The 57,671-nt window shown below is 65.7% G+C and carries 40 protein-coding genes and 5 pseudogenes (1 of these 45 cut by a window edge); 12 read left to right on the top strand and 33 right to left on the bottom strand.

Features of this window, described 5'->3' with window-relative positions; genetic code table 11:
* The first annotated feature begins 160 nt into the window (after positions 1 to 160).
* Positions 161 to 448 carry a hypothetical protein gene (locus CXG43_RS17035; protein WP_157824969.1) on the top strand — a complete coding sequence of 96 codons (288 nt, stop codon included), beginning with the start codon at positions 161 to 163 and terminating at the stop codon, positions 446 to 448.
* 676 nt (positions 449 to 1,124) lie between these two features.
* On the opposite strand, the gene CXG43_RS17030 is transcribed toward CXG43_RS17035, so the two are convergent.
* Positions 1,125 to 1,907: a hypothetical protein gene (locus CXG43_RS17030; RefSeq protein WP_232767850.1), complete on the bottom strand. Its 783-nt coding sequence runs from the start codon at positions 1,905 to 1,907 to the stop codon at positions 1,125 to 1,127.
* A gap of 148 nt (positions 1,908 to 2,055) precedes the next feature.
* Here CXG43_RS17030 and CXG43_RS17025 point away from each other — a divergent pair.
* Positions 2,056 to 2,337, top strand: a pseudogene (locus CXG43_RS17025) (hypothetical protein); the annotation flags it as partial.
* A 113-nt stretch (positions 2,338 to 2,450) separates the two neighbouring features.
* Here CXG43_RS17025 and CXG43_RS17020 read toward each other — a convergent pair.
* Positions 2,451 to 6,320 (bottom strand): autotransporter outer membrane beta-barrel domain-containing protein, encoded by a 3,870-nt coding sequence (locus tag CXG43_RS17020; RefSeq protein WP_198552987.1) that lies wholly within the window; start codon positions 6,318 to 6,320, stop codon positions 2,451 to 2,453.
* 148 nt (positions 6,321 to 6,468) lie between these two features.
* Here CXG43_RS17020 and CXG43_RS17015 point away from each other — a divergent pair.
* A pseudogene (locus CXG43_RS17015) lies at positions 6,469 to 6,615 on the top strand (IS3 family transposase); the annotation flags it as partial.
* Positions 6,616 to 7,006: 391 nt separating this feature from the next.
* Positions 7,007 to 9,655 (top strand): excinuclease ABC subunit UvrA, encoded by a 2,649-nt coding sequence (locus tag CXG43_RS17005; RefSeq protein ID WP_101101111.1) that lies wholly within the window; start codon positions 7,007 to 7,009, stop codon positions 9,653 to 9,655.
* Between the two features lie 562 nt (positions 9,656 to 10,217).
* Here CXG43_RS17005 and CXG43_RS16995 read toward each other — a convergent pair.
* The 8 genes and pseudogenes from CXG43_RS16995 to CXG43_RS16965 all read right to left on the bottom strand — a co-directional run bounded on the left by CXG43_RS16995 (position 10,218) and on the right by CXG43_RS16965 (position 23,059).
* Positions 10,218 to 11,159 (bottom strand): NAD(P)/FAD-dependent oxidoreductase, encoded by a 942-nt coding sequence (locus CXG43_RS16995; RefSeq protein WP_198551477.1) that lies wholly within the window; start codon positions 11,157 to 11,159, stop codon positions 10,218 to 10,220.
* A gap of 114 nt (positions 11,160 to 11,273) precedes the next feature.
* A complete protein-coding gene (locus CXG43_RS16990) occupies positions 11,274 to 12,122 on the bottom strand; it encodes an aldose epimerase (RefSeq protein ID WP_101101106.1) in 849 nt (282 codons plus the stop codon).
* Complete coding sequence (locus CXG43_RS19505; RefSeq protein ID WP_332871265.1) at positions 12,112 to 13,077, bottom strand: glycoside hydrolase family 43 protein; 966 nt, start codon at positions 13,075 to 13,077, stop codon at positions 12,112 to 12,114. Before CXG43_RS19505 ends, CXG43_RS16990 begins: the two co-directional genes overlap by 11 nt.
* A gap of 24 nt (positions 13,078 to 13,101) precedes the next feature.
* A pseudogene (locus CXG43_RS19500) lies at positions 13,102 to 14,574 on the bottom strand (MFS transporter); the annotation flags it as partial.
* A 10-nt stretch (positions 14,575 to 14,584) separates the two neighbouring features.
* Positions 14,585 to 17,239, bottom strand: coding sequence for a glycoside hydrolase family 3 protein (locus CXG43_RS16980; protein ID WP_232767855.1), 2,655 nt, complete (start codon positions 17,237 to 17,239; stop codon positions 14,585 to 14,587).
* Between the two features lie 29 nt (positions 17,240 to 17,268).
* Positions 17,269 to 18,966 carry a glycoside hydrolase family 43 protein gene (locus CXG43_RS16975; RefSeq protein WP_101101102.1) on the bottom strand — a complete coding sequence of 566 codons (1,698 nt, stop codon included), beginning with the start codon at positions 18,964 to 18,966 and terminating at the stop codon, positions 17,269 to 17,271.
* Entirely contained in the window at positions 18,966 to 20,948 is a 1,983-nt protein-coding gene (locus tag CXG43_RS16970) for a sialate O-acetylesterase (protein ID WP_101101100.1), read from the bottom strand. The genes CXG43_RS16975 and CXG43_RS16970 overlap by 1 nt, the downstream gene beginning before the upstream one ends.
* The gene (locus CXG43_RS16965; RefSeq protein ID WP_101101098.1) at positions 20,945 to 23,059 is read right to left on the bottom strand and encodes an alpha-glucuronidase family glycosyl hydrolase; all 2,115 of its coding nucleotides are present in this window, start codon (positions 23,057 to 23,059) and stop codon (positions 20,945 to 20,947) included. The genes CXG43_RS16970 and CXG43_RS16965 overlap by 4 nt, the downstream gene beginning before the upstream one ends.
* 111 nt (positions 23,060 to 23,170) lie before the next feature.
* Between CXG43_RS16965 and CXG43_RS16960 the strand changes: the two genes are divergently transcribed.
* Positions 23,171 to 24,229, top strand: coding sequence for a LacI family DNA-binding transcriptional regulator (locus tag CXG43_RS16960; protein WP_101101096.1), 1,059 nt, complete (start codon positions 23,171 to 23,173; stop codon positions 24,227 to 24,229).
* A gap of 14 nt (positions 24,230 to 24,243) precedes the next feature.
* Here the strand turns inward: CXG43_RS16960 and CXG43_RS16955 are convergent, their stop codons facing one another.
* The 8 genes from CXG43_RS16955 to CXG43_RS16920 all read right to left on the bottom strand — a co-directional run bounded on the left by CXG43_RS16955 (position 24,244) and on the right by CXG43_RS16920 (position 37,721).
* Positions 24,244 to 26,808 carry an exo 1,3/1,4-beta-D-glucan glucohydrolase gene (locus CXG43_RS16955; protein ID WP_101101094.1) on the bottom strand — a complete coding sequence of 855 codons (2,565 nt, stop codon included), beginning with the start codon at positions 26,806 to 26,808 and terminating at the stop codon, positions 24,244 to 24,246.
* A complete protein-coding gene (locus tag CXG43_RS16950) occupies positions 26,805 to 28,214 on the bottom strand; it encodes a sugar porter family MFS transporter (RefSeq protein WP_101101092.1) in 1,410 nt (469 codons plus the stop codon). The genes CXG43_RS16955 and CXG43_RS16950 overlap by 4 nt, the downstream gene beginning before the upstream one ends.
* A 47-nt stretch (positions 28,215 to 28,261) precedes the next feature.
* Positions 28,262 to 29,596: a xylose isomerase gene (gene xylA / locus CXG43_RS16945; protein WP_101101090.1), complete on the bottom strand. Its 1,335-nt coding sequence runs from the start codon at positions 29,594 to 29,596 to the stop codon at positions 28,262 to 28,264.
* Positions 29,593 to 31,134 (bottom strand): xylulokinase, encoded by a 1,542-nt coding sequence (gene xylB, locus CXG43_RS16940; protein WP_101101184.1) that lies wholly within the window; start codon positions 31,132 to 31,134, stop codon positions 29,593 to 29,595. Before xylB ends, xylA begins: the two co-directional genes overlap by 4 nt.
* 63 nt (positions 31,135 to 31,197) lie before the next feature.
* Entirely contained in the window at positions 31,198 to 32,727 is a 1,530-nt protein-coding gene (locus CXG43_RS16935) for a tryptophan halogenase family protein (protein ID WP_101101088.1), read from the bottom strand.
* A gap of 13 nt (positions 32,728 to 32,740) precedes the next feature.
* Positions 32,741 to 33,760 carry a cupin-like domain-containing protein gene (locus CXG43_RS16930; protein ID WP_101101086.1) on the bottom strand — a complete coding sequence of 340 codons (1,020 nt, stop codon included), beginning with the start codon at positions 33,758 to 33,760 and terminating at the stop codon, positions 32,741 to 32,743.
* Between the two features lie 3 nt (positions 33,761 to 33,763).
* The gene (locus tag CXG43_RS16925) at positions 33,764 to 34,522 is read right to left on the bottom strand and encodes a SapC family protein (protein ID WP_198551479.1); all 759 of its coding nucleotides are present in this window, start codon (positions 34,520 to 34,522) and stop codon (positions 33,764 to 33,766) included.
* Positions 34,523 to 34,589: 67 nt separating this feature from the next.
* On the bottom strand, positions 34,590 to 37,721 hold the full coding sequence (locus CXG43_RS16920) for a TonB-dependent receptor (protein ID WP_101101084.1): 3,132 nt from the start codon (positions 37,719 to 37,721) through the stop codon (positions 34,590 to 34,592).
* 407 nt (positions 37,722 to 38,128) lie between these two features.
* On the opposite strand from CXG43_RS16920, the gene CXG43_RS16915 reads away from it, so the two are divergent.
* The 3 genes from CXG43_RS16915 to CXG43_RS16905 all read left to right on the top strand — a co-directional run bounded on the left by CXG43_RS16915 (position 38,129) and on the right by CXG43_RS16905 (position 40,778).
* Positions 38,129 to 39,136 carry a LacI family DNA-binding transcriptional regulator gene (locus CXG43_RS16915; protein WP_232767849.1) on the top strand — a complete coding sequence of 336 codons (1,008 nt, stop codon included), beginning with the start codon at positions 38,129 to 38,131 and terminating at the stop codon, positions 39,134 to 39,136.
* Between the two features lie 187 nt (positions 39,137 to 39,323).
* Positions 39,324 to 40,121 carry an MBL fold metallo-hydrolase gene (locus tag CXG43_RS16910; protein WP_232767848.1) on the top strand — a complete coding sequence of 266 codons (798 nt, stop codon included), beginning with the start codon at positions 39,324 to 39,326 and terminating at the stop codon, positions 40,119 to 40,121.
* A 132-nt stretch (positions 40,122 to 40,253) separates the two neighbouring features.
* Positions 40,254 to 40,778: a hypothetical protein gene (locus tag CXG43_RS16905; RefSeq protein ID WP_101101080.1), complete on the top strand. Its 525-nt coding sequence runs from the start codon at positions 40,254 to 40,256 to the stop codon at positions 40,776 to 40,778.
* 18 nt (positions 40,779 to 40,796) lie between these two features.
* Here the strand turns inward: CXG43_RS16905 and CXG43_RS16900 are convergent, their stop codons facing one another.
* From CXG43_RS16900 to CXG43_RS16875, 6 genes are all read right to left on the bottom strand, one after another.
* Positions 40,797 to 41,492, bottom strand: a complete 696-nt coding sequence (locus tag CXG43_RS16900; protein ID WP_101101078.1) for a L,D-transpeptidase — start codon at positions 41,490 to 41,492, stop codon at positions 40,797 to 40,799.
* A gap of 115 nt (positions 41,493 to 41,607) precedes the next feature.
* Positions 41,608 to 41,877: a hypothetical protein gene (locus CXG43_RS16895; RefSeq protein ID WP_042612885.1), complete on the bottom strand. Its 270-nt coding sequence runs from the start codon at positions 41,875 to 41,877 to the stop codon at positions 41,608 to 41,610.
* A gap of 118 nt (positions 41,878 to 41,995) precedes the next feature.
* Positions 41,996 to 43,378, bottom strand: a complete 1,383-nt coding sequence (locus tag CXG43_RS16890) for an aldehyde dehydrogenase family protein (protein ID WP_101101076.1) — start codon at positions 43,376 to 43,378, stop codon at positions 41,996 to 41,998.
* A 31-nt stretch (positions 43,379 to 43,409) separates the two neighbouring features.
* Positions 43,410 to 45,065 carry an acetolactate synthase large subunit gene (locus CXG43_RS16885; protein ID WP_101101074.1) on the bottom strand — a complete coding sequence of 552 codons (1,656 nt, stop codon included), beginning with the start codon at positions 45,063 to 45,065 and terminating at the stop codon, positions 43,410 to 43,412.
* A gap of 97 nt (positions 45,066 to 45,162) precedes the next feature.
* On the bottom strand, positions 45,163 to 45,900 hold the full coding sequence (locus tag CXG43_RS19495; RefSeq protein ID WP_232767847.1) for a hypothetical protein: 738 nt from the start codon (positions 45,898 to 45,900) through the stop codon (positions 45,163 to 45,165).
* Between the two features lie 114 nt (positions 45,901 to 46,014).
* Positions 46,015 to 46,926: a type II CAAX endopeptidase family protein gene (locus CXG43_RS16875; RefSeq protein ID WP_101101071.1), complete on the bottom strand. Its 912-nt coding sequence runs from the start codon at positions 46,924 to 46,926 to the stop codon at positions 46,015 to 46,017.
* Between the two features lie 213 nt (positions 46,927 to 47,139).
* On the opposite strand from CXG43_RS16875, the pseudogene CXG43_RS16870 reads away from it, so the two are divergent.
* Positions 47,140 to 47,640 (top strand): annotated as a pseudogene (locus tag CXG43_RS16870) (IS30 family transposase); the annotation flags it as partial.
* A gap of 24 nt (positions 47,641 to 47,664) precedes the next feature.
* Here CXG43_RS16870 and CXG43_RS16865 read toward each other — a convergent pair.
* Genes CXG43_RS16865 through CXG43_RS16845 form a run of 5 tightly spaced genes read right to left on the bottom strand, consistent with a single transcriptional unit; the run spans position 47,665 to position 50,686 of the window.
* Positions 47,665 to 48,135, bottom strand: coding sequence for a nuclear transport factor 2 family protein (locus CXG43_RS16865; protein WP_101101176.1), 471 nt, complete (start codon positions 48,133 to 48,135; stop codon positions 47,665 to 47,667).
* A 12-nt stretch (positions 48,136 to 48,147) separates the two neighbouring features.
* Positions 48,148 to 49,155, bottom strand: coding sequence for a saccharopine dehydrogenase NADP-binding domain-containing protein (locus CXG43_RS16860; RefSeq protein WP_101101069.1), 1,008 nt, complete (start codon positions 49,153 to 49,155; stop codon positions 48,148 to 48,150).
* An 18-nt stretch (positions 49,156 to 49,173) separates the two neighbouring features.
* On the bottom strand, positions 49,174 to 49,485 hold the full coding sequence (locus CXG43_RS16855; RefSeq protein ID WP_232767846.1) for a nuclear transport factor 2 family protein: 312 nt from the start codon (positions 49,483 to 49,485) through the stop codon (positions 49,174 to 49,176).
* Between the two features lie 33 nt (positions 49,486 to 49,518).
* A complete protein-coding gene (locus CXG43_RS16850) occupies positions 49,519 to 49,923 on the bottom strand; it encodes a VOC family protein (RefSeq protein WP_101101065.1) in 405 nt (134 codons plus the stop codon).
* Between the two features lie 19 nt (positions 49,924 to 49,942).
* Positions 49,943 to 50,686: an SDR family oxidoreductase gene (locus tag CXG43_RS16845; RefSeq protein WP_101101063.1), complete on the bottom strand. Its 744-nt coding sequence runs from the start codon at positions 50,684 to 50,686 to the stop codon at positions 49,943 to 49,945.
* A gap of 138 nt (positions 50,687 to 50,824) precedes the next feature.
* On the opposite strand from CXG43_RS16845, the gene CXG43_RS16840 reads away from it, so the two are divergent.
* Entirely contained in the window at positions 50,825 to 51,733 is a 909-nt protein-coding gene (locus tag CXG43_RS16840) for an AraC family transcriptional regulator (RefSeq protein WP_101101174.1), read from the top strand.
* 266 nt (positions 51,734 to 51,999) lie between these two features.
* Here CXG43_RS16840 and CXG43_RS16835 read toward each other — a convergent pair.
* From CXG43_RS16835 to CXG43_RS19225, 3 genes and pseudogenes are all read right to left on the bottom strand, one after another.
* Positions 52,000 to 53,292, bottom strand: a pseudogene (locus CXG43_RS16835) (chloride channel protein); the annotation flags it as partial.
* Positions 53,293 to 53,434: 142 nt separating this feature from the next.
* Positions 53,435 to 55,390: a prolyl oligopeptidase family serine peptidase gene (locus tag CXG43_RS16830; protein ID WP_101101061.1), complete on the bottom strand. Its 1,956-nt coding sequence runs from the start codon at positions 55,388 to 55,390 to the stop codon at positions 53,435 to 53,437.
* 70 nt (positions 55,391 to 55,460) lie between these two features.
* On the bottom strand, positions 55,461 to 55,673 hold the full coding sequence (locus CXG43_RS19225) for a hypothetical protein (RefSeq protein WP_157825125.1): 213 nt from the start codon (positions 55,671 to 55,673) through the stop codon (positions 55,461 to 55,463).
* Positions 55,674 to 55,784: 111 nt separating this feature from the next.
* On the opposite strand from CXG43_RS19225, the gene CXG43_RS19220 reads away from it, so the two are divergent.
* Positions 55,785 to 55,970: a DUF2269 family protein gene (locus CXG43_RS19220; protein ID WP_101101057.1), complete on the top strand. Its 186-nt coding sequence runs from the start codon at positions 55,785 to 55,787 to the stop codon at positions 55,968 to 55,970.
* Positions 55,971 to 55,994: 24 nt separating this feature from the next.
* On the opposite strand, the gene CXG43_RS16815 is transcribed toward CXG43_RS19220, so the two are convergent.
* On the bottom strand, positions 55,995 to 56,522 hold the full coding sequence (locus CXG43_RS16815) for a DUF6622 family protein (RefSeq protein WP_101101055.1): 528 nt from the start codon (positions 56,520 to 56,522) through the stop codon (positions 55,995 to 55,997).
* Positions 56,523 to 56,912: 390 nt separating this feature from the next.
* Here CXG43_RS16815 and CXG43_RS19335 point away from each other — a divergent pair, with 390 nt between their 5' ends.
* Positions 56,913 to 57,671: the 5' portion of an aminotransferase class V-fold PLP-dependent enzyme gene (locus CXG43_RS19335; RefSeq protein ID WP_198551480.1), read on the top strand. Its footprint extends 78 nt past the window's final position; only the first 759 of its 837 coding nucleotides appear in the window; it begins with the start codon at positions 56,913 to 56,915; its stop codon lies beyond the right edge, outside the window.

Raw genomic sequence — 57,671 nt, 5'->3', positions numbered from 1 at the left:
CCCCTTGGGGCGTCTGAGGGTTTAGGCTTAGAGCGCCGGTTTGCAATGGTTGGTGGCCTCAGCACTTTTATTGGCCTCTTCGAGGGATGAGGCCTCTCAAGTCCAAAGTCGGTACGCCGCTGACGCGGCTACATTTACTCATAAATCCGGAGCAGTGAACATGAGTCTGACCATCTCAGCCAAGACTGTAGGTTACCGCCAAGGTCACGTTGAAGTTCGGAACATCCATCCAGGTTGCGTGAACATAGAAGTCTGGGCAATAGATCCGGATTCAGATTTACGCCCCGCCGAGAACGGCCATTTTGTATACGAAGATCACGAGGTGATTGGCGACGTGGAGCTTGAGCTTTCACCTGATGAGGCGCTGATGCTAGCGCAGCAACTTATCGCTTCGGCCGAGGCCGCCTTGGATGCGGCTTCGACGAACAAGGCAGCAATCCTCACTTAGATCGACGGAAGAAAAGCTCCGAGCGGTGGGCTTGGAAGGGCTCATTTAAGGACAAGCCTTATTGTTGTCAGTACGCGGGTAAAAACGTCTTACAAATCAAACGTCGGCAGGGTTAAAGGCTAAACTGACAACATCTAAGATTGACGACACTCACCAGACGAGTCAGCCGTGCAAAATAATAACATAATATACATTATGCGCAATAGGATATCTGCCATCGCCTGGTTCGTCGGCTATGTTTGGCAATGGCTGCGACCCCATGTTCACGCCCGAAGGCCACCAGCGGGAAACCTTGGCCGACCCGCGCATCTAGGTGGCCACTGATCGGCGCCACCCCGGAATGCCTTTGCCACAATGAAATCCAATGCCATCTGCCTTGCCGACGCCCTCAGAATTTGCCGGGAACAGCGGTTAGGCGTTGGTGTATCCGATCACGACGCCGATCCGTCCAATGACGGCGCCAAAGATCCAGTTCGTCCTGCAGGTCACTTAGGGCGTGGTGCTCTTCGACATTGAGTGGAAAGCAGCCTTGGGGGCCGGGGGCAACGGCTTCGCTCCAGGGCCTTTTGCGGGCTGCAATTGAGCCTGCACAGAGCAAGCAAGCGAAATAAGCTGCACGCCCTGCGCCAGCAATCGATCGGAAAGCGCGTGACGTTACGTCCACTGAAACCGAGCCCTATTTGGCAGCAGCAACAGGCATCACGCTCTTTCGCACAATCTCCAACCTCCCAACATCGCCAACAGGCACGAGCATGGCCGTCCTCCGCGCCGGGTCCCACAGCGCATAGCTGTCACCAAGCCGCCCAATCAGGCTCAGGCCACGCTGCACCTTTTCATCAACAGTCACCGTTGTCACATAGTTGCCGCCGCCAGATGAAATCGTGCTGGCGCGCTCGAAACCAAGCCAGCTTGAAGCAAACGAGACATAGACCAGCATCACTAAGGCATAGATCAGCCAAGGGGAATCTTTCACGGCGGTCGGTATCACTGGCGAGAGATGGACGGCCAGCGCACAGATGATCGTGAGAAAAAGCCCTATCAGCACAGGCCACGCGTTTGACCACCAAAGCAACGCCCCTAGCCCAGTGAAGAAGATCGTTGGACCCAGCCAAGCGAATCGCTTGGTTTTGGGGGCTCCGCTCGCCAGCTTCACATCGACCCAGCTGCTAAACAGCAAGGCCACCAGCATGAGAAACAACACCATGCCGATGCCTGCCAGGCCGGCCAGCGCCCGTTCGCTCACTGCAACAAACTGAAAAGGATCAAGGCCAAAGTGGCCCCAATACGCCTTAAGATTGAGCGCGCCCTGAATCAAGCCAAACGTGACGACAGCCGAACCCCAGCCAGCCACATCGGCCGTCGTTGGGCCTCTTCGTGTACTTCCCATGTACTCCCCACCTATCAAGCGTCCCTGACGCATCCAGGATAGTGCCATGGGGTGGCGCGCGGCGTCAGCCACGCAGTGCACTCTGATTGCAGCAGATAGACGCAGACCTGAAGGGAGCATCGAGGGTTCGCCCCGTCCATCCACTTGGCGCGTCTGCCCCACTCCCGGTCAGAGCGTGTCGGTACAGGCAAAAAGTATGCGGGGCCAAAGGAGGCCTGCCATGACCACCCCCTACTCCCCTGCCCCACAGCCCATCCACGAGGCACCCTCGGCCGGGCCTGCCGTGGAGCCCAACACCCTCATCGCGCTGCTGTACAGCATCGGCTCGGGCGTGGCCGCCAACGGCCAGCCATGGCCAGAGCGGCATCAGCTGCGTGGCCGGCAGATGGCGCTGGCCAATGCCGACTGCTCGCTGACGGGCCTGCGCGTGGTGCTGGAAGTGCTGCTGGCCGCAGAACGCACCCGCCAGAATGGTGAGCCGGAGCAGTACGTCGGCGACAGGACCGGCTGCTACTGACGCTTGCTGGCGATGTACCTGAGGATGAGCGGTGTGGCGTGCGGCAGTAGAAGACAACCCCAGCTCAGCCCCATCCCGGGCGGCAGGATGCGCTGGCTTTACCAGCGCACCTGCAATCCGACGTTGCCGAACGCCCCGTCCCGGCTGACACCACTCCCATTGCCAATGGAGCGCTCGCGGCCACCGGACATCTGCAGCTGGGTGCGGCCATTCAACCGGATAGTAACGCCAGCGCTCAACGAAGCTCGGTTTCCGCCTGCTTCCAGTGGAATCTGATCCTTGTCGGCGTATGTCACCGCCGAGCGCGCATTCGATTCGTGCCACACGTCCGCTGCGAGGTACGGCGCCCACTGCACGCCCCCTGCGCTCTGGAACTGCCAGCTGCCGTTGATGCCCAGCCGCTCGCTAAGGCCCTGCGTACTGCCAAGCGATACGCGGCCCGCAGCGTCCTGCGCTGCATCGAAACGCACCTTCTGCCAAACCAGCTGGATTTCAGGCTGAAGCGTGAACTGCCCTTTACCGGCCTGCATGACAAACGGATGGCCCGCCTCGAGCGACGCCAGGTAGCCTTCGCCATGGGTGTTGAGGCTGACCGGGCCCGCGCTGGCGGAACCGCCGTAGCGCGTCAGCTGGACGACGGCATCCAGATAGCCGCCGCTGCTGCCCACGCCCGTCAGCGTGAGACCGGCACTGGTGGCGTGCAGGTCAACGCTGCCGGTTGCCCCACGCACATAGCGGGTTCGCTCATCGTTGGTGTAGATGCCCTCGACCTGCACATTGCTGCTTGCGCGCGACAGGTAGCCGCCCGCTCGCCAGTTCGTGCCTGCCGACGCGGCAGCCTGCCAGAAATCACTTCCGACCTGCAGTGCATCCAGCCTGCCCTTCGCTTCGGGCGCAACGATGGAGTCGTACCCGCTGTGCAGGCTGCGGCCTGCCACCCTTGCCCAGGCAGCACGACGCGTGTCGCCAGTGGAGGCGGCCTCTGCCCTGTCACGCCGGTTGCCCATTGCCAGTGTTCCCAGCTCGCGCGCAAGCGGCTGGATGGTGCCGTAGGTCGCCAGCTCGCGGCCGAAGATGGGCATGGCCACCGGAGGAACCGGGTCGACCGGATGGATCGGATCGACAGGGTCGACCGGATGGATCGGATCGACAGGGTCGACCGGATGGGTCGGATCGACAGGGTCGACCGGATGGATCGGATCGACAGGGTCGACCGGATGGATCGGATCGACAGGGTCGACCGGATGGATCGGATCGACAGGGTCGACCGGATGGATCGGATCGACAGGGTCGACCGGCGGCTGCACGATGAAGGCGTTGCGCAGATACCAGTTCTCGGCCGACTTGCCCTCCAGATCGCCGCGGAAGAGCCCGTACCCGAACGCACCATTTCGTGCGTAGTTTCCGAGCTTGAATGCCTCGGCCGACGTGGTGCCCCCATTGATGGCGGCAACCACCAGGATGCCATCCCCGACGGTGTGGCCTTCCGAGTCGCTGGTGTTGTGAACGCGCACGGTGGTGCTGCCGCTGGCGGCGCCGCCATCGATCACCAGCTGGCTGCTGGGCGATGCGTCGTCGCCCAGCCAGGTGTTCAGTTCCAACTGCCCCTGCTGGCCAACGTAGTTGCCGTGAATGGTCAGGTGGCCATAGTCATTTCCACTGCCCGGACGAATGACGCCGGCATTGACTACGTCACCATGAATCGTGCCGCTGCCGCTCAAGGTGGCATTGCTGGCCACTTCTGTTGCCGACCGGATGCTGCCGTCGACCTGTAGTGCGCCGCCAAGCACACGGGTGGCACCGGTGTATTCCTGGTCATCGGCGATGCGCAGGGTGCCGGTACCCATCTGCAGCAGGCCGCCAGCGCCGCTCACGGCATTGCCCAGCACGAAGTCGTCGCTGCGATTGAATTCCAGCCAGCCTTGGTTGTTGATGGCACCCGTCACGCTACCGGTGGCGCCGCCGTTGCCCAAGCGCAATGCACCGGCGGCGATGAACGTGCCGCCGGTGTAGGTGTGGTCGCCGTCCAGCACGGTAGTGCCCGAGCCGACCTGCCGCAGCGCACCGTCGCCGCCGACGCGCGGGGAAAGCACGAACGTATCGTTGCGGTCGACGTCCAGGTGCGTGCCACTGGCCAAGCTGACATCGCCAGCCAGCGTGCCGCGTGAGCCGCCATCACCGACCTGCAGCGTGCCAGCCTCCACCCGGGTCCCGCCGCTATGGGCGACGTTGCCGGACAGCACAACGGTGCCGCTGCCTGCCTGTAGCAGCTCGCCGCCGCCGGAGATGTTGGCGGACAGGGACATGCGGTCCCCACGGATGAGGGTCAGCCGGGCGTTGTTGACGATGTCGCCGGCCACGTTGCCGGTTGTGCCGCCATCGCCAAGCACCAGTTCGCCCTGTTCGATCCGGGTCGTACCGGTATGGGTGCTGTCCGCGGTAAGGGTCAGGGTGCCATCGCCCCGCTTGATCAGCTGGCCACCTTCCCCATGCAGGGCGGTGGCCAGGGTGACAGCGTTGCCGTTGGTGTCCAGAACGGCGCCCGCGGTACCCAGTGCCCCCAGTCGCGCAGAGATGTCTTCCCTGCTGCCAGCAGCCCACTGCAGGCCGCCGCCATCAAGGACGATGCTGCCAGTGCCCAGGTTGTTGCCGGACTGGAATCGGATCAGGCCTTGATCGACGTGCGTCGACCCGCTGTAGGTGTTGGCGCCGCTCAAGGCCAGCACGCCCTCGCCTGTCTTGGTCAGGGTGCCTGCATTGCCTCTGACCTGACCGCTGACGGTCATCAGGGCATCACCGCCATCGACGCGGAACACGTGCTGGCCGCTTGCGGACAGCACGACCGGAACGTTGACCGACATGTCCTGCCCTGCGGCACGGTTGCCCAGCACGCCATCATTGAAGGTGATCACACGGGTACCGGCGCCAGCGCCGGCCAGGATGCTGCCGGCACGCAGCGCACCACCCTCGAGGGTGACGTTCGCGGACACGGTGCCTGTAGTGCCAGTGCGGTTGCCCATGGTGATGCTGTTGGCAAGCACGCTGCCGCCCTCGCCAATACTCAGGCGCCCGTTCGAGCCGCCAGTGCCTGAGGTGCCGCTTCGTGCGCCAAGCATGATGGTATTGGCCTCGAGCACACCCCGGCCCAGGCTCAGGGTGCCGTTTGCAGTGGCATTGCCATACAACGCGCCCGCAATGTTCAGGGTGTCCACCTTTGCATCAATCATGCCTCGACGCAGGTCGACATTTCCGGTGGCGCCGCTGTAATTGCTGCTGGTTCCCACGCCAATGTTCCAGATGCCCACGGCGCTGCTGCCGTCCGAGCCCCTCAGGGTGAGGGTTCCCTCCGTGACCGGGCCCTGGAACGTCAGGGTGCCGGAACTCTGGTTGCCCCCAACGATGATTCTGTCCGCATTGATCGTATTGTTCTGACCCAGGCGTACAGTGCCCTGATTGGTGGCATTCGCGCTGATGCTACGACCTACATCGCCGATGCCGAAGTATGAAGCACGGATGAGGTTGCTACCCGACGCCAGAGTGACGGCTCCCGTAGTAGCACCGGTCTGATTCCAAGCGCCGCCAACAGCGCGCCCACCAACACTGTAGGCGCCCTGGGCATTGTCGAAGACGTAGTTTGAAAGGCCACTGAGGTCCAGATTCTGGGTGCCGCGGTTCACAGTGCCGCCGATACGGAACGAGTTTGCCTGCTGGATCAGCGTGCCGCCCTCGCCCCTGACAACGCCTGTCGCGCCGTTGGCAACAAGAATGTTGTCTACAATTCGCGTTCCATCGCTGATGTCAACCGGAGCCGCGGGAAACTGCAGCGTCTCCGCGGTGGCTGCGCCGCTCCACGCTAGCGCGATTGCAGTAGCCAGCTTCAGCGGGCGCAGTGAAGCGTGTCGACCCACCTTGACGCGCGGGCGACGGGTGGCAACTTCGGAGGCGACGACCCATCGACCGGCGGCCATATCCCAGGCAATTGCATGAATATTGTTCATGAGGCTCTCCTCGAAGTGAGATGAATGCTGGAGGGCTTCCTGAAGCGTTCGAAGGAACGGAAAGGGCGCACCCAGCTGACACTTGAGAGGTTAGAGAGGGCTGCTTGTGAGCCGAATCGGACTCGTCCCAAAAAAGGTGACCGCGAGGTACGCTTTCATGCTTGAGCAGCCGGGCGAGTTCAGGTTGACGGCCATGTGTCGAGTGCGTGGGGTCAACCGCAGTGGCTACTATGCATGGGCGGGTAACTCGGGCAGGCCGCATCGGGGTCAATGCGCTGGGCATGGCTGCCGACAAGCCTTCTGCGTGTTTTAGATCCGCGCTGATGCTGGGGCTTGTTAAATCGGTGGCGACGAGTTGCTTGGCATGATCCGGGCTGTGCAGAAGCCGGCCGCAAGTCGTGTCGAACCGCAACTTGAGCCTGCACCTTGCCCCACCCCCCAAGCAGCTGCCTGCAGAAGGTGCGGTAGCGCGCTGGTCGCAAGAACCAACCGCCGAACAGGTCAGCACTTCCAGGGATGCAGCCGGTTTCCGCATTGCCGCGGGACGGCAAAGCCATCGCCCGCAACGCCCTCACCAACCTTCACCCCGCAGCAGCGAGAATGAGCCATCGGGCGCGCGGTCACGCGTGCCGCTCACTGCCCGCAGGACCGCCGCCATGCCCCACCCGTCCGTTGATCATTCATCCTCCGCTGCCGCAGCCAGCGGTTGCATCGAGGTCCGCGGAGCACGCGAGCATAACCTCAAGAATGTCGATGTCTCCATTCCGCGCAATGCGTTGGTCGTGTTCTCGGGGGTATCGGGTTCGGGAAAGTCATCGCTGGCATTTGGCACTGTCTTCGCTGAGGCGCAGCGGCGCTATTTCGAGTCTGTCGCGCCCTACGCACGGCGCCTGATCGACCAAGCCGGCGTGCCCGATGTGGATGCCATCGACGGGCTGCCGCCGGCGGTTGCGCTGCAGCAGCAGCGCGGGGCCAGTAATGCACGTTCATCAGTGGGCAGTGTGACCACGCTGTCCAGCCTGGTGCGGATGATGTATTCGCGTGCCGGGGCCTACCCGCCCGGCCAGGCCATGCTCTACGCCGAGGACTTCTCACCCAACACGCCGCAGGGCGCCTGCAGCACCTGCCATGGCCTTGGGCACGTCTACGAGGTGACCGAAGCACTGATGGTTCCGGACCCGTCGCTTACCATCCGCGAACGCGCCATCGCCTCCTGGCCGCCGGCATGGCACGGGCAGAACCTGCGCGACATTCTGGTCACGCTGGGCTACGACATCGACGTGCCGTGGAAGAAGCTGCCGAAGAAGGACAGGGAGTGGATCCTGTTCACCGAGGAAGCGCCAAGCGTGCCGGTCTATGCAGGCTTCACCCCGGCCGAAACCCGCGCCGCCCTGAAGCGGAAGCTTGAACCGAGCTACATGGGGACCTTCACCGGTGCTCGCCGTTATGTCCTGCACACCTTTGCCACTACCCAGAGCGCGCTGATGCGGAAGCGGGTTTCCCGCTACATGGAGGGCAAGCTGTGTCCCGCCTGCCACGGCAAGCGCCTGAAGCCTGAAGCGCTGTCGGTCACCTTCGCCGGCGTGGACATCGGCGAGTTCATGCGGCTGCCATTGGATCAACTGGCGGATCTGCTGGAGCCTGTGGCACAGGGTGATTTCAGCGCACATAGCCGTGGCTCACGCAGCAGGAACGCGACGCGCCGCGATCGGGCCCAACGGGTGGCAAGCGGGCGCACCGCCCACGCGGCGGCCCCTGACGTACGCCTGACCTCGGCCCTGTCAGAGGAAAAGCGCATGGCGGCCCAGCGGCTGGCTGGCGGCATCATGGCGCGTGTCTCGCAGCTGCGTTCGCTCAGTGTGGGGTATCTCTCCCTGGATCGCGCGACACCCACGCTTTCTGCCGGCGAACTGCAGCGCCTGCGACTGGGTACGCAGCTGAGTTCGTTGCTCTTCGGCGTGCTGTACGTACTGGATGAGCCATCGGCTGGCCTGCACCCTGCCGACAGCGAGGCGCTCTACGATGCGCTTGGCCAGCTTCGCGATGGCGGAAATTCGGTCTTTGTCGTCGAACACGATCTGGAGCTGATGCGCCGCGCGCAATGGCTGGTGGATGTTGGCCCGCAGGCGGGCGAGCACGGCGGACGCGTTCTCTACAGTGGCGAGCCCGGTGGCCTCCGCCAAGTACAGGATTCCCGCACCGCCCAGTATCTTTTCGACCAGGTGCCTGCGCCTGCGAGTCGCAAGCGCAACGCCGGAAGCTGGCTGGAACTGAAGGGTATCCACCGCCACAACCTGCAGGGAGTGGATGCGCAGCTGCCGCTGGGACTGCTGACTGCAGTGACCGGGATTTCGGGGTCGGGCAAGTCCAGCCTGATGGCGCAGGCGCTGCCGGAGCTGGTACTGCTGCACCTGGGCCATGAACCGCCGGACGATAGCGCCGACGTTGCGCCCACGGATGGGCCATCCGTCATCGAAGCAACGCGCGGCCGGTTGGCAGGCGATGTGGATGCCATCCAGCGGGTCGTCCAGGTGGACCAGAAGCCCATCGGCCGCACGCCGCGATCGAATCTGGCTACCTATACCGGGCTGTTCGACCATGTGCGGAAGCTGTTTGCCAGCACCCCGGACGCACGCCGACGCCGTTTCGATGCGGGCCGCTTCTCGTTCAACGTGGCCAAAGGCAGATGTCCGACCTGCGAGGGCGAAGGCTTCGTCAGCGTCGAGCTGCTGTTCATGCCCAGCGTCTATGCGCCCTGCCCTGCGTGCCACGGCGCGCGCTACAACGAGGCCACGCTGAAGGTGCTGTGGAATGGCCGCAACATCGCCGAGGTCCTGCAGTTGACGGTTGATCAGGCGCACGCCTTCTTCGGCGAGGAGGATGCGATTGCCCGCTCGCTGCAGGTGCTACGGGAAATCGGGTTGGGCTATCTACGGCTGGGCCAGCCGGCGACGGAACTTTCAGGTGGTGAGGCACAACGCATCAAACTGGCAACCGAGCTGCAGCGCGGCCAGCGAGGTCGCACGCTCTATGTACTCGACGAACCCACTACCGGCCTGCATGCGTCGGATGCGGATAGGTTGATGCTTCAGCTGCAGCGGTTGGTTGATGCAGGGAACACGGTGGTGATGATTGAGCATGACATGCGGGCGGTCGCGCAGGCCGATTGGGTGATTGACGTGGGGCCTGGCGCAGGTGCTGCGGGCGGCACCATCGTGGCGAAGGGAACGCCTCACCAGGTGGCTCGTGCCAAGGCAAGCAGGACGGCCCCTTTCCTCGCGCGCGAGCTCTCGCGCGGGGGCTGAGCCGGGAGCAGGTAAGAATGATCCAGTATGCGGGCCAGGTGTTGTAGCCGGCCGTACCTAGACCCCGCTCATTGCTCGCGGCAACGCTGCCAACCGCCCGAAGGAGACGAAACCTGCTCCCACCCGTTGGGCAGCTTTCGCATGGCTTGGCCTCCCACACAGGACAGACCCGAGCGGCGAGCGGCTTCCGATCCAAGAGATGGCAGCTGGACCACGTCGTCGGATGGCCCCGGCCTTCCTGCGCGCCGTGCTTCATCTGTCAGCGTCTGCGATTCCAAGCGTTCGCAGTACGCCTTCATGCGCGGATGGGGATGGTTGGGCCAGCGATACTGCTCGCAGTTGAATGGCGTTGTGCCGTTCGCCATGGAGTTATGTGCTGGCTTGGGAGACGCTGGGAGTGGTCTAGCAGCCGGACCAGTCGCCGAGCGGATTTGTTGCGCAACGCATGGCGTCGCAGCCACCAGCAGAAGAATCAGTACCCCAGTCCGAATATCCATATCCGCCCCTGTTATGTTGGGGGGAATGATAATGGATCATGGCAGGACGTGACGCGTCACAGAGGTCAATCGTCAGCGAGCAGGCCCAGCAACGATCGGTGGGCAGCGACGCCCGCCAACGCTCCCTCTCCCACGGCCAGCGCAATGTTCCCGGCGAACCGGGCGGCGTCTCCGCAGGCGAACACGCCCGGTACGGTGGTCTGCTTGGCCGAATCGGTGGTGATGCATCCTGCGTCCTCGACGGCGCAACCCAGGTGTGTGGAAAGGTCCGATGCCAGTGTGGTATGCGGATGTACGAACAGCGCCGCCACGTCCCGCCCTCGCCCGTCGGCGAAGTTCAAGGTCGCTTTCCCGGTAATGCCGATCAAGGCGCTTTCTTCCAGGGTCACGCCGATAGTGCGCAGTTCGGCGGACAGTTCTTCCAGCTCGGCCCCGCTCAGCTCCCCAGCGTGGACCGCGGTGATGTTTCCCCACTGCGAAAGCGCCTTGACCTGGCCCACTGCCTCCTTTCTGGACGCCACGAGCACCCCAATATCTGTGCCGCGGATTTCATAGCCGTGGCAGTAAGGGCAATGCAGGACCGTCTCGCCCCACCGCTCCGCAAGCCCTGGCAGGTCCGGCAGCTGATCCACCACGCCATGGGCGAGGATCAAACTTTTTGCGTGGTATGGCTTGCCGGATGCGCAGTGGAGCAGAAAACCAGTCTCCAGGGAGCCGGAAGCCTCAAGCACTTCGTCCGTCGACCATTGCACCCGCTCATAGCTGAGCAATTGCTGGCGGCTCACCTCGAGAATCCGGGCAGGGGCAACGCCATCCCAGCCCAGCCAACCGTGCGCCTTCGTGGCGCGCTGGTTGCGCGGCCGACCGTGATCAATGACCAGCACCGTTCGGCATGCCCTGGCAAGCTGCAAGGCAGCCGACATGCCAGCATGGCTTCCGCCTACAACGACCGCGTCGAAGGTGGGCGGCTCCTGCGAAAGTGGCTTGTTCGGGTCGATCATCGTCATTCGTCAGCTTCGTTGCTCGGGCATTGATCCGCTGCCGAAGGTCATTGAATACCGACGCGCATCAAGGCTGCGTAATCACGGCATGGAAAGTGCTCAAAGTGGCCTCTGCAAGGATCATCCGTGTACCTCGCTCTCCCAGATCAATCCAAACCGCAACTCCAACCGCTCCCCTGCCCCCAACCGCTTGGGCAGCAACGTAAACCCATCAGGCGGCCCCGTCTGCGGTTCCACACAGGTAGCGTACGCAGTCCCGTCATACACCACCCAATGGTCCGCATCCGCCTGCAACCGCAGCCGCTGTCCTTCCGACACCAGCGTCACCTCAGCCCGGTTGAGGAAACAGTCGTCCCATGGGCCGGGCGTGGGGGTGATGCAAGGCAGCGTGGCAATGCCCTCCCCATCCCGTGGATACATCGCACTCGGTGAGAACAGCAGCTGATCCGGCTTGCGGAACCAGGGATGCCAGCCGATCACGGCGGGCATCGCCTTGTCGCCGGCCTGCACGGCAATCCGCAGTTCCACGCCATTCGGCACGACACGGATACACTGCGTTGCAACGCCACCGAAAGGCCAGTAGCGGTCTTCCGGAAGGGCCAACGACAACATCGCAGTGTCGACTTCGAGGCGCTCGATCTGCCAGCGCCGTGTGAATCCCACCCCATGGATCGCATGCGCCCCAAGGTTCGCAGGCAGCACGAAATCCTGGCCATCAAAGCTGAAGCGACCGCGTCGGATGCGGCCAGCCCAGGGCACCATCGGGTAGCACCCCCAGCCGATGGCAGCCGCCCTGCCCTCGCGCTCGCCTACCAGCCAGTCCACGCCGTCGTACCGCATCTGCGCGATCCGTCCGCCTGCTTCGGGAGCGAGCGCGACCTCCACCCTGCCCGCCCGCAGCCAATGCAGCTGGCCAGCTGCCAGCGGCGCCTGCGCATCATCCAGCGGCGACCCAGCTTCAAGCGCCATAAGGATCGATGGTGCGGATGCTGCCATCGGCTTCCATGTGCAGCGGCGTACACTTGACCGAGCGCAGGTGGGTGACCCCGCCGGACGCCAAGGCATCGTGATAGAACAGATACCACTGCCCCTCGAATGCGCAGATGGAATGGTGCGTGGTCCAGCCCACCACCGGCTTGAGGATCACCCCGCCATAGGTGAACGGTCCATATGGACTATCGCCGGTCGCGTAGCACAGCAGGTGCGTATCACCGGTGGAGTACGACAGGTAATACCGCCCTTGGTACTTGTGCAGCCAGGGGCCTTCGAAGAAACGGCGCGCATGGTCATCGGCGCGCAGCGGCACTCCGTCCTCGTCCAGGATCACGATCTCGCGGGTGGGCTCGGCAAGCCGGGTCATGCCTGCTTCCAGCCGTCCAACGCGTGGCCCCAATGCAGGCGCATCGCCGGTGGGCTCTTCGTGCGCCGCATCGAAGCGGTTGTCACGGTACTTCTGCAGCTGGCCACCCCAGATGCCACCGAAGTACAGGTAATGCGTGCCGTCGTCGTCCTCGAACACCGCCGGGTCGATCGAGTAGGTGCCCTCCAACGCCTCTGCTTCGGCAGTGAACGGGCCCTCCGGACGATCCCCTGCCGCCACGCCGATGCGGAACAGGCCCTGCGCATCCTTGGCGGGGAAATAGAGGTAATAGCGCCCATCACGGCTTGCCGCGTCCGGCGCCCACATCTGCCGGCTGGCCCAAGGCACGTCGCGCACATGCAGCGCGATGCCGCAGTCGATGGCCTCGCCAGCGGGCGTATCCATCCGCAGCACATGGTAGTCCTCCATGCCGAAGTGACCGCCCTCGTCATCGAACGGAGCACCGCTGTCGATGTCGTGCGAGGGATAGATATACAGCCGCCCTTCGAACACATGGGCCGACGGATCTGCCGTGTAAAGGTGGCTCACCACGGGCTGGGAGATCGCGCGCGCCGCCAGCTGGTCAAGGTTGCCAGTCTGCCGGCGCTGCAGCAGCTCCTGCTCGATCCGGTTCTCCATGCGCTTGTCGATCTCATACAGGAACAGCAGCGCCACCGCGAGCAGGAACGGGATCGAGCAGTAGACGCTGACCGTAAGACGGATGCCGTCCACCACCGCCTGCGGTTGCTGTTCCGCGCCAGCCTGGTAGCCATGGTGCGCGAGAATCCACGCGACCAGCGCACCGCCAATGCTCAGGCCGATCTTCAGCCCGCACAGCATCGCGGAGAACACGATCGCAGTGGCACGGCGATGGTTCTTCCACTCCGAATAGTCGGCGACATCAGCGATCATCGCCCACAGCAGCGGGATGGTGATGCCGTAGCAGAACCCATGCAGCATGAAGGCGACGAAAGCCACGCCGACCGCGGTGGGCGGGAAGAAGTAGAACGCCAGCAGGAACAGCGTGCACACCAGCAGCGCGCCACCGAAGACATCCCGCTTGCCGAAGCGGTCGGCAAGCCGGCGTGAGACGCCGATGCCGAGGATCATGCAGAGGATGCCGCACGCATTGAACAGGCTGAAGGCCGAGGTCGCCGGGTCTTCCGGCCAGGTGAATCCGGCCAGGCCCCACCTGCTCAGCGTTGCGTTCAATCCACCGATGAAAGCGTTGAAGCCGGAGCTGTCGAGGAAGCCCGCCAACGCGGCATCACGCATGTAGTACTGGAAATAGTAGATGTAGGTGCCGCCCTTCAGGGCCAGGTTGACGAACACCAGGATGGTCAGCAGCAGCATCACCTTCCACGGCCGGTTGCGCAGCAGGTCGGACAGGTCCTGCAGTACGCCGCCGGTCTGTTCCCGGGCCGGGACGATGCGTTCGCGCGTGGTGGCGAAGGTGGTCAGGAAGAACAGCGTGCCAACCACCGCGAACACCGTCATGACCCGCTCGAAGCCGAGCATGCGATCGCCGTCGCCGAGGATCAGCACCAGCGGCAACAGCAGCACCTGGATGATGAACTGCGCGATCATCACCGCCACGAAGCGGTAGGCCGACAGGCTGTTGCGCTGGGCCATGCTGCCGGTAAGCACCCCGCTGAGCGCGGAGTACGGCAGGTTGTTGGCCGCGTACACCAGCATCAGCAGGCCGTAGGTGGCCACGGCGTAGACGATCTTCGCGCGGGGCCCCAGGTCCGGCGTGCTGAAGGCGAGCAAGGACAACACCCCGAACGGGATCGCCGTCCACAGGATCCACGGCCGGAACTTGCCCCAGCGGCTGACCGTGCGATCGGCGGCAATGCCGATCAGCGGCGTGAACACGAACGCGCCGAGCACGCCGATCACGAAGATGATCGTTGCGGCGGTGGCGGGCGGAAGCCGGTATACGTCGGTGTAGAAGAACGCCAGGTAGGTGATCAGCGTCTGGAAGATCAGGTTCGCTGCGAGATCGCCCAGGCTGTAGCCGAGCTTTTCCCGGATCGACAGCGTGTGTTCGGTGCTTGCCACGCTGCCTGCATCAGTCACGGCCGGCCTCCACGGTGAAGCTGCCGGTCGCGCGGATGTCGGTGCTGGAGCTGCCTACCCTGGCCTCGTAGGACCCGGCCGGCACGGCATACGCCGCGCGGACCTCGTCGTACTGGCGCAGGGCATCCTTCGCCTGCAGATCAAAGGCGACCGTTCGCCGTTCGCCCGGGGCCAGGCGGACACGCTGGAAGCCGCGCAGCTCCTGCTGGGCATCGCCGGGCTGCGCCTGCATGCGCCGCACATACAACTGCACGACTTCATCGCCCGGGCGCTTGCCTGCGTTGGTTATCTCGACCTGCACCTTGAGCGTCCCGTCGTCGCCGATGCGGGCGGAATCGAGCTGCAGCGTGCCGTAGTCGAACCGGGTGTAGGACAGCCCGTGTCCAAACGGGTATAGCGGGGTGCCGCGGAAATAGCGGTAGGTGCGGCCTTCCATGGTGTAATCGTCGAACGCCGGCATCGCCTGGTCCGCCTTGTAGAAGGTGACCGGAAGGCGTCCGCCGGGGTTGATGTCGCCAAACAGGGCCTGGCCTACGGCGGTGCCACCACGTTGCCCGGGGTACCAGCTCATCAGGATTGCCGGCACCTTCGTATCGGCCCAGTCCACGGCCAGCGCGGAGCCGCCAGTCAGCACCATCACCACCGGCTTGCCGGTAGCATGCAGCGCTTCCAGCAGTGCGCGCTGCGGTGCGGGCAGGCGCAGATCGGTACGGTCACCGCCGGCGAAACCGGGGTAGTTGACCTTCATTTCTTCACCTTCCACATCGCCGGTCAGCCCGCCGACAAACACCACCACGTCCGCTTCGCGGGCTGCGTCCACCGCTTCCTCGAACGGCGGCTTCGCACCGGGCATGCGCCAGCCCAGTCGCACGCCGGCATCGCGCTCGGCATCGAAATACTCGAGCCTCAGCGCATAGGCGCGTCCGGCCTGCAGGTCCACTTCAACGCCGTCGCCCTGCAGGCGATCACTGCCACCCCACCGGTCCAGTACCCGCTTGCCATCGATGTAGAGGCGGTAGCCGTCGTCGGCTGCTGCCTCTATGCGGTAGCGGCCAGACACCGGCGGCACCAGTTCGCCACTCCAGCGGATGCTGAAACCATCGCTGGGAATGCCCTGCCCCGGCGCGGCTTCACCGCGGGCCAGCAGGTTGTCGGTCGGTGAACCGCGATCCCAGCGGAAGCCGATCTGGGCATCGGTGCGCACCAGGGCCGGCGTGCCGGACAGATCGGCCGTACGGAAGTACTCGCCGCGCAGGCCCCGTTCCGGCGAGTCGGCCGACGGCCGCAGGTAGGCCGCTTCGATCAGCGGGGTGGCGTTGGGATCGTCGCGCCCTTCGACCAGGTCCACGCCGCGCGCGTAGCGCACCTCGATGCCCTTTGCGGCATCGCGAATTCCCTGCAGGACGGTCACCGGTGCGGCCGGGGTGCCGAAGTAGTTGCCAAGCAGCGCCATGGTGTCATCGGCGGTGGGACCGACCACGGCGATGCGCTTGAGGTCGCGTGACAGCGGCAGCACGCCTTCGTTCTTCAGCAGTACCAGCGATTCCTGCGCGGCCTTCAACGCCAGCGCATCGTGCGCCGGGGCTTGGTTCACCGATGCGGGAATCCGCGCCCAGCGCACCCTGTCGGCCGGGTCGAACATGCCCAGTCGCATCCGCGCGGTGAACAGCCGGGTCACCGCATCGTCGATTTCTGCTTCAGTGATCAGGCCTTTCCGCACCGCGGCAGGCAGCGTGGCGTACTCCTGGCCACACTCCAGTTCGGTACCGTTCCTGACCGCCAATGCCGCGGCGGCTTCACGGCTGGGAACGATTTTGTGATGCTTCCAGATATCCACGATGGCCCAGCAGTCGGACACCACGTAACCCTTGAATCCCCAGTCACGGCGCAGTACATCGCGCAGCAGGAAGCGGCTGGCGCTGGCGGACTCGCCGTACACGCGGTTGTAAGCACCCATCACCGCATCCACCTGGCCCTCCTTCACCAGCGCTTCGAAGGCCGGCAGGTAGGTGTCATACAGATCGCGCTTGCTGGGGCGGGCATCGAAGTGGTGGCGGTCGGCCTCCGGCCCGCTGTGCACGGCCAGGTGCTTGGCCGTGGCATCCAGCTTGCGGTACACCGGGTCGTCGCCCTGCAGTCCGTGCACGAAGGCCACGCCCATGCGCGCGGTGAGGTACGGGTCTTCGCCGTAGGTTTCCTGGCCGCGGCCCCAGCGTGGGTCGCGGAAGATGTTGATGTTGGGCGACCAGTAGGTCAGCCCCTGGTAGCGGCCATGTGACCCCTCGCGGACGAGCTGGTGATGCTTGGCCCGCGCTTCGTCACTGATGGTGGTGGCTACCTGGCGCACCAGCGGCACGTCGAAGGTGGCGGCCAGTCCGATGGCCTGCGGGAACACCGTCGCCTGCCCTGCGCGTGCCACCCCGTGCAGGCCTTCGTTCCACCAGTCGTAGGCGGGAACGCCGAGGCGCTCGATGGCGGGCGCGGCGTTCTGCATCTGCGCCGCTTTTTCCTCCAGGGTCATCTGGGCCACCAGCGCGGCGGCGCGGCTTTCAAAGCTCGCCGAGGTGTCGCGCCAGGGCTGGGTTTGGGCCGCCTGACCGACGCTGCTCAAGGCGATGGCGGCGCACAGCGCCAGCGTGCGGAACATCGGGGGATGGAGCCGGGGCGTGCGCGTCATCATTTACTCCTCAAGGCACGCTCATCGCGTGCGAATGGTCCCAGCAGCGCGCCCACGAAGCCGCCTGCGCGATCAGTACTCAACACCGTTCCATCCACCTCGCCGGCGAGGGTCTGCCAGCCATGCCCGTCGCCGCTGTCGAATGCAAAGGCATAGCGGGCTTCATCACCGGTGATCTTCAGCCGCAGCGAAGCGCTCGCGTCCACGTCGCGGGTGGCCAGCAGCCGGGTCACCCCGCCGCCGTCGCGTCCTTCAAGGAAGACCGTCACGCGATCAGCGCCGAGGCGCCGGACGCCAAGGAAATACCAGTACGCTTCACTCTGGAATGCAGCCAACCCAGCCGCCACGCCTGCTGCCGGGCGGCTCATCGCGGTGCTGGCCTCGAAGCGCAGGTGCTGCTGGCGTCGGCCCAGGAAGGCGGGGTTGCGCCGCGTGTCGAGGTCTTCCGCCAGCGGGTGCACGGTCAGCGCGCCGGGGTGCTCGCGCAGGTCTGCCCATGGTTGCTTGGGCACACGCACGCGCAGCCAGCCGCCGCCGAGCGTCGGCGCATCGAACTCATCGCGATCGACGAAGTTGCCGGTGAACGGTGCCTGTGACGCATCGCCCTGCATCCATGACGGTGCCCTGAGCGCATACGGAATGGCCTGATTGGCTGGCAGGATCACCGGCCAGCCATCGCGCCATCGCACCGGTAGCAGGTAGGTCTCCCGCCCCGTGTTGTAGTGGCGCTTGGCATAGTTGCGGCTGGCAAGGAACACCGCCCACCACGACCCATCCGGTCCCTCCACCAGGTCCGCATGGCCGGCATTGGTGATCGGCAGGGGCCGGTCCTCCGGCAGGTCGCGCTGGGTCAGGATCGGATTGCCCGCATACGGCACATACGGTCCCCAGACATCACGGCTGCGCAGCACCACCTGCGAATGCTGCGGCCCGGTGCCGCCCTCTGCATCGGACAGGTAATACCAGCCCTCGTGTTTGTACAGGTGCGGTCCTTCGATCCAGATCGGGTTCTTCGCCGGCTCCACGCCGCCGTCGATCAGCACCTTGCGCGGGCCCATCGGCGCGTAGTTGTTCATGTCGATCTGCTGCATCCAGATCGCCCGGTGGCCCTCGTAGCGCGGCAGGCCGGGCGGCACGTCATTGTTCAGCAGGTAGACGCGGCCGTCGTCGTCGAAGAACAGCGATGGATCGATGCCCTCCACGCCCGGCAGCCAGTGCGGGTCTGACCACGGCCCGGCAGGATCGCTTGCGGTAGCAATGAAGTTGCCGCCACTGTCCACCGCGGTGGTGACCACATGGAACAGGCCGTCGTGGTACGAGATTGCCGGAGCGAAGATGCCGCGCGACACGCTCAGGCCATCGAAGTCCAGCTGCGTCGGGCGGTCGATGACGTTGCCGATCTGCTTCCAGTGCACCAGGTCCACACTTTCGAAAACGGGGATGCCGGGGAAGTAGGTGAAGCTGGAATTGACCAGGTAGAAGCGGCCGTTCGCACTGGTGATGCTGGGGTCGGCGTGGAAGCCGGCGAGGATCGGGTTGCGGTAGTGCCCGGGTGGCAGAGGCGTTTCGAAGGCAACGTCACGACCGGCGTACTCGAACCAGTCGAAATGAACCGGTGGCGCAGGCGCGGCCCGCAGCGGCGTCGTCGCAGCGGCCGACAACAGGATCACCGTGGCAAGCAGCAGGCGCGTCAGCATCATGGAATCTCCGCAGCGTCGAGGGACAGTTCGAAGGGGCCGGCCGGTGCGCCGCTGCGATCGCGCAGTGTGCAGATCGGGCCATCGGCCCAGCAGTAGCGCACGCGCGCGCCGGGCGCTGGCTGCGGGCTTTGCAGCACCACGTCAGGGCCGTCCAGCAGCGCCTCCGCGTAGGTGCATTGCCGCGCCTGCGCATCGCACAGTTCGAAGCCGATGGGTCCGTTGGCACCGGTGGTGGCCAGGGCGCCGGTGACATCATCGAAGGTGATCCGTATCCCCGCAGGAGTACGCGATGCCGTGCGTGCGGTGGGGCCGGACGCGGCGATCGCGTGCTCGCCGTAGACGACGTGGCGTGCCACGCGCGCCAGGCGCCGGCCCAGTTCCTGCTTGTTGGGCGGATGGATGTCGTAGGCGTCGCCGATGTCGATCGCCAGTGCGAGGCCGGCGTGCGGGTCTTCTGCCACGACCCGCCGCTGCGCCTCGCGGACCTGTGCCCAGCCGCTTTCCACCGGTGCTTCCGGCGGTTGGCCATAGCCGGCCAGCTGCACCACCAGCAACGGCATCTGCGCACCGAACCGCCCGCGCCAGTCATCGCGCAGGCCGCGCAGGCGTGCCGCATAGGCCGCGCCGTCGCCGGTGTTGGATTCGCCCTGGTACCACAGCATTCCGCGCAGCCCAGGCTGGCCAAGCGGGGCGATCATGCCGTTATAGAGCGTCGACACGCCCGTGGCGGCGTGCCACGGCGCCAGCGGCGGGGCCTGCGCCGTGGGTGCTGGCTGGTACTGCCACGGTGCGTCCAGCACAAGGCGCGTGCCATCGTCCAGCACCACCGCGTGGGCGCTTGCAGGGCCTGCCAGGCCGCCGTCGCCATAGGTATCCAGCACATTGATCACCACCGTGTTGGCACCGGCATCCAGCAGGCCCGCCGGCACCGCATAGGACCGCGCCGTGCCGGGCGCGTTCTCGCTGCCCACGGCCACGCCGTTTATCCAGGTCATGTCCGTCTCATCCACCGCACCCAGTTCAAGGCGTGCGCCCTGCCCTGCCTGTGCCACGGTCAGGGTCACCTGGCTGCGGTACCAGACCATGCCGTTGTAGTGGGAAAGCGCAGGCACGCCCCAGTGCTCCCACGCCCCCAGCAGGGACGGCGCTTGCTGCCAGCCGGTGCGATCTGCGGCGGGCTGCCATGGGCTTTCATCGGCGCCCGCGCCCCTGTGCGTGGACCACCACTGCTGCCAGTGTTGGCCCCATCGGGCGTTGGCGGTCACCGGATCGGTTGCGTACAGCGCCAGTACGTCCAGCGCCGGGTCCATGCCGTCCTGTCGGCGCAGGGCAGAGGCGCTGGTCCATGCCTCGATGCGGGAACCGCCCCACGCCGCCTGGATCAGCCCCATCGGTACCGCGACGGTCTTCTGCAGCTCACGCGCGAAGTAGAAGCAGGCAGCGGAAAAGTCGCGCACGGTAGCCGGCGACGCGGGCTGCCAGGCAACGGGTCCTGCAAACTCCTGTCGTGGCGAAACGGCCGCCGCCTTCGGCACGCTGAACAGGCGGATCATCGGCTGCGTGGCGGCAGCGATTTCGCTGGCGGCGTCGAGCGCGCGCCAGACCGGAAGCTCCATGTTCGATTGCCCGGAGCACAGCCAGACATCGCCCATCAGCACATCGCGCACGACCTGGGTGGAATCCCCGGCCCGGATCGCCAGTTCGTACGGGCCGCCTGCCGCCAGGGGCGGCAGCATGGCCTGCCAGTGGCCGCTGTCATCGGCGCGGGTGGTGGTTGTCCGCCCGGCCAGCTCCACCCGTACGCTGACGCCCGAAACGGCAGTCCCCCAGACCGGAATCGGCTGGTCCCGCTGCAGGACGGCGTGATCCTGGAACAGCGGATGCAGCAACGGCGCCATCGCGTGCTGCGCTGGTGCGGGCACTGCGCAGCAGCCCAGCGTGATCGCCAGCAGCCAGCCCCTCCACGCTGCCCGCCTCATCGGCCATCTCCCGGCGCGGACGGAGACTGCAGGGCCTGGTACCACGCCAGCGGATGCGGCGGCGCGGCCTCTCCCTCCGGCAAGGGCCGGCCGCTGACCGTCTGGAAGTACGCCACGCTGGCGTCGCGCCACCACTGTGCTTCGCGGCGCTGGATACGCAGGAAGGCGTCAACCTGCGCGTAGCGTTGTGCATCCACCCTGCCCCGCAGGCCTGCCCAGGTGCCCTGCATGTCCTCGACACCGCGCACGCCCTGCGCGTAGCGGCGGACCAGTTCGTCCCACAGTGTCTGGCCGGACGCCATGCGGTGGTCCCATGGCAGGTGGTGGAACCACAACAGCAACGATTCGGGAACCTGCTGCAGGTCACCGTAGCGGTCTGCCACGTGCGGCGCGTACTGGGCCACCGCATTGCTGCCGCGCGCGGTGCGGTCAAAGCCGATGCCATCGCGGTCGGCGCGGTGGTAGTACACCGATGTCCAGTCCGCGCGCGGACCGCCGTCGACCCACGGGCCGGGGCCATGGTGGTGTCCGCGCGCCATCAGGTGATGCAGGCCAAGCGGGGTCATGTAGTTCACCGCCGCCTCGCGCGAGCCCATCATCATGCCGACGATGGGCTGTACCACCCCGCGATCCGGTGAGAAGGTCATCGCCGCCCACTCCGCCGCGATGTCGGCGGCGCTCTGCCCGGGGTTCCACGCAAGACGGCCGAAGGCGTACCAGTTGGCCTGGTCGAAGTGCGATCCACTCCAGGTGCGATCATTGCCGATATTCGCGACGCCGGCCATGCCGGTGAGCGTTTGCGCCACGGTGGTACGTCTACCGCGTGCGTGGGTGTCGGCGTGCAGCACTTCCTCGTACAGTGGCCCCAGGTACACCAGATGCGTGGCGAAGCCGAGATACTCCTTGGTGATCTGGACCTCCATCATCAGCGGGGTACGCGGCATCGCGCCGAACAGCGGATGGAACGGCTCGCGCGGCTGGAAATCAATCGGCCCGTTCTTTACCTGCAGGATCACGTTCGGGCGGAAGCCACCGTCCAGGCCGACAAATTCGGTGTAGGCCTGCGTGGCCCGGTCTGCAGGAACGTCGTGCGCATAGACGAAGGCCCGCCACATCACCACGCCGCCATGCGGGGCCAGCGCATCGGCCAGCAGGTTGGCACCTTCGGCGTGCGAACGACCGTAGTCCTGCGGGCCGGGCTGGCCTTCCGAATTGGCCTTTACCAGCAGGCCGCCAAAATCCGGAATGCGGCTGTAGATCTCCGCGGCCTTGTCCCGCCACCACCGTCGTACCGCCGGGTCGAGGGGGTCGGCGGTTTCCAGCCCGCCCAGTTCGATCGGCGCGCTGAAGCGCGCGCTCAGGTAGACGCGGATGCCGTAGGGCCGGAACAGGTCGGCCAGCGCCGCTGCCTTGTCCAGATACTCCGGTGCCAGGCTCTGCGCGCTGGCATTCACGTTGTTCAGCACCGTGCCGTTGATGCCCACCGACGCGTTGGCCCGTGCGTAGTCGGTATAGCGCGGGTCCCGCCATTCCGGCAGGGTCTGCCACTCCCACAGCGAGCGGCCTGCATAGCCGCGCTCCACATGGCCGTCCAGGTCGTCCCAGTGGTTGAGTACGCGCCGACCGAGCTGCGGCGATTCGCGCACCGCAAGGGTGTCCAGTGCCGTGCCGGCCTGCAGCAGGCGCAGCAGATGGAACGTGCCGTACAGCACGCCGATATCCGTGCGAGCGGCCACCAGCACCACATCGTGCCCACCCAGAAGCGTACGTTCGAGCAGGTAGCCCTCCGCGCCCAGCGATGCCATCTGCTCGCCGAACGGCGCGATCAACGGCGATGACTGCGGCGTACCCAGCACCACGGCAGGGCCGGTGGCCGCCGCAACCCGCATGGGCGGGGCGCTGCCAAGCAGTCCGGCCAGGCCACGCTCCAGCTCTTCGCGCGCGGCACGCTGGGTCGGTGTGTGATCAGGCGCCACCACTTCAGCCAGCTGCGTGCGGTAGGCGGCGGCAAGCGGGGCATCGAGAGGTACATAGCGCATCCAGAGCGCGTAGCCATCCTCTGCCTGCGCGCTGCCGATGCAGGCCATCAGGGCCACCACGACAGCCAGCATCCAATGACACCGCTTGCCATCCGGGCGACCCCGCAGCGCGGGCGGTAAACCTTGTAAGCTCGGGACGTGCGCGGCTGTCGATGGCGCCACGAAGCACAACGGGAGCGCGTATTGGAGAAGCCGAAGAAATCGGTCCGCCGCAAAACCAGCGGCGTGACGATCGACGAAGTGGCGGCCTTGGCCGGGGTCTCGCCGATGACCGTATCGCGCGCGATCAACCAGGGCAAAGTCCGCGATGTCACCCGTGAGCGCGTGATGCGCGCGGTGCGCGAACTCGGTTATACGCCCAACCTCGCCGCCAGTTCGCTGGCCGCCGCACAGCACACGCGCATCGCACTGATCTACACCGATCCCAGTGGTGCCTACCTGCGTGAACTGCTGGTCGGGCTGCTGCGCGTGGCGTCGGGCGCCGCGATCCAGCTGGTCGTCGATTACTGGGACGATCTGGGCCCTGCGGCCGAGCGCAGGTCGGCGCGTGCGCTTGCCGGCCGGGTCGACGGGGTCATCCTGCCGCCGCCCCTGTGCGAGTCGCAGGCCGCGGTGAACGAGCTGCTCAGGGCGGGCATCCCGGTGGTCGCGATCGCATCGGGCCACCTCGGCAACGACATTTCCTGCGTGCGCATCGACGACTTCCACGCCGGCAGGGAACTGGCCGAACACGTGATCCAGCACGGCCACAGCCGCATCGGCTTCATCTGCGGGCGCAGCGACCTCAGCGCAAGCGCGCGGCGCTACGACGGCTTCGTCAGCGCGCTGCATGACGCAGGGCTTGAAGTCGACCCCGGCCTTGTCCAGCAGGGCGACTACACCTACCGCTCCGGGCTGGCCGCCGCCGAGAAGCTGCTGCGCCACCGTCGGCCGCCCACCGCGATCTTCGCCAGCAACGACGACATGGGGGCGGCAGCGATCTCCGTCGCCCACCGGCGCGGCCTTGAGGTGCCCCGCGACCTGTCGGTGGTCGGTTTCGATGACACCTCGGCCGCAACCACCGTCTGGCCCGAACTCACCACTGTCCATCAGCCGATCGCCTCGATGGCCGATGCCGCGATCGAAATCCTGCTGCGCACCATCCGCCGCCGGCAGGAAGGCGTACGTGTACTGACTGACCACGTCGTGCCCCACCGCTTGGTGGTGCGCGATTCGGTCGCGCGTCCTCCCGGGCCTCGCTAGCGCAGCACGCACCGTCACGCGCCCGTGCACTCGATGGTGGTCTCCGCCTCGTTCAGCGCCCCGAGCGCTACGCGCGACACCGCTAGCGTCATCTTCCCTGCCGTGCCGATCGACCAGGGGCGATCCAGCTTGCCGACATCCGCACCCGCGGCGGCAAGGCACTTCAGCGGCACCCCTACGCGTGTCCATTGGCCTGCCGGCAATCGCCCCAGCGTGGGCCCGATCGCGATGCGCGCCGAGCAGCCCGTGCCGCAGCCCACCGACAGCCAGGCATCGCCCTGCGGTGCGGACTCCACCCGCAGGGTGGTCAACAGCATCAGGTCGCCGTTGCTCTCGCGCTGCAGGTCCAGCGCCGTGTGCGATTGCAGTGCGACCGTCGCCTCGCCCTTGCCCGACCAGCTGAGCCGGCGCCCGTCTTCCTGCGCAAGATGGTCCACGCCGGCAACCGTGAGCAGGTCCGACCCGAGCGCATCCGGCACCTTCGTGACCGTCACGCCCTGCCCCGTGTCGGCTTCCAGTCGCAGTGCCATGCCGGGGCCGGCGTCACCGCGTGCAAAGAACACCCCGACCGCCCCTTCCTTGCCGGTCACGCCTGAAATTTCCGGCAGTGGGGCCAGCGCGCCGTTGTCAGCGTAGGTCAGCCCGAAGCCGAACGGGAACAGCGGGTTGTAGTCCTTCTGGCCCACGTTGTTGGCGTACTGGGTCGCCGTGCGCGGCCAACTGAAGCTCAAGGTGCCTTTGAAGTCGTGCTGGACATTGCCATCGGCACCGCGCAGCAGGACATCGGCGATGCCCGCGCCCTCCGATCCCGGCAGCCATGCCGCGACGAAGGCATCGGCGGCATTGAGCTCACGGTTGACCCACAGCGGGCGTCCGCTGAGGAACACCGCGACAACGGGAATGCCATCGGCTTTCAGGCGCTTGAGCAGCTCCAGGTCCGCATCGTCGCCCGGCTTGTACGCCAGCGTCGGCAGATCGCCCTGGAACTCGGCGTACGGGTTTTCCCCGAACACCACCACGGCTGCATCCGGTCGGCTCCCATAACGTCCGTCAACCGCAAGTTCGGCGTGACCACCGGCCGCCTTCACCTGCTGCGCGATGCCCTCGAAGATGCTGTCTGCATTCGGGAAATCCTTGCGGGTCGTGCCGGTGCCCTGCCAGTTGAGCGTCCATCCGCCGGCCTGCTTGCCGACATCGTGGGCACCGTCACCGGCCACCAGGATGCGTTGCTTCGGCGAGAGCGGCAGCACGCCGCCCTGGTTTTTCAGCAGCACCAGCGACTCGCGCACTGCCTGCCGGGCCACCGCGCGATGGGCCGGTGCACCGATCAGCGCGAACTGGCCGCCGACCGCACGCGAAGACGGTTTCCCCGCCTCGAACAAGCCCAGGCGCAGCTTGACCCGCAGGATCCGACGCACCGCGTCATCCAGGCGTTGCGGGCTGATGGTGCCGGCCTTGGCGGCCGCCAGTGTGGTTTCGTAGAAGCCCTTCCAGCTGTCCGATGCCATGGCCATGTCCAGGCCGGCGTTGATGGTGGCAGGGCAGTCCGTGGTGGTGCAGCCCTTCACCTGTCCGTGGCCGTTCCAGTCGCCCACAACGAAGCCACCAAAGTTCATGCGTCCCTTCAGCGCATCGGTCAGGTACGGCTTGTGGCCGTGCATTTTCTCGCCGTTGACGCTGTTGAACGATGCCATGACGGTCTGTGCGCCTGCGGCAATGGCGGGCGGATAGCCGGCCGCGTGGATGCGCACCAGCTCGGTTTCATCAATCCGGGCATCGCCCTGGTCTTTGCCATCGACGGTCCCGCCATCACCGAGGAAGTGCTTGACCGAAGCGATCACGTGGCGCTCGTCCAGGAAGGTGGGCGAGCCCACCTTGCCCTGCAGGCCCTCGACCATTGCAGCGGCGTAGCTGGCCACCACCTCCGGCGATTCCGAATAGCCTTCGTAGGTGCGCCCCCAGCGATCGTCCTGCGGTACCGCCACGGTCGGTGCGAAGGCCCACTCCATCCCGGTCACGCGGGTCTCCAGTGCGGTGATCTCGCCGATCCGGCGCAGCAGTTCCGGATTGCGGGTCGCACCCAGGCCGATGTTGTGCGCGAACAGGGTCGCGCCGATGATGTTGCTCTGCCCGTGTACCGCGTCGATGCCGAACAGCACCGGGATCGCCTTGCCGCCCTGCGAGGTGTCCATCGAGGCGGCATGGAAATCATCGGCCAGTGCCAGCCATTGCGCAGGCGAGGCATCGTAACGGCCGCCGGGGTCTGAGTTGCCGCCTGCCAGGATGGAGCCCAGCCGGTAGCGGCGCACGTCGTCCGGGGTCACGCTGGCGATATCCCCCTGCACCAGCTGGCCGACCTTCTCCTCCACCGTCAGGGTCGCCATGAGCTCGGTGATGCGTTTCTCCAGAGCCGCATCCTCGGCCAGCGGCCAGGCGACCTGCGGCCACGGATCCGGGTCGGCCGGCGCAGCGGCAACGGCCTTCCCCTCGTTCCCGCAGGCCGCCACGGCCAGCACCAGCGCGGCCAGCAGTAGACCACCGCCGGCCTGCATGAAGCGTCGATTCGGCATCGTGTTCATCCTTCCATCTGCTCCAGTTCCTTGCCCTTGGTTTCGTGCACGAAGCGCAGCACGAAGAACACCGAGATGACCGCCGCCACCAGGTAGAGGCTGTAGGTTGCGGCCAGCCCGATGGCGGCCAGCAGGATCGGGAAGGTCACCGTCACGGCGAAGTTGGCAGTCCATTGCGCCGCACCAGCGACCGCCAACGCAGAGCCGCGGATCTGGTTGGGGAACATCTCGCCCAGCATCACCCACATCACTGGCCCCCAGGAAACGTTGAAGAACACCACGTAGGCATTGGCAGCCACCAGCGCCAGCGTGCCCATGCCGCCGGGCAGCTGCAGGCGCCCATCGACCAGTGAGCCGCTGGCGAAGGAAAACACCAGCAGCGCCAAGGCCACCGCCATGCCGGCCGAGCCGACCCACAGCAACGGCTTGCGCCCGATCCGGTCGATCAGCAGCACGGTCACGATGCAGGCGCCGATGCTGAGCGCACCGGACAGGATGTTGATCAGCAGGGCATCGTTTTCAGAGAAGCCGACTGCCTGCCACAGCACCGCGCCGTAGTAGAACACCACGTTGATGCCAACCAGTTGCTGGAAGGTCGCCAGGCCGATGCCCACCCAGACAATCGGGCGGATCCTGCCGCTGGCCTTGTCACGCAGGTCCGAAAGCCGCGGGCGATGGTGGTCGGTCGACAGCGAGGCATCAATCTCGGCCAGCTTGGCCTGCGCTTCGGCCGCGCCGAACAGCCGCCCAAGCACCTGCAATGCCTCGTCCTTGCGGCGCTTCACCATCAGGTAGCGCGGGCTTTCTGGAATGGCCAACAACAGCACCAGGAACAACAGCGAGGGTACCGCCTGCATCCAGAACATCCAGCGCCAGGCCGCGTGGCCTGCCCACAGCGGCTCGGTCGAGGCACCGGCGGTGGCCGCCAGCAGATAGTTGGACAGGAACGCGGCCGTCAGCCCGCTGATGATCGCGATCTGTTGGACCGTGGCCAGGCGGCCACGGTAACGCGCCGGCGCCACCTCGGCGATGTACGCCGGGGAGATCACGCTGGCCGCGCCTACCGCGAAACCGCCCAGTACCCGCGCGATGATGAACATCCCCGACGACGGGGCTGCACCGGCGCCGATCGCCGACAGCAGGAACAGCACCGCCGAGACGATCAGCACGTTGCGGCGGCCAAGGCGGTCGGCCAGGCGGCCTGCGCTGAAGGCGCCGAACGCGCAGCCCAGCAGCATCGAGGCGATCTCGAATCCCTGCATCCATTCGCCGGACTTGAACGTCTGGTGCAGTCCGTCCTGGGTGCCATTGATCACGCCGCTGTCGAACCCGAACAGGAATCCGCCAATGGTCGCCACCACGCTGATCAGGACGATCAGTCGGGTGTTCTCGCCGCTGTTCACTGCCTGTTGCATTGCCCTGCCCCTCCCCGGTTGGGTTCCATCGACGCGAGCCTGCGCGGTCAGCGCAGCAGGTACTGGTTGATCAGGTTCTCGTAGCGCTCCTGCTTGCCGCTGACCTGCCTGGGCTCGCCGCTCTTCGCACCCAGCGCGGCCAGTTCGGCAAGGCTGAGCGCGCCGCTTGCGAACGCCTTGCCGGTACCACTTTCAAAGCTGGCGTAACGCTCCTTCCGCCACTGTTCCAGCGGCGAATCGTTGATCAGCGCATGGGCGACTTCCAGCCCATGGGCGAACGCATCCATGCCCCCGACGTGTGCGATGAACAGGTCTTCCAGGTCGGTCGATTCACGGCGCACCTTGGCATCGAAGTTCAGGCCGCCCTCCAGCCCGCCCTGGCGCAGCACCACCAGCATCGCGCCGACGGTGTCGTACAGGTCGGTGGGGAACTGGTCGGTATCCCAGCCGTTCTGGGCATTGCCGCGGTTGGCATCGATGCTGCCCAGCAGCCCGTGGTCCGATGCGACCTGCAGATCGTGCTCGAAGGTATGACCGGACAACGTGGCGTGGTTCGCCTCGATGTTGAGCTTGAAATCCTTGTCCAGGCCATGTTCCTTCAGGAATCCGACCACCGTGGCACTGTCGAAGTCGTACTGGTGCTTCATCGGTTCCATCGGCTTGGGCTCGATCAGGAAGTTGCCCTTCAGGCCGATGCTGCGGCCATGGTCGCGCGCCATGGTCAGGAAGCGTGCAAGGTGGTCGACCTCGCGCTTCATCTGCGTATTGGCGAGTGCGGCATACCCTTCGCGGCCACCCCAGAACACGTAATGTTCGCCGCCCAGTTCAACGGTTGCTTCCAGCGCCGCCTTCACCTGGACGGCGGCCCGCGCCACCACCGCGAAGTCCGGATTGGTGGACGCACCGTTCATGTAGCGCGGGTGCGAGAACAGATTGGCCGTGCCCCACAGCAGCTTCATGCCGGTGTCGTCCTGGCGGGCCTTGGCCAGCGCCACCATGTGCTTGAGGTTCTTCTCGTAGACAACGGCGTCGTCGGCGTCCGGTGCCAGGTCGATGTCATGGAAGCACCAGTACGGCACGCCCAGCTTGGTGAAGAACTCGAACGCCGCGTCCAGCTTCGCCTCGGCGCTGGCCATCGGCGATCCGGCTTCCCAGGGGAAATGCCGGGTGCCCGGACCGAACGGATCATGCCCGGCATTGCAGAAGGTGTGCCAGTAGCAGACTGCGAAGCGCAGGTGCTCCTGCATGGTCTTGCCCCCGACGCGCTTGTCCGCGTCATACACCTTGAAGGCGAGCGGGTTGTCCGACCCCCGTCCTTCGAAGGGGATGCGGCCGATGCCGGGGAAGTATTCCTTGCTGCCGATGAAGGGCTGGGTGGTCATGAGGGGTCTTCCTGTCGTTGTGCGGGGTGTGGCGTTGAGGGGGATCCGTCGCGATACAGCGGCGTGATGGCATCGAGGTGGCGCAGGAACCGTGCATAGGCGGTGGCGTAGGCCTGCATGCGCGCCGGGTCCGGGCGTGCGGACCGGAGCGGATCCAGCGCTACGTGCTGGTCGGCGATGTCGGCGATCGAGGTGGCTTCGCCCCGCGCGTGGCCCAGCGCCCACACCGCCTGCAGCGCCGCACCGAACGCGGCGCCCTCAGGCTGGCTGGGCACGTCCACCGGCAGGCCGAACACATCGGCCACCAGTTGCCGCCACTGCGCGCTGTTGCTGCCGCCGCCGGTCAGCACGATGGAATCGAACGACATGCCCGCGCGTACGAAGGCATCGAAGCCGTACTTCAGGCTGTAAGTGGCCCCTTCCATCGCCGCGCGATAGAGGTGTGCAGGCGTCATGTTGGTGGTGTCCAGCCCGGCCAGCATGCCCTTGCCGAACGGCAGGTCCGGCGTGCGTTCGCCGTTGAGGTACGGCAGCATCACCAGCCCGTCGGCACCGGGCGGAGTCGCTCGCAGGTGAGCGTCACCGTCGCGCGTGCTGAAGCCGAAAGCCGCCGCGACCTGCTCGGTCGCCACGGTACAGTTCATCGTGCAGATCAGCGGCAGCCAGCCGCCGGTGGACGAACAGAAGGCCGCCCATGCCCCGTCCGGGTCGACCACGGGTGTATCGGAGTAGGCGAACAGCGTGCCCGAGGTGCCCAGGCTCATCGCCAGGCGACCCGGCACCACGCAGCCGGTGCCGATGGCCGCCATCATGTTGTCGCCGCCTCCGACAGCCACTTTCACCGTCGCCGGCAGCCCCAACGCCGTCGCCGTGGCGGGGTCGATGTCGAACACTTCTTCGGGCCCGGCGATGCGTGGCAGGCAGGCCGCAAGATCGCGCTCGGGATCGGTCGCATGCAATAGTTCGCTCGACCAGGTGCGGGTGCGTACGTCCAGCCAGCCCGTGCCGGACGCATCCCCGTACTCGCAGAAACGCTGTCCGGTCAACACGAAATTAAGGTAATCGTGGGGCAGCAGGATGCTCGCAAGCCGGGCATAGGCCTCGGGCCGATGGGCCTTGGTCCAGGGCAGCTTGGATGCGGTGTACCCGGTGAGGACAGGGTTCCCGGCCAATGCGATGGTGCGCGCCCTGCCGCCTGCCGCCTGCATGATCTGCCCGCACTCGGCCGAGCTGCTGGTGTCGCACCACAGCTTGGCCGGTGCCAGTACCTCACCCGCTTCATCCACCGCCACGAACCCATGCTGTTGGCCCGAAACAGCCAGCGCGGCAATGCGCGAGCGCAGCGCGGGATCGATGTCGGCGAAGCAGGCGTGCAGTGCCGCGACCCAGTCGGCCGGCTGTTGTTCCCGGCTGCCGTCGGCACCGCTGGCCAGCGCCAACAGTGCGCTGGCGCTGGCCACCACGTTGCGCCCGGCAGGGTCGTAGACCACCACCTTGAGGCTTTGCGTACCCGCGTCGATTCCGGCAACCAGATCCATCGTTTCCACCAGTTTTGGCTTGAAGGTAGCGCTACCAATCAGCGGCAACAGCATGTCGGGCGGCTATGTCACCGCCATGCCCCGTTGCCATGCCTGCGCCGACGCGTTGCAGTAGCGCTCGATGAACGCGGCCTGCGACGGCATCTTCGCCACCTCCTGCTGCACCGGCCGACGGATGCGATCCAGCAGCGTGCGCAGGTCCGCATCACTGATGGCGCGCGACAACGGATGCGGCGGTCCCGGCTGGATGCCCTGCCCGGTCAGGACGCTGGTCCAGGAGTCGACCCGGAACAGTTCGCCGGGGTCCTGCCAGGCGTGGGCGCGCTCGCGCCACGCGCGCAGGCGAACCTGCAGCGACTCCGGCAGTGCCATCTCCCGACACGCTTTCCACATCGGCTCGTCGCGCTGGTTGGCGTGGTAATGCAGGATGATGAAGTCGCGCACGTGTTCCATTTCCTGGCGGCTGACATCGTTGTAGAGCGCCATCAGCGATGGGCTGATGCCCTCCAGCGGGAACAACTGGATCAGGCGCACTACCGCGCTGATGGTCAGGTGGATGCTGGTGGATTCCAGCGGCTCGATGAACCCACTGGCAAGCCCCAGCGCCACCACGTTCTTGTTCCATGCCTTCAACCGGCGCCCGCTGCGGAACGGCACCAGCCAGGGGTCGCGCAGGGGCCGGCCCTCGATGTCACGCAGCAGCTTGGCCTGCGCCTCGTCATCGGACATGTGGCGGCTGGAAAACACCAGCCCACAGCCCACCCGGTGCTGCAGCGCGATATGCCAGCGCCAGCCGGCCTCGTGTGCGATGGCGCGCGTGTACGGCACCGGCGGATTGACCGACTCGGTCTGTACGGCAACGGCGCGATCGCTGGGCAACCATTCGTGCCAGTCTTCATAGCCGGTATGCAGGGTCTGCTCGGTCAACAGGCCGCGGAAGCCGGTGCAGTCGATGAACAGGTCGCCCTCGATGACCTGTCCGTCTTCCAGCACCAACGATGCCACCGCGCCGTCATGGGCGTGCTGGCGGACTTCGCGGATCTTGCCTTCCACCCGGCGCAGGCCGTTTGCCTCGGCCTTGCCGCGCAGGAACCTGGCATAGAGGCTGGCGTCGAAGTGATAGGCGTAGCTGGCCTGCGGCTGGGTCTGCAGGGAGAACCGGTCTTCCAGCGAGGCCGCACTTTCCAGGCAGAATTCGCCCAGGTCCGAGGGCATGCCCCGGCGCAGGCTCTCCAACCAGAAATGGTGGAACGGCGTGGCCCAGGTGCCCTGCCCGATGGTGCCGAACGGATGGATGAAACGGTCCCCGGGGCGACGCCAGTTCTCGAACGAAATCGAGAGCTTGAACGTACCGGCCACCGCGCGCAGGAACTCCTGCTCGTCGATCTGCAGGAAGCGGTGGAACATGCGGATGGGCGGCACGGTGGATTCGCCCACGCCGACGGTACCGATCTGCTCGGACTCCACCAGAACGATGTCGAGCTGATCGCGGAACTGGTGGGCCAGCGCGCAGCCGGCAAGCCAACCGGCAGTGCCACCGCCGGCGATGACGACCTTGCGGATCCGCCCTTGTGTTGTGTCTACAGCGTTCAATGCGATGTCCCCATCAACGGTTGAGTAGCGCCAGGAGCCGGGCGCGCATGCGCCGCGCCTGGGTCGTATCGAACGGTGCCAGCTCGCCCCGTGCGGCTTCGGGCAGATGCTGCCCGGCGCGTTCGGCGGGGCCGAATACGTAGTAGTCGAAGATCGCCGCCCACGCGTGTTTCTCACGCGGTGGCAGGTCACGCAGGGCCCACATCGCATGCTGCAGCGCCGGCAGGGGCGAGGCCAGCAGGCTCGGCGAACCGCGCCACCAGTAGTTCACCAGTACGTTGAACGGCTCCAGGCTGCGCACGTGGTGCCACCACAGGCTCGGGATGAAGATGGCATCACCGGGCTCCAGTTCGGCGCTCTGCGCACTTGCCAGGGCATCACGGAAACGGGGGTGAAGATCGAAATCCGGGCGGTCGAAATCCACCACGCTGACCGCCTGCCCGCCGGGGGTGGGATCCATCGGGCCCGGGTAGAGGTTGTCGATCTGCTCGGGCGGAAACAGGGTGAACCGGCGTCGGCCAACCGTGCAGCACGCCAGGTTCTGCGGGGTGTCGTAGTGGCAGGAGGCCGTGACCCGGTTGCCGATCCAGATGCTGGCCAGCGCCTCGATGCCCTGCCCGGCCAGCCCGGCGTCGTTGTGCTCGGTGAACCCCGGCAGCGCACGCGCGACCGGCAGCGAGGCGACGTAGTAGGTCGGCGGGCTGGGCGAAGCGAGATGGTCCGAGATCGCCTCCAGGACCTCTGACAGCACGCCGCGCCGGACCTCGATGTTCAACGCGGTGAAGTCCGCCGTGTAGAACGGTCGCCCTTCAATACCGGGGTCGCCGAAAGAATACGGGACCAGCGACCCTGCATCGAAGCGGCGCAGGTAGGCCATGGCCTCGTGGGGGCCGCGCAATCCGGCCTGCACCAGTCCCCAGTCGCGCACGATGCCGCGCAGCACCACCGGCTCGCCAGCGTCCACCAGCGCCTGCAACGGCAGCGCGCCGGGGTCCAGGCCTTCCAGTGCGCGCATGGCAACGGCCTCCCGCATCGGTCAGTTCCTGCCCGCCGTAGGCGCAGCATCCTGCATGCGCAGGCGTCGTTGTTTCTCGGCGATCAGGCGGCGCATGTTGTGCAGCGAGGCCAGCATCAGATAGGTCCCTTCCAGATAGCCGGCGCGGTTGAGCCCGGCCAACGCGGCGCCATCCAGCAGCGCCAGGCGATCACGGTCGATCGCGTGCAGCCCGTTGACCGTGAAGCGATGTTCCGGGTCGACCTGCACATCCAGCGTGACCGGTTGGATCAGCCCGTGCGCGTCCAGCGCGGCAAACATGTCCGCACCGAACGCGTGGCCATCGTGGATGCCGCGCAGTACGCTGGTGATGTGGTCCAGGTACGGGGAGTTTCCCCCCTGCGGCAGGAACACCGGCTCACCCTGCATCGCGGTCACGCGCGGATGATCAAGATCCACGTGCAGCACCGCTTCGCGGCTGAGCGTGCCATCGATGTGGCGGTCCTGGAAGCCGATCAGGAACGGCCCTTTTGCCGCGGCCCCGGGCAGGTAGGAGGCATTCCAGTGGCCGTCCTGCAGGAACAGATTCTCATGCTGCTCGAAGCCGAGCAGCGCTACCGATTGCCAGGCGCCGCTGTCGGCATCGCGGCGCAGGAAGATGGGGTATTCCCGCTGCAGTTCGGCGAACTCGCTCGGATAGGCCGGCACCATGCCCACCGCGTCGCCGAATTCGGGCCCGAAGCCGGTGGCCACGCGCAGGTCGTGGTGGGCGATGTTGTTGAGCATTTCGTATCGCGACACGGTGTCGTCCCCTCCCAGCAGGAGCCTTGAACGGGTGCCGCCGGCAAGGCAGCGGCACCCCCACGGTTCAGAACCTGTAACGCACGCCGAGCATGTAACGCGGACTCTGGTCAGCCAGCTTCACGATCATCTGCGAGGTGCGCGAACGCCAGCGGACGTCCTCTCCAGTCAGGTTGATCGCCTCCAGGCCGAAGGACCAGTTTTCATTCAGTGTGTAGTTCACGCTGAGATCCCACTGGTCGTATTCTTCCACATAGTAGGGATTGCGACTGGTGCCCTGGTTGGCCAGGATCAGATACTCGTCACGCCAGTTCCAGGCCAGGCGTATCGACCATCCGTACTTTTCGTACATCAGCATGGCATTGGCGGTATCGCTGAGGCCGGTGAGCGAGAACTGGTCTATGTTCGGATCACCCGCATCGTTGTAGCCCACGTCGCCGTTGACGATGGTGTAGTTGGCCAGCACGCCGAACCCGGTATCGCCGAAGAAGTACTGCCCACCGAGCTCCCAGCCACTCAGCTTGGACTCGTTCTGGTTGATCGGGCGGTTGACGTTGAACTGGTACAGCGGGTCGGCTGCGGTGCCATACAGGTCGTAGGCGGCTTCGGTGGACAGCACCTGCGCGTCCGTCCCGTTGTAGGCACCCAGGCCGGCGGGATTGTTGCGCAGCAGTGCCAGCGCGGTGAACAACGCGGTGTCGTTGGCATTGCAGGCCGCCGCATTCGCCGCACCCACCTGGGTAGCGCAGGTGCCGCTGGTGAGGAAGGCCAGCGCCGCCTGCGCATCCGGACCGGCAGTGGGATCGCGCAGTCCGTACAGGTTTTCCTGGACCACGGTATTGCCGATGAAGTTGGCGACCCGCTTGTTCCAATACGTGACCGACACGTAGCTGGCGTCAGCGAAGTACCACTCCAGCGCCATGTCGAGGTTGTCCGACTCCAGTGGCTTCAGTTGTGGGTTTTGTGCGGTGCCGCTGGCCCGCGAAGACGGATCGATCAGCACCGAGCCGAATGGTTGCTGTGCGGTCGGACCTGCGTAAAGGTTTCCGATCGGCGCGCGCGCGATGCTTTTGCCGAAAGAGACGCGGCCCTTCAGGTCGTCCATGAGGTCGATGCTGAAATCGAGGTTGGGCAGGACGTAGCTGTAGCTGTTCTTTTCGGTGAACGGCTGTTGCTCATCGGACAACACCACGCGGAAGTCATTGTTGGACTGCCATTCGATGGCCTCCGGGATGGCGATGACCGAAGTGGACACCACATCGGTGGTTTCATAGCGCACGCCCAGGCGGGTATTGGTGCGCAGCCCGCCCAGCTCGCCGTCCAGCTCGACCTGGAAATAGGCGGATTTCGTCTTCTCCTCCACCAGGTTGTCGGCGGCGCGCTGCGGGCTCACGCCGAGGCTGGCGCCATAGTTGTCCGCCGCCCATTGCGCCAGGCGGCCAGCATCGCCGCGCCAGGCGGTGAAGCTGTTGGCATTGAAGTCGTTGAACAACCCGACGATGTTGACCGGCTGCAGCAGGTCCATCAGCCCGTTTGCCACATCCCCGTCGACGTTGGCCACGCCCCAGTCGCCCAGGGTGTTGTAGTTCTCCGCTGCCTGGATGCGGTGGGTGGTCTGCTTGCTCGAATCCACGCCGAACTGGAAGCGACCCTTGTCGAAGCTCCACTCACCGTCAACGCGGCCCTGCTTGATCTCGCTGACCTGGGTCTGCGAATTGATGCGCAGCACCTGCGAACCGATCTCGCCCGGCACGAACCCCGGATTGACCACGCCGTTGACCTTGGCGAGGGCATCGGCCGTGCTCGGGTACCAGACCTGGGTGCCCACCGGCAGGCCGTTGTTGAAGTTCATTTCCTGCACCCACGACCCACCGCAATGCGGGCCGGTGGTGCAGTTGTTGGTACCGGCGATGCTGCTGAAGATGGAGCCACCGCCGGTGAGCGGATCGTTCGGCCGGCTTTCGTTCTTGGAATCGTGCGCGTCGAAGCTCAGCTTGAACCGATCGGTGAGCTGCCACAGTGCATTGAAGCCAAGCGATCCCAGCTTGTACTTCTGCATGCTGCGCTGCTGCTCAAGCCCGAAATCCTTGGTGCCCGCGACCTCTCGGATGTAGATCGGCGTGGCTACCGCGCCGCTGGTGTCGAACTCGACGTCGGTGTAGTTGCTGTTCTGCAGCCACATGCCCTGTTCGCCACGATTCTCGGTGATCTCGTTGGTCGAATAGGTGTAATCCAGGGTCAGCGTCACCGCATCGGTCGGCGCGAACTGCAGCACGGCCTGGCCGTTGATGCGCTCGCGCTCGAACTCGGAAAACGCATAGCGGAGGTCGTTCGGGCGACCGTACAACGCGCCCACTGCCGGTGCATTGACCACCGTGGGGTTGCCCGGCAGCGTGCCGGTCCACGGCTGGATGTTCCAGTAATTGTTGGTGGCCTGCACCGAGCCACCCTTGCGCTTCTGGTAGCTGGCGCTCACGCCAACGCCGAAGGTCTTTTCCGGGTTGCTGTAGCTGAAGAGGCCGGACAGTTCCGGCGTCAGGTCGTCACCGAACGGCTGGCTCTCGTCGGAGACGATCTTCGCGCCGGCACTGGCGACGGTGCCTTGATGGTCGAAGGGTCGCGCCGTCAGGATGTTGATCGTAGCGCCGATGCCACCGCTGGGCACATTGGCCTGGCTGGTCTTGTAGACCTCGATGCCGTTGATGGCCTCGGCGGCAAGCTGGGCGAAGTTGAAGGCGCGGGTACCGCCGTCGACACCGCCGATGGCGACCTGTCCAGATGCACCGAAGGCATCGGCGCCGGGCATCTGGCGCCCGTTGAGCGTGACCATGTTGAACTGCGGCCCGAAGCCGCGCGCGGTGACCTGTGCACCCTCACCATCACGGCGTTCGATGGAAATACCGGTGATGCGCTGCAGTGACTCGGCGAGGTTGGTGTCGGGGAACTTGCCGATGTCCTCCGCACTGATGGCATCCACCACGCCAGCCGAGTCGCGCTTGATATCCATCGCTTGGCTGAGGCTGTTGCGGATGCCGGTGACCTGCACGGCGTCCAGCTGGGTCGGGCTCGCCTGGCCCTGCTGCTGCGCCACGGGCGCCGGCGTGGCCGGATCCTGCGCGAAGGCGGGATTGATGACCAGGACGCCGCCGACGAAGGTGAACATGGCCCTGGAGGTGAACTTCGCCAGCGTCCGGCTCATGGCAGAGCCCTCCAGCCGGGTATACGACGGACAGTAACAGCGCTCATGACTCTCCCCTCTGACATACGATCGAATGGATGCACCGCCCCTTCTGGGGCACGTACGGGCGACGCCCGTCTTCCAAACCGAACATCGCAGTGCGCGTTGCCTTCACTGCGACTCAAACTCGCTTGCGGATTTGCCAGAACAGCCGCGCGGTAAGGGGGGGGGTACCTGCTGGCCTTACCCTGGCTCAGTGGTAGCGCTACCATCACGTCTCGGGCGCAGACTACTCACCCCGGATCGCGCTTGTCATCATGCAGCGCAGCAAAGGAGTTGATTGTTTGAAAAGCAGCCAAAAAGCGGTCCGTCGCAAGGCAAGCGCCGTCACCATCGATGACGTCGCCGCGCATGCTGGCGTTTCGCCGATGACGGTTTCACGTGTCATCAATGGCCATGCCGGCGTGCGCGAAGGCAACCGCGATCGGGTCATGCGCAGCGTGCAGGAACTGGACTACCGCCCCAACCCTGCCGCCAGTGCGTTGGCCGCCGCGCAGCACACCTGCATCGCGTTGATCTACACCAATCCCAGCTCCAGCTACCTGCGCGAGCTGCTGGTCGGCGCGCTGCGCGGGTCTACCCGCTCAGCGGCGCAGCTGGTGATTGCCAGTTGGGATGAGCTGGATGGGCAGGCGCGTCGGCAGGCGGCCCGGCAGCTCTCCATCACGGTCTCGGGCGTGATCCTTCCGCCGCCGCTGTGCGAAACAAAGGACATCGTCGATGTCTTCGTCGACGCCGGCATTCCCGTGGTTTCCATCGCGTCCAGCCATTTCAGCGATCATGTTTCCTGCGTGCGCATCGACGACCGCCAGGCAAGCCGGGACGTCATGTCGCATCTGCTGGCACACGGGCACACGCGCATCGGCTACATCAAGGGCGATCCAAACCAGACCGCCAGCGCGCATCGATGGCAGGGTTACCGGGATGCGCTGGCTGATGCCGGTATCGACTATGACGCCTCCCTTGTGCAGCCCGGTCACTTCACCTACCGCTCCGGACTGGACGCAGCCGAACGGTTGTTGGCCCTGGATCAGCGCCCCAGCGCGATCTTCGCCAGCAACGATGACATGGCATCGGCCGTCGTTTCCGTGGCGCACCGGCGCGGCCTGGAGGTACCAGGCGATCTTTCAGTCGTTGGTTTCGACGACACATCCGCCGCGACGATGGTGTGGCCGGAGCTGACCACCCTGCATCAGCCCGTGGCAGACATGGCGGACAGCGCGGTGGACATCCTGTTGCGGGAGATCCGCCGCACCGCCACCGCTGGGCGCGTGGCCGTCAATCAGGTGCTTGCGCACCGGCTGGTCACGCGCGCGTCCGTATCCACGCCGTTGCCACCGAAGGACGCCGCGTCCCGTCCAGCGCGCTCGGAATGACGTTTGCCGGCAATGTCGTGGAACCGTGATGGAACGGCGCATCCGCAGTGACATGGCACTGGCGCCGGCAGCACCGCGCGCTACATCGCGCTGCGCAGACTGCCTGCATCGCCCATCCTGCGAGGTACCGACGGTGCGCATCCACCATCTCAATTGTGTTTCCACATGCCCGCCCGGCGGCCGCCTCATGGATGGGCGCACGCACGGGGTGCTGCGGCGGGCACGCCTTTGCTGCCACTGCCTGCTGATCGAGACCAACCACGGCCTGGTGCTGGTGGATACCGGCTTTGGAACCCGTGACGTCACCCATCCACGAGAGCGCCTCTCGCCGTTCTTCCGTGCGCTGCTGGCGCCCGACCTTCGCCAGTCGATGACCGCGCTGTCACAGGTGCAGGCGCTGGGATGGTCGGCGCACGACGTGCGGCATATCGTGCTGACCCACCTGGATTTCGATCACGCCGGCGGACTGGACGATTTCCCCGAAGCAGCGGTCCACGTGCTGGCCGCTGAAGCAGATACGGCGGGGAATCGCGGCCGGTGGCTGCAGCGGCAGCGCTTCCGCCCGCAGCAGTGGCCGCGCGTCGAACGCTGGCACCTGCACCGGGAAACCGCTGGCGAAGCATGGTTCGGGCTGTCCTTCGTGCGACCGCTGCAGGGGCTGCCACCTGACATCCTGATGGTGCCGTTGCCGGGCCACACCCGTGGCCATGCCGGCATAGCGGTTCACAGCGAGGGGCGCTGGCAGCTGCTCGCCGGTGATGCGTACTTCCACCAGGACGAACTGGGACCGGGGACGTATCGGTGCCCGCCCGGCTTGCGCGGCTATCAGTGGATGATGGAGCAGGATCGCCGCCAACGCCTGGCATCGCGGGACCAGGTGCGAAGCCTGCGGCGCCTGCATTCCCGTGGCGAACTGGAGATATTCTGCTCGCACGACGTCGCCGAATTCGAGCGTCTTTCGGGTTGTCCGTTCAACCAGGCGTGAGCGGGCGCGGCCGGCAGACCGCAGGCGATGCGCTATCCTTGCCCGCCGCATGGCGATGCTCCCCTGGATATGAAAGAACGACACGGAATTCCCGCAGCAAGGCTTACCGGCATACGGCTGCGGAGCCGGCGCGTGCGTTGGACCGGCGCGGCGTTGCTGGCGTTGGCCAGCCTGCCGTTGCTGGCTGCCACGCCGCTGGAACTGGCCCACGAGGTCAACACGGAAATCGTGACCAGGCAGGTCATCGAAGAGGGCCAGGCCTTCCTGCGTGCCTTTGGCAGCGGCGAAGGTATCGCGGCGCCCGACGATCCTCCCACGTGCCGCGAAGCGATCAGGGCCGCGATGGCGGCACATCTGTCAGCCGGCGTGAGGCAGGTAGCCGAGGGAATCCAGGACCCTGTCCAAGAGGCCAGGTTCGATCAGTTGCTGGCGAGCGTCTACACCCCCGCCGAGCTGAAAGCGTTCCTTGGCCAGCGCAACCAGGTCGAGCTGCCCGAGCTGCTTGCCGCCGTGCTGGCTGCCCCTAAAGTGCGCGCCGCGCATGATGCGCGGATGGAGGCGTTCACCCTGGGCGAACCTGACGCCGCCTCGCCGGAGGGCATGGGCCTGCAGCGTGCCAAGGAAACCTGCGAACGCCTGAGGGCGGAAGCGCGTTGAGTGTCTGCGCCGCGCGTATCAACGCGCGGCTTTTTCGCCGTTGTCTTTCATCGCGGCACGCGTCTGTGCGAACTCGGGAAACGTCTCGGCCATCGACGCTTTGTCCGGAAGCACATAGAACACGCCACCGCGCTCGAACGTGGTGCGGACGATCTGTTCGTAGAACGTCGGCGAGATGTTGATGCAGCCGTGGGTCACGCGGTTGTCATCGGGCGAGGCCGAAGCAAGTCGCTCGGCACGCTTCTCTGATGGGACGCCGGTGGTGATGGGATGCAGCGCGACACCCGAATCGTAGTCGACCCAGAGCACGCGCCCTGCATCGATCGAGGGTCCGTAGCCGCCGATGAAGCGACCCGCAGGAGTTGTGCGGTCACGTCCCGGGATGGCCCGCAGGGCCAGGCCAGCGACGCCGGGCGCGGTGTGGTCACCGCTTGCCGAGCCGAACAGCGCGGGCGCGGCACCGCGCAGTCGGCCTTCCCCGTCGAAGACAAGGACCTGGGCAGCCGCCTTGTCCATGATCGCGAACGGATAGCCTTGGCTGTCTTTGGATGCAACGACCCAGCCGGCCAGTTCGATCACGGTGTCCGACACCGTTTGGCCTTCCGGGAGTTCGTCGACCGCAGCGGCGGATTGCGCGGCGGCGTTCTTCGCGCTCACCGGTGCGGTGCACGCCAACGCCAGCGCGAGTGCCAGCACACCACAAACGGGCCGCATTCTGGAGGATGGATGAGTACGGATGGGACACTTCCTTTGAATCAGTTTCTACTGCTCCCGAGGAAACCAGTGGCCTGTGCAGGCCACCGGTGCCTGGTTCAAACGTGTCGGGCGATCAACCGCGCGGCTTGCGGCGCGGCGCCTGCTCAAGCTGCTGGACGCGGCCTTCGATCTGGTCGAGGCGCTGGTTGGCCTGGGTGGCGGACTGGTTGGCCGATTCGGCACTCTGTGCGGCGCCCTGCACCTTCACGTCGAGCTGGTCGAGGCGCGAATCGATGCGTGCGAAGTCGTCCTTGTAGGTGGCGCAGGCGCTCAGGCTGACGCCAGCGATGAGGGCGATACCAAGGTTGCGTGCGGTCGTCAGATTGGGTTTGCTGAGGAACATTTCACTGTCTCCTTCTTCGGGGGTGTTCGGACTATAGCGGCGTTTTCGGCTGTGCCAAGACCGACGTTCAGTTGATGCCGGGAGAAGTAGAGGCAGCGTGAAGGCAGCGCATTCCTGCTCAGCTTCTATGCATCAGGATCATTTTTTCCTGCGACATGTCCCGCATGGTGTACGGAATACCGCCGGTGCCGTAACCCGATTCGCGACGGCCGGCGAACGGCATCCAGTCGGTGCGGAACGCGGTGGCGTCGTTGATCATCACCGCCGAGGCATCCAACCGGTTGGCCGCGCGCATGGCGATGTCGATATCCTGCGCGAAGATGCTGGCCTGGAAGGCGGTCGGCAGCGAGTTCGCCCGGGCGATGGCTTCGTCCAGATCCGAATAGCGATACACCGCCACCACGGGCCCGAATACTTCCTGCGTGGTCACCCGCGCATCAGCGGCCGGGTCGAGCAGCACGGTCGGCTGCAGCGTGGTCTCGGACAGCCGCTTGCCGCCGCTGGCGAGCTTCGCACCGCCCTTCACGGCTTCATCGATCCACTCGGCCACCCGGTCGGCCTCGCGGGGCTGGATCAGCGGGCCCACGTTGGTGTCTTTCAGGGTGGGATCGCCGGTACGCAGCCGTTCCGCACGGGCGATCAGCGCCTCGGTGAAGTCATCGGCGATATCGTTGTGGACGAAGATGCGCTGGGTGGAAACGCACACCTGGCCGGCATGGTAATAGCCGCCCTTGACGATGGGCTCGATGATCCTGGACAAGTCCGCGCTGCGGTCGACAATGGCCGGCGCAACCCCGCCGTGCTCCAGTGCCGAACGGGCGCCGTGTGCCAGCTTGCTGTGCAGCGACCACCCTACCCTGGCCGATCCGATGAAGCTCAGGAAGGCAACGCGCTTGTCGGTGGCCAGTGCCTCGGCCAGGTCGTTGCCTTCCGGCAGGAAGCTCTGGCACCACGGCTCGGGCAGCCCGGCTTCATGCACCATCGCCACGAAATCCAGGCAGGAAAGTGGCGTTGCCGATGCGGGTTTGATGATCACCGGGCACCCCACGGCGATCGCCGGGGCGACCTGGTGCACGATCAGGTTGAGCGGGTGGTTGAAGGCCGAGATCGCCGCCACGATGCCGATGGGCTCGCGGGTGGTGAATGCCCAGCGCCCCACCGCCGCAGCTGAAAGTCCCATCGGGATCTCGCGGCCGCCAAAGTTGCGTAGTTCGTCGGCGGCGTTGTGGACGCCATCGATGGCGCGCGTGGTTTCGATGATGGCGTCCGGCAACGGCTTGCCGCCCTCGCGTGCGATCTGCAGCGCGAGGTGGTCGCGCTTGGCGTCCATCAACGCGGCCAGCCTGCGCAGGATCGCGATGCGCTCGTGCGGCGGCAGCCAGCCGTCGCGGTCCTTGAACACCCGCTCGGCGGCGCTGAGCTTGTGTTCCAGCGCTGAGGCAGTATCGAATCTGACTTCCGCGATGGGCGCGCGGTCGAAGGCCTGTACGACGGTCAGCATGTTGGGCTCCTTTTATAGAGTCAGGGGACGATCAGGCGCAGCCCACATCCGGCGTGCGGTTGCGCAGCTCATCGACGAGCACCCGGGTGTTTTCGGAATAGTCGATCGGCACATCGAGCACGTGCACGCCACCGCCGGCGAAGGCCGCTTCGATCATCGGCACCAGCTCCTCGACGGCGGTCACCCGGCTGCCCTTCGCGCCGTAGGCCTCGGCATATTTCACGAAATCGGGATTGCCGAATCGCATGCCGAAATCCTCGAAACCATCCACCGCCTGCTTCCAGCGGATCATGCCGTAGGCGCTGTCGTTGAGGATCACCACGACTAGGTTGAGCCCCAGCCGCACGGCGGTTTCCATCTCCTGCGAGTTCATCATGAAGCCGCCGTCGCCGCACACCGCCATGACCCGGCGCTGCGGGTACAGCATCGCCGCCATCATCGCCGACGGCAGGCCGGCGCCCATCGTGGCGAGCGCATTGTCGAGCAGCAGCGTATTGGCCACATGCGTGCGGTAGTTGCGGGCAAACCAGATCTTGTACATGCCGTTGTCCAGGCAGACGATGCCATCGTCCGGCACCGCCTGGCGCACGTCGTGCACTATCCGTTGCGGCGTGACCGGGAAACGGTCCTCCTCGGCACGATCATTCAGCCGGGCGAGGATGTTCTGCCGCAGTCCGGTCATGCCTTCGTCGGCAGCCAAGCGGCCTTCCAGCCGCTCCGCCAACGCATCCACCGAGGCGCCGATATCGCCCAGCACTTCGATATCCGGGTGGTAGACCTGCTCGACCGTGGCCGACTGGAAACTGATATGGATGACCTTCGGGCCTCCGCTGCTCTTCATCAGGAAGGGCGGCTTTTCGATCGTGTCATGGCCGATGGCGATGATCAGGTCGGCGCGTGCCACCGCCTCGTGGACATAATCCCCTTCGGACAGCGCCGCGGTGCCCATGTACAGGTTGGAGCCACCGGTGACGGCGCCCTTGCCCATCTGGGTGTTGAAGAATGGCAGGCGTGTGCGCGCCACGAACGCGGACAGCGCCTCGGTCAGCCACGGCCGGCTTCCGGCCGCGCCGATCATCACCAGCGGTCGCTTTGCCGCGAGGATGGCCGCTTCAGCACGATCAAGCGCGGCAGGCGCCGCGATGGGCCGTTCCAGCGCATGGACGGGGATGACCGGGACATCCTCCACTTCCTCGCCGGCGATGTCCTCCGGCAGTTCCAGATGGACCGGCCCGGGCCGCTCTTCCATTGCCACACGGAACGCATCACGCACCATGGCGGGGATCGAGGCCGGGCTGACAATCTGCCGCGTCATTTTCGTGAGCGGCTTCATCGACGCCACGATATCCACGATCTGGAAGCGTGCCTGCTTCGCACTCATTACCGCTTTCTGGCCGGTGATGAGGATCATCGGCCACGCACCCAGGTGGGCATACGCCGCACCGGTGGAGAAGTTCAGCGCGCCCGGGCCGAGCGTAGCCAAGCACACGCCGGGCCTGCCGGTGAGCCGGCCGTGGGTAGCGGCCATGAAGGCGGCTGCCTGCTCATGGCGGGTGAGGACGAGTTCAATCCTGGAGTTCCGAAGCGATTCCAGGAAGTCCAGATTCTCTTCGCCCGGCACGCCAAAAATGCGGTCTACGCCCTCGTTTTCCAGCGCCTTGACCAGTAGATCCGAGCCCTTCTGCATAGCGTCGATCCTTGCGGTGAGGATGCGACCACTATACGCCCGGGGTATTACGCTTAGCCTGTAACTGAATGGCGACGCGTGGAACGCTCTGTAATCACTACAAGGCGGGGCCCGCTCGCGCCGACTGCTCAGCCAATGAAGCTTCAAGCAGGTTCACATAGGTCTCCAGCCTGCTGCGGATGCCGACCAGAACCCAGCCGAGGGCATACAGCAGGACGATGCCGAAGATCAGCACAGCGGCGATCGGATTGACATCGAACGCACCGGCCCAGTCACCCCACTTCCAGGTGCGAAGCTGCAGGTAGAGTGCTCCCAACACGGGGAAGAAGCCGAGCTTCTGCAGCCCGCCGAAGACCAGGCCCATCCGCTCCGTCATGCCTTGCCGAAGCGTGCTCGCAAAGCGAAGCCGCTGCTCGCGCTCGTCTCTCGGGAACGCCCTGAGCTGATCAACCAGATACGCCCAGTACGCGAAGTCACCATCCATCTCTGCCGCATGGGTCAGGCGTGGTTTGATGTACTGCCGCCCTTCCCGCTTGAGCATCAGCACGAACGACAGCAGGAACCCGACGATCTCGGTCAGCAGACACCCCATCAGGATCATGATCTGCGAGCCTGCGGGAAACAGGCTGTCTGGCAAGGCGGCAGTGAGCAGCCCCAGCCCGGTGGCCGCTACACCCACCAGAATCCCGCCTTTTTCCAGGCGCGACGGCTTCGGATGGATACTCTGGGCCGCATAGCCCTGCACTTTCTCGAACAGCCAGGAAAAGGTCAGCTCACCTGTGACGGGCTTCGTGCCGGCGTCAGCGCCGTTGCACTCACTTACCTGCATATCCATTGCGGGGTTCCTCGGTCGGTCTGTCGGCGGCAAGAGCTGGCTGCGTGCGCGGGCTCGCTGCCCGTTGATAGTAGCGTGACGCCCGGACGGTCCGATGCTGCCCGGGCAGTGACGTTACCTGCTGGTCGGCGAGAAGTCCTGAGCTCGGCGTGTCTTTCGCCACTGGATCCACGCGATCGCGGCGACGAAGAAGACGCTGCACAGGTAACTGCCTTCCGGCCCTTCCGCGCCACCGGTCAGGGTGTCGAGGCCTCGCGGGCGCAGCGCCACCAGCAGCGCCGGCAAGTGCGCGTCCATGCCGGTGACGGGCAGTTCGAAGCCGGTCGCGAGCAACCAGTTCCACCCCGCATGCCAGCCCATCACGCCCCAGATATTGCCGGTCCGCAGTGCCCAGGCGCAGGCGAACAGCGAGAACAGGAACGTGCTGAGCATGACCCGGGGCGGCTGGTGCGGACTGAAATGCAGGAAGCAGAAAACGAGCGACACCAGCAGCACTGCCACCGCGACATTGGTCTTGCGCGCCACCACCGACAGCATCCAGCCGCGGAAGATGACTTCCTCCACGCTCGCCTGGAACATGAAACTCAATAGCAGCAGACCGATGTGCAGCAGACTGACGGGCGACCGCCAAGCCTGCCCCAAGCCCGCCGCCTGCATGCCGCCAGCCATCCAGATCGCGACGACGACCAGCGCGACCGTGCCGAATCCAACGGCCAGTCCGCGCAGGAAGGTTTTCAGCGGCGCCGGACCGGTCAGCCCGATACTTGCCAGCGAGCGCCCTTCGACGAAGCGTACCCAGGCGAGCACGGCCGCAAGCGTTGGCGCGAAGCCGATCCACAGCAGCGCATGCAAGCCAGCGAGGCCGATCGGATCGCCGCTCGGCGTCGACCAATGCTGCGACTGCATCCACCCGTCCAGCGCGATCACCGGTACCGCGTTGAACAGGATCATCACGATCGGCGTCAGCCAGGCCCAAGGCAGCCAGCCGCGGGCCGGATCGGGCGAATACAGGGCAACGGGGGTCATGCTGGGCTCCAGGTCGACGTGATCGCCGCTGCAAGTTGCCATTGGCGCGGGGGCGTGGCAATCCGTTTGCGACCAAGCCACGGAAGCTGCCGACGAATCACCCGGATCGCCGACGAAATCACGCTGAGCATCGCCCGTGGTGTCCGCTTTGGATGGCGGTTACATATGTTTCATGAAACACAGACAGTTGTCCAAGCAGCAGGAGTGTTGCGATACGGCCGCATCAGCGACACCGTGTCGATCTGCGAGCGTCTGGCGTCGGTCGAGGACCGGGCCGTTCTCGGACACTGGGAAGGCGACCTGCTCTGCGGCAACGGAACAGCCAGATCGCGACGTTGGTCCAGGGCAGCACGCACTACATGATGCTGGTGAAGGTCGATCGCGAGGACACGCAGACCGTCGTTGACGCGCTAATCCGCACCGCACGCCGACTGCCCAGCGAGCTCCACAAATCACTGACTTGGGGCCGGGAAAAGGAGATGGCCGACCATCGCCGCTTCATTCTCGCCACGGACATCCAGGTCTACTTCTGCGACGCGCTGCATCCTTGGCAGCGCGGCTCGAACGAGAACACGAACGGGCTGCTGCGTCTGTACTTCCCCAAAAGGCGTTGATCTGTCGAGCTTCCCCCAAGCCAAGCTCAACAGCGTGGCCAAGCAACCAGACGAGAGGCCACGCAAGACCCTGGACATCCAGACACCGATCGAGCGATACCAACACATTGACCGCCCAACCTGCTCAGATTCCGGTGAGCACGCTCCGATCACCCGTCCGCCAGACGTTGTCCACTATCACATGCTTGATCTCCCACCCCGTGTCACGGCGGACCAGAACCACGTCATAACGGTTCTTCATCAGGTACTGCCGTGCGCCGTTGACGCTCGATACGTGCTGCGCTTCGACCAACACATCCACCCGCGCGGTGTCACCGTCCACCATCACCCTCGGGTTGCTGAACGAGTGGGAGGTATCGAGCCCGCTGAGCGAAGTGGACAGCGCCTCGACGATGGATTCCCGCCCCTGCAGCACCGGGTACTCGAAGCCCGCCTTTGCGCCAGCCGGGCGGAAGTCTGAGATGGCGTCCTCTGTAAAGGCCGACGAGAGCAGCTTGCGGTCGCGCAGGTCGATACCTGTAGCGAAGCGGTACAGCGTGTCGACCACGGCATGTATGTCGTGAAGAGTATCGGGAGCGTTGAGGTGCAGTGACATGAGGTGGATTCCTTAGCGGGCCGTGGGGGTGGTTGGGTCAATGAGGCTGATACGGGTGTCGGCGATGGTCTCAGCGAAGCCGCTGCCGAATACACCTACAGGCGTCTGGAAGCCTGGACGCGCCTCCCCTGCCAACACACGGCGCGCAGCCACGACCGCGGCAAGGGGGGTGAAGCTGTAGCCGTTAACCGTATCCAGGACTGCGCGGGTGATGTCACCGTTGGCGCCGACTACCTCTACCGCTGCCTGGTACCGGTTGTCGGCGCGCTCCTGCGCGGTGGGACCATCCGGCAGTGCATCGATGCCGCCTTCGGGGAAAGCGCTGCCAGAAACATGCACGAAGGTTTCGATATCGCGCACCCCGGTTTGCCTGGCGATGGTGATCAGCTCAGGCAGCGTCACTGGAAAGCAACTCACCGGCCCGATGCCGAAATCGATGTCGCGCAGCGCGTCCGGGGCACGTGCCGTGAGCACATCGTCCTTGCGCATAAGGCACTGGGCCGCTAGGTGCTGGCTGGCACTGATGGCCGATCCGCGCGACATCGAACCTGCTACATGCAACGCGATACGGATTGCCACCGGTGTCGGCACACGCTCCACGGCACGCGCGGCTAGGCTGCCAAGCATCGCCACGCTGCCCCCGCTGCCCGGCATCAGCATTACCCCGGCCTTGGCGGCGCCCAGGTCATGGCGCTCGGCCAACTGGTAGCTATCCAGCTCGGCGGCAATATCCAGGTAGTGGACGCCGGCGCGCAGGCAAGCTTCCATCAGCGCTCCTGCGGTATGCGCGAACGGACCTGCGCAGTTGAGCAGCACCGCGATATCCTGCAATCCGTAGTCCACATCGGCAGCGGAATCCAGCGCGAACACGCGGTACGCAACGCCAAGGCGTGTGGCCAGCGCCTGCAGCGGAGCTTTGTCGCGCCCTGCCAAAACCAGCGTCAGCCCAGCTTCCTTCGCGTGTGCTGCAGCCATGCGCCCGGTGTAGCCGGATGCACCGTAGATCATCAATGTTTTCATGGTGTGTTCCTCGCCGCCCTATTCGAGTGAGGCGTCAATGCGGGAGATGCGGCCTGCGCAATCCAAGGCCACCAGAAGCAATCCGATCTCGTGACCGAAATCGCCGGTGAAATCGACCCGGACTCGTGCGCGTACATCGCCAAGGCGTTCCAGCGACAGCAGCCGGGTGACCGTGTGGTAACCCAGGAAGTACCTTTCCAGATAGTCGCGTACACCGGCATGCTTGTTGAAGGTGGATCCGGTGGAAGGGTCATCGATCACTGCGGTCGTGCTGAACAACGCCAGGGCCCGTTCGATATCGAAGGCGTTCGTGGCGTTGATGAAGGCCACCACCGTGGCCTGCAGGGGGGCGACTCGACGCCGTCACTCATGGCCGTGCTGCCAGCTCTTGTAGACGAACTCCAGGCTGTAGCCATCCGGATCGCGCACCTGCGCGGCGTAGTAGCGTGGGTCGTAGTGCAGCTGCGGGCCGGGCGGATGGATCTGGCTGGCGCCGGCGGCCATCGCGGCGGCATGCGCGGCATCCACCATTGCCCTGGAATCTGCCACGAAGCCAACATGCGCCGACTGTGGCGCGGCCACCCCCTGCCGCAGCCAGAAGAAGACCCGCCCGCCTGCGCCGAAGCCCTTCAGGTCCGGGTGGCCGGGTGGCCCCTGCCGGCCGTCGTAGTCGAGCCGGTTGACGATGCCCAGCGGGGCCAGCGCGGCCGTGTAGAACGCGACCGAACGGGTGGCGTCGATGACAGTGAGGAAAATGTGGTCGAGCATGTAGTACTCCCGTTGCGAACTAGATGTTGTAGCCGCCTGCAACTTCAATGGTCTGCGCATTGACCCAGGCCTGCTCGTCACCGAGCAGCCCGGCGATGACGCGGCCCACGTCGTCCGGCTCACCTACCCGGCCCAGTGCCGTCTGCGCGGCCAGCAGGGCCTCGAACTCATCATTGAGCCCGCCGCCCAGTTCGGTACGGATCGCCCCGGGTGCGACCGCGTTGACGCGGATGCGGCGCTCGCCGAACTCCTTGGCCATGTAGCGGGTGAGCACCTCCAGCCCACCCTTGAAGGCGGCGTATGGCGCCACCCCGGCGGTGGCCACGCGCGTGGTGGCACTGGTGAGGTTGACGATGCTCGCGCCAGTACCCAGCTGCGGCAGCAGTGCCTGCGTGAGGAAGAACGGCCCCTTCAGGTGCACGTTGAACAGGCCATCAAACTGTCCCTCGGTCACCGTCTCGATCGGATTGAACAGCCCAAATCCGGCGTTGTTTACCAGGCCACCCAGCGTGGAGGCGCCCCAGGTGCCCTGCAAGGTGTCCTTCACCTTCGCAGCGAATGCCGCAAAGCTGCCGGTGCTGCCCACGTCCAGCTGCAGAGCCACTGCCGTGCCGCCTTCTGCCTGGATGCGCTCCACTACCTGCTGGGCAGCATGGGGCTGCGCGTTGTAGGTGAGGATGACGCCCATGCCGCGCTTCGCGCAGTGCAACGCGGCGCTGGCACCAATGCCACGGCTGCCGCCGGTGATCAGTACGTGTTTCATGCGAGGAGTCCTGTGCAGTGAGGGGAGATGCACAGGCTAGGCTCCCCGGCCATGGGGCGCCGACCTGATCCTCGCCATTTCCTGCCTATTCCTGCTTCCCGTCTTGCCAGCCTTCTGCGGCGGGTGTCCAATGTGGTCATGGAAAACGCACTGGATGAACTGCGCCGGCTCGCGGCGCATGCCGAGAATCGCCGCACGGATACGGGTATTCCCCGTGTGGCCATGGTGCAGGGGGAGATCCCGGAGCATGCCCTGGCGGCCGTATACGAGCCGATGATCAACCTGATCCTGCAGGGAAGCAAATCCATGACGGTGGGTGAGAAGACCCTCCACTACGACCCGGCCACCTACTTCATCATGTCCGTGGACCTGCCGGCGGTGGGTGTCGTGCACGCGGCCAGCACCGGCGATGCGTACCTGGCGGTGAGCCTCACGCTGGACCCGAGCATTCTCGCAGCGCTGCTGTGCGACACCACCGATGCCGCTACAGGGCGCGGCGAGCCCTCCACCCAGACCGAAGCCTTCAACGTCGCTGCCGTCACCCCGGAGCTGATGGATGCGTGGGTGCGCATGCTGCGCCTGATGGAACGCCCCGGCGAGATATCTGCGCTGGCCCCGGCCTACGAACGTGAGATCCTTTACCGCGTGCTGCAGGGACCACATGGATGCATGCTGCGGCAGTTGGCCACGCCGGATTCGGCGCTGGCGCGTATCAGCAGCGCGATCCAACGCATCCGCAGCGACTATGCCAAACCGCTGCGCATCGCCGCACTGGCCGAACAGGTGGCGATGAGCGAGTCGGCCTTCCACCGCCACTTCAAGTCCGCCACGGCGCTGAGCCCGCTCCAGTACCAGAAGCAGTTGCGCCTGCTGCAGGCACGCCAGCTGTTGACGGCGCATGGCAAGAGCGTGACTGCGACCGCGCTTGATGTGGGCTACGAAAGCCCGACGCAGTTCAGTCGAGAGTACGCGCGCGCATTCGGCCTGCCGCCTTCCCAGGACGCCGCACGCATCATGGCCAGCGTCCGCGGACCTGCACTCGCCTAGCCGGCCGTCGACGCCTTCTACAGTGCCGCGGTGGCCACTTGCGATATCGACAATGGAGCGCCCGGGCATCGGCCTGACTGCCCGGACAACGCGGAACTTGTCGCCTACCGAGGCGGGCGGCACCCCGCCAGCCAACCCCCTGCTTCGGTGTGATCGGCATGCGCTGCGTGCAGGGGTAAGGGCGTAGCGTCGCCATCCCGCCATTGCCAGTCTTTCTAGCGCGGAGGCTGCGCAGCCCCGGCCTGCGCTGCGGCCTGCTCGCCACCGATCAGCTGTTCGGCCAGCCCACGGTAAATCGGCACGTGGCAGACCAGCCCGGACACCCCGCGCGCCAACAGCACCGTCGCCAGGATCGGAAGCAGCATTCCATTGGTGTCGGTGAGCTCAAGGGAAATCACCGCCGAAGTGAGCGGCGCCTGGGTGACGCCGGTGAGGTAGGCGCACATTCCCAGCACCACGAACGCGCTGGGATCCACCGATGGCATCAGCACGGACAGGTTGTGGCCCAGCCCCGCCCCGACCGCCAGCGCCGGTGAGAACAGCCCGCCCGGGATGCCGGCGACATACGACGCCAGGTTGGCCAGCAGCTTCATCAGGCCGAACTCATGGCCTACCGCCGCCTGCCCCTGCACCAGCCCACGTGCCTGCTCGTATCCGGTGCCGAACGCGCCATTGCCAAAGCCAGCGGCAAGCCCCACCACCACCAGCCCGCAGGCAGCGGCAAGCAGCACGGGATGCTCGCGGCGCAGCCGGCCCAGCCAGCGCGGCCGGCCCGACACGCTCAGCAGCACCAGCCTGGCGAACACACCGCCCAGCAGGCCGGCGACCGTGCCGCACAGCAGGATGGCCAGCCACGCCTGTCCCAGCGGCAGGAACGTGGCCACGCGGCCGAAGTAGGTGTAATTGCCGAGCAGGCCGAGCGACACCACCCCGCCGACAATCACCGCGGTGAGCAGGGTGCCCGAGAAACGATGTTCGAAACGCCCGCTCAACTCTTCGATGGCGAACACGATGCCGGCCAACGGCGTGTTGAACGCAGCGGCGATGCCGGCGGCGCCACCGGCGAGCAGGAAGTGCGAGAGTTCGCGTGGATCGCGGAAACCGAACCAGCGTCCGAAGCTGTACATCAGGCTCGCGCCCACATGCACGGTCGGCCCCTCGCGGCCCACCGAGGCACCGCCCAGCAGGGAAAGGCTGGTCAGCAGCAGTTTTCCGGCCGACACCCGCAGTGACAGGTTTTCGTCACGGAACGCCGCATCCTCTGGCTTTTCGAGCGCGGCGATCACCTGCGGAATCCCGCTGCCGCGGGTGGGACGCAGCACGCCGCTGGTCAACCACGCCAGCAGGGCGAAGATGCCTGGCGTCAGCAGCAGCGCCCACCACAGGGAATGTTCGATGATGCGCTGGAACAGCGCGAAGGCGGCATCGCTGGCCTTGGCAAACAGGATGGCCACCAGGGCCACCGCCACGGCGCCGCCCCACAGGGCAACGCGCCGTTTCCAGCCTTCTGTCGACAAGGCAGACCGCAGCGTACTGCGGAGGGGATCGGGAGGAGACATGCGGCCATTGTCCTCCCGCCATGCCGCATCGGGAAGCTCGCCGGCCAAAAATACCGGGCACGGGCGGACCGCGGCCCGATGCGGCAAAGCGAAGCGACGGCCTCTGCAAGGCGGCCCGGCGGGCACCAGCAGCGCGTCGGGTTCAGGAAGCCTCGCGCTCGCGCGCGGCGGATTCATGGCTTTCCACCAGGAAGTCCACGATCCGCTGGTGATAATCCTCGCGGTGCGAAGGGCGACCGGAAGCGGCCAGGCCGTGGCTACCGCCCGGATAGACGACCATCGCCGCGTGCGGGCATCCCAGCCGCAGCAGCCGGGTGAACAGCTCTTCTGCCTGGCCGACCGGACAGCGCTGGTCCTGGTCGCCATTGAGCAGCAACACCGGCCGGGTGACCTTGCCGAAATACTCCACCGGGGACAGCGCGTCGTAGCGCTCGCGCACGTCATCCATTTCGCCCGCCATCGAATAGGGCCCCACGTAGTACCCGCTGTCCGAAGTGCCGGTGTGGGAGCTCACGTCGGCGACCGGCGCACTGATTACCGCCGCGCCGAATTCACGACCGTTGGCGATGGCCCATGCACTGAGGAACCCCCCGTACGACTTGCCTGCCGTGGCCACGAAGGGCTCGGCACGGCCGGCATCGCGCAACTGCTGCACAACGGACTGCACCTGCGGGAAGTCCAGCCGGCCCCACTGGCCACGGAGCCGCTGCGCGAAGTCCTTGCCGTAGCCGGAGGAGCCTACCGTATTGGGGGCGATCACCCGCCAGCCGCGGGCCACCAGGGAATAGAGGTAGACGTGGCTGGCGAAGTCCATCAGCGCCACGCTGTGCGGTCCGCCATGCAGATCGACCAGCAGGGGCAGTGCCCCTTCCTGCTGCTCCCAGGGGCTGAACACCCAGGTGTCGATGGATTCCATGCCCTGCACGCCGTCAGGCACGTCGAAACGTTCGCGCCTGCAGTGCATGCGCAGGCGCTCGCTCAGCGCAACGTTCAACGAGGTGGCGCAGCAGGATGGCGTTTGCGGATCCCACGCCAACAGGTGCACCTCCTCCAGCACGCACCAGCTGCTGTATACGCACACCGGGCCGCTGCCACTGGCCGCCAACAGGGTGACCTGGGCCTCGCCGAGGTCGCGCAGGACCGGATCGCTACCGTCGGTACCGATGTCCATGACCGGGAACAGTCCTTGATGGCTGGCCACGGCTGAGAGGCGAGCGTCGTCGGGCGACCAGATGATATCGCCGGTTTCAAGGGGGTGCGGACCCAATGGGCCGCTCACCCGCTCACCGTCCCACACGTACAGATAGCTGGCCGAATCACCTTCGACCGGATTGCCGGCGAAGGCCAGCCGCGTGCCGTTGCTGGACCACACCGGACCCATCGCGGTGGCCATGCCGGTCGTCAGCGGTCGCGCCGGTGCATCGTGTTCGATCAACCACAGATTGGAACGGTGGCGCTGCGATCCTCCGCTGCGTGCGGTGTAGGCCAGCCGGTGCCCATCGGGGGACCAGGCGCCGCCGGCCACATCGAAGTCGCCGCTGGTCAACGGGCGCGGCGCGACGCTGCCGTCTGCATGGATTTCGAACAGATGATGGCGGAAGCCTGCCGTGTAGCCGCTCCCATCCAGTTTGAACGGAGCATGGCGAATGACATGCGATCGCGCCGGGTGGTCGACAGCATCGCGCGCGTCTTCGGCGTAGGGCAGCTTGACCAGCACCAGCAGGCGTGCCCCGTCGCGTGACCATTGCAGGAGCTGTTCGATCTCCAGGTCGCCCACGTTCGGGATCGTCCAGGCCTCGCCGCCGTCTGGCGAAATCAGATAGGGCTGCGGCCGTGACGCGCCCTGTCGGCTCGACAGGAAGGCGATGCGGTCGCCGGCCGGGGCTACCCGGGGGGAGGAGGCGCTGCCTTCGTGGGTGAGCTGGTGGACCTCGCAGCGGCCGGCATCGGTATGCAGCGTCCACAGCGCGGACGTATAGCCGTCACTTGCGCGGTCTGGCTGGGAGGTCACGAAGGCGACCAGGCTCGACGATGGTACGGCGTCAACCGCCAGTATCTTGACGTGCTGGTACAGATCGGAAGGTCCGATGACAGACATTCAACGCTCCTGCGATCAGAAGTGAAACAAGGTGCCCCGACGCAGCAGGGCACCCTGGAACCGCACTGCCTCAGCGCTCGTCGCGCTCGTTGCGCTGGTCCTGGCGGTTGTTCTCCTGGTTCTGCTGGTTCTCCTGGTTCTCCTGGTTCTCCTGGTTCTGCTGGTTCTGCTGGTTCTGCTGGTTCTGGTTGTTTTCGTGGTTCTCGTTGTTGCGATTGTTCTGCTGGTTCTGCTGGTTCTGGTTGTTTTCGTCGTTGCGGTTGTTCTGGTTGTTCTGGGTCATGTCAGCATCCTCTCGTGCCCGAAGGACCATTCCCGCGGGGCAGATGCACAGTGCGCCGGTCGGCCCCACGGGACTGTCTAGCGGGCGTATTCCCGCCGTGAGCAGCCGCAGATCCCATTTGCACGCTTCCGTCGCACCCGCCCGTGGATCGCACCGACGACGCCGAGGCTGTACTGGCCGAGCACTCTTTTCGTGATCGCGGCCCTGTGCTGGCTGCCGGTGTTCTGGATGCAGATCCGCCTGCGTGACCCGGCGCGGATCACCGCGTCGCGCCGGCAGCCTTTGCCGCTGCACTGAGGCCGGTCAATGTGGTCGGTTGCATCATGCCGCCGGTGCTTCCCGCCCATCCGCCACCACTCGTCGCGAGGCGACGAGGTACCGGCAGTACTTGCCGATGAAGATGCCGGTGAAGCCGCCGGACAACAGCAGATACGCTGCGCGGAACGCACTGTCGGTGGCCAGCGCCGGCGACATCGCGAGTGCGGATTCGAAGCCGTACTTCACCACGAAAGTAGCCAGCAGCAAAGGCAGCAGGCTGAAGTCCGCAGGGCGCCACAGCATCCCGGTGGACGGGTCCAGGCGCAGCTGCACGCGGCGCAGCAGCATCCAGCCGATGCATGCCCCCGCTGCGATACCGGCCAGCCACAACGACCACGCTGACCAGGACCCCGGATAGCGGTGGTTGATCGACCACAGCCCCCACATGCTGAAAAGCGCCGGCACGATCGCCAGTTTCGCCAGCGTGGTTTCGCCCGGTTTCATGGACATGACGCCGCGCGTCACCAGGAAGGCCAGCAACGCCCAGACCCAGATCGGGGTATGCGCAATGAACGGTTGGAGCATCTGCATGGTACGTCCTTGAGGAGATGGCGCGGTTGCCGGACTGGCGCTCCGATCATTCCACCATCTTCGTTGGAAACCGGACGATCACAAGTGACAGCTGTCATCTCCCATGCAATGCAGGCGGGCAGCCGAATGCGTCGCGTACTGGCGAAACCGCCTCTTGCGGATTGCTTGAGCGTTTCTAGACTTGATCCGGCATGAGGTGCATCGGTATCCCGCTACGGGTTCGACAAGTCAACTCAGGAGAAGTGCACGGAGTCATCAGGCCCGCTTCCGGCAGCACCCGTACAGGAACGAACAGGCACTGCCGGGCATCCGCAGACGCTCCAGCAGGAGCCGCCCGCCTGCATCGCTATCCTTGCCGGGAACTCCCGGGCCCAGCGCACCGGCGATAACGTGATCGAAGTGCAGGCACAGCTCCATGCCTTCGAGGCAGCGCTGCGGCATGCCCGGGTATGTATGGACGAGGGCCTGCCGCAGCCTCGGCTTTCGGTTGCGTTCGACCACCAGGGCATCGTCCATGAGGACTCCGCGCGCCAGCATCTTTCCCACCTCCTCGCCACCGGCGATGTGCCCGAAGGGCTTGCGCGCAGGATCGTCAATGAGGGTGACACCGCGCCGGCCGGTGCAGGAGGCGAAGGGCCGACCGGGCGACTGACCTGCGCGGCCATCACCACCGAGTACTTCGCCCGGGCGGCCGGTGTCACGGACCAGGCCACGACATGGCTCGAAGTGTTCTTCGAAGAGAGCGCCTGGTCGGAAAGACTTGCCTACGTACGCGGTCTGCAGCTGAGCCATCTTCTCGGCAGCACGACAAGCATCAGGCTGAACCTGGTCGGCGATCGCGGCCAGGTAACCCGGGATGAGCGCATCGCGCCGCGCACCGGTACACCCCCCTTACGCACACCACCCGTCTCCCCTCGTGGGGGTGCCGGGATGCGTGACGACATCGCGTCCATCTACCTGGACAACAATGCGACGACCGCACTGGATCCGGAGGTGCTGGAGGCCATGATGCCGTATCTCACCGCCTGCTACGGCAATCCAGCCAGCCGCAGCCACGCTTTCGGCTGGGCGGCAGCTGACGCGGTGATGGCGGCCCGGCAGGCCATTGCCGATGCCATCAATGCCGACAGGCCGACCGACATCGTGTTC

Source organism: Stenotrophomonas sp. Bg11-02 (assembly GCF_002836635.1).
GTDB lineage: Bacteria > Pseudomonadota > Gammaproteobacteria > Xanthomonadales > Xanthomonadaceae > Stenotrophomonas > Stenotrophomonas lacuserhaii.
Note: the sequence above shows the minus strand (reverse complement) of the source record. Positions and strands in the feature narration are given on the sequence as shown.

Excerpts from the sequence above, each read along its gene's own strand:
- CXG43_RS16850 (WP_101101065.1), bottom strand. The coding sequence starts at position 49,923 with ATGCTCGACCACATTTTCCTCACTGTCATCGACGCCACCCGTTCGGTC.
- CXG43_RS16895 (WP_042612885.1), bottom strand. The coding sequence starts at position 41,877 with ATGTTCCTCAGCAAACCCAATCTGACGACCGCACGCAACCTTGGTATC.
- CXG43_RS16965 (WP_101101098.1), bottom strand. The coding sequence starts at position 23,059 with ATGCTGGCTGTCGTGGTGGCCCTGATGGCCTGCATCGGCAGCGCGCAG.
- CXG43_RS17005 (WP_101101111.1), top strand. The coding sequence starts at position 7,007 with ATGCCCCACCCGTCCGTTGATCATTCATCCTCCGCTGCCGCAGCCAGC.
- CXG43_RS16860 (WP_101101069.1), bottom strand. The coding sequence starts at position 49,155 with ATGAAAACATTGATGATCTACGGTGCATCCGGCTACACCGGGCGCATG.
- CXG43_RS17020 (WP_198552987.1), bottom strand. The coding sequence starts at position 6,320 with ATGGCCGCCGGTCGATGGGTCGTCGCCTCCGAAGTTGCCACCCGTCGC.
- CXG43_RS16830 (WP_101101061.1), bottom strand. The coding sequence starts at position 55,390 with ATGTCTGTCATCGGACCTTCCGATCTGTACCAGCACGTCAAGATACTG.
- CXG43_RS16885 (WP_101101074.1), bottom strand. The coding sequence starts at position 45,065 with ATGCAGAAGGGCTCGGATCTACTGGTCAAGGCGCTGGAAAACGAGGGC.
- CXG43_RS16930 (WP_101101086.1), bottom strand. The coding sequence starts at position 33,760 with ATGCGGGAGGCCGTTGCCATGCGCGCACTGGAAGGCCTGGACCCCGGC.
- CXG43_RS16910 (WP_232767848.1), top strand. The coding sequence starts at position 39,324 with ATGGATGGGCGCACGCACGGGGTGCTGCGGCGGGCACGCCTTTGCTGC.
- CXG43_RS16815 (WP_101101055.1), bottom strand. The coding sequence starts at position 56,522 with ATGCAGATGCTCCAACCGTTCATTGCGCATACCCCGATCTGGGTCTGG.
- xylA (WP_101101090.1), bottom strand. The coding sequence starts at position 29,596 with ATGACCACCCAGCCCTTCATCGGCAGCAAGGAATACTTCCCCGGCATC.
- CXG43_RS16890 (WP_101101076.1), bottom strand. The coding sequence starts at position 43,378 with ATGCTGACCGTCGTACAGGCCTTCGACCGCGCGCCCATCGCGGAAGTC.
- CXG43_RS17035 (WP_157824969.1), top strand. The coding sequence starts at position 161 with ATGAGTCTGACCATCTCAGCCAAGACTGTAGGTTACCGCCAAGGTCAC.
- CXG43_RS16875 (WP_101101071.1), bottom strand. The coding sequence starts at position 46,926 with ATGACCCCCGTTGCCCTGTATTCGCCCGATCCGGCCCGCGGCTGGCTG.
- CXG43_RS16845 (WP_101101063.1), bottom strand. The coding sequence starts at position 50,686 with ATGAAACACGTACTGATCACCGGCGGCAGCCGTGGCATTGGTGCCAGC.
- CXG43_RS16915 (WP_232767849.1), top strand. The coding sequence starts at position 38,129 with ATGACGGTTTCACGTGTCATCAATGGCCATGCCGGCGTGCGCGAAGGC.
- CXG43_RS16995 (WP_198551477.1), bottom strand. The coding sequence starts at position 11,159 with ATGACGATGATCGACCCGAACAAGCCACTTTCGCAGGAGCCGCCCACC.
- CXG43_RS16970 (WP_101101100.1), bottom strand. The coding sequence starts at position 20,948 with ATGAGGCGGGCAGCGTGGAGGGGCTGGCTGCTGGCGATCACGCTGGGC.
- CXG43_RS16950 (WP_101101092.1), bottom strand. The coding sequence starts at position 28,214 with ATGCAACAGGCAGTGAACAGCGGCGAGAACACCCGACTGATCGTCCTG.
- CXG43_RS16955 (WP_101101094.1), bottom strand. The coding sequence starts at position 26,808 with ATGAACACGATGCCGAATCGACGCTTCATGCAGGCCGGCGGTGGTCTA.
- CXG43_RS16865 (WP_101101176.1), bottom strand. The coding sequence starts at position 48,135 with ATGTCACTGCACCTCAACGCTCCCGATACTCTTCACGACATACATGCC.
- CXG43_RS16990 (WP_101101106.1), bottom strand. The coding sequence starts at position 12,122 with ATGGCGCTTGAAGCTGGGTCGCCGCTGGATGATGCGCAGGCGCCGCTG.
- CXG43_RS19225 (WP_157825125.1), bottom strand. The coding sequence starts at position 55,673 with ATGACCCAGAACAACCAGAACAACCGCAACGACGAAAACAACCAGAAC.
- CXG43_RS19495 (WP_232767847.1), bottom strand. The coding sequence starts at position 45,900 with ATGGATATGCAGGTAAGTGAGTGCAACGGCGCTGACGCCGGCACGAAG.
- xylB (WP_101101184.1), bottom strand. The coding sequence starts at position 31,134 with ATGGATCTGGTTGCCGGAATCGACGCGGGTACGCAAAGCCTCAAGGTG.
- CXG43_RS16900 (WP_101101078.1), bottom strand. The coding sequence starts at position 41,492 with ATGCGGCCCGTTTGTGGTGTGCTGGCACTCGCGCTGGCGTTGGCGTGC.
- CXG43_RS16975 (WP_101101102.1), bottom strand. The coding sequence starts at position 18,966 with ATGCTGACGCGCCTGCTGCTTGCCACGGTGATCCTGTTGTCGGCCGCT.
- CXG43_RS16840 (WP_101101174.1), top strand. The coding sequence starts at position 50,825 with ATGGAAAACGCACTGGATGAACTGCGCCGGCTCGCGGCGCATGCCGAG.
- CXG43_RS16920 (WP_101101084.1), bottom strand. The coding sequence starts at position 37,721 with ATGAGCCGGACGCTGGCGAAGTTCACCTCCAGGGCCATGTTCACCTTC.
- CXG43_RS16980 (WP_232767855.1), bottom strand. The coding sequence starts at position 17,239 with ATGTTCCGCACGCTGGCGCTGTGCGCCGCCATCGCCTTGAGCAGCGTC.